This window comes from Phycisphaerales bacterium, assembly GCA_020852515.1.
GTDB lineage: Bacteria > Planctomycetota > Phycisphaerae > Phycisphaerales > UBA5793 > UBA5793.
The window spans coordinates 1-57,671 of sequence record JADZAS010000016.1 but is presented as its reverse complement, the minus strand read 5'-3'; the positions used below and the strand labels follow the sequence as shown (position 1 = coordinate 57,671).

The 57,671-nt window shown below is 64.4% G+C and carries 44 protein-coding genes and 1 tRNA gene (1 of these 45 running past the window's edge); 34 read left to right on the top strand and 11 right to left on the bottom strand.

Annotation, left to right across the window (positions count from 1 at the left end; all coding sequences use genetic code 11):
• On the bottom strand, nt 1-220 hold the beginning of the coding sequence (locus IT430_12055; protein MCC6908669.1) for an FHA domain-containing protein. 1,529 nt of this gene lie to the left of the window's left edge; only the first 220 of its 1,749 coding nucleotides appear in the window; its start codon is at nt 218-220; the stop codon falls past the left edge of the window.
• Between the two features lie 116 nt (nt 221-336).
• A complete protein-coding gene (locus IT430_12050; protein MCC6908668.1) occupies nt 337-1,686 on the bottom strand; it encodes a 3-deoxy-7-phosphoheptulonate synthase in 1,350 nt (449 codons plus the stop codon).
• A gap of 166 nt (nt 1,687-1,852) precedes the next feature.
• Here IT430_12050 and IT430_12045 point away from each other — a divergent pair, with 166 nt between their 5' ends.
• Nucleotides 1,853-3,310, top strand: a complete 1,458-nt coding sequence (locus tag IT430_12045) for a PhoH family protein (GenBank protein ID MCC6908667.1) — start codon at nt 1,853-1,855, stop codon at nt 3,308-3,310.
• Nucleotides 3,311-3,507: 197 nt separating this feature from the next.
• Nucleotides 3,508-3,867 (top strand): HU family DNA-binding protein, encoded by a 360-nt coding sequence (locus IT430_12040; protein ID MCC6908666.1) that lies wholly within the window; start codon nt 3,508-3,510, stop codon nt 3,865-3,867.
• An 88-nt stretch (nt 3,868-3,955) separates the two neighbouring features.
• Here the strand turns inward: IT430_12040 and fahA are convergent, their stop codons facing one another.
• On the bottom strand, nt 3,956-5,272 hold the full coding sequence (gene fahA / locus IT430_12035) for a fumarylacetoacetase (protein MCC6908665.1): 1,317 nt from the start codon (nt 5,270-5,272) through the stop codon (nt 3,956-3,958).
• Nucleotides 5,273-5,316: 44 nt separating this feature from the next.
• On the bottom strand, nt 5,317-6,198 hold the full coding sequence (locus IT430_12030) for a hypothetical protein (GenBank protein ID MCC6908664.1): 882 nt from the start codon (nt 6,196-6,198) through the stop codon (nt 5,317-5,319).
• Between the two features lie 185 nt (nt 6,199-6,383).
• Between IT430_12030 and IT430_12025 the strand changes: the two genes are divergently transcribed.
• From IT430_12025 to pdhA, 12 genes are all read left to right on the top strand, one after another.
• A complete protein-coding gene (locus tag IT430_12025; protein ID MCC6908663.1) occupies nt 6,384-7,862 on the top strand; it encodes an efflux RND transporter periplasmic adaptor subunit in 1,479 nt (492 codons plus the stop codon).
• A 15-nt stretch (nt 7,863-7,877) separates the two neighbouring features.
• Complete coding sequence (locus IT430_12020; GenBank protein ID MCC6908662.1) at nt 7,878-8,711, top strand: ABC transporter ATP-binding protein; 834 nt, start codon at nt 7,878-7,880, stop codon at nt 8,709-8,711.
• Nucleotides 8,708-9,964: an ABC transporter permease gene (locus tag IT430_12015; protein ID MCC6908661.1), complete on the top strand. Its 1,257-nt coding sequence runs from the start codon at nt 8,708-8,710 to the stop codon at nt 9,962-9,964. The genes IT430_12020 and IT430_12015 overlap by 4 nt, the downstream gene beginning before the upstream one ends.
• Nucleotides 9,957-11,642 carry a TolC family protein gene (locus tag IT430_12010; GenBank protein ID MCC6908660.1) on the top strand — a complete coding sequence of 562 codons (1,686 nt, stop codon included), beginning with the start codon at nt 9,957-9,959 and terminating at the stop codon, nt 11,640-11,642. The genes IT430_12015 and IT430_12010 overlap by 8 nt, the downstream gene beginning before the upstream one ends.
• 91 nt (nt 11,643-11,733) lie before the next feature.
• Nucleotides 11,734-12,597 carry a 3-hydroxybutyryl-CoA dehydrogenase gene (locus tag IT430_12005; GenBank protein MCC6908659.1) on the top strand — a complete coding sequence of 288 codons (864 nt, stop codon included), beginning with the start codon at nt 11,734-11,736 and terminating at the stop codon, nt 12,595-12,597.
• Nucleotides 12,598-12,688: 91 nt separating this feature from the next.
• The gene (locus IT430_12000; protein MCC6908658.1) at nt 12,689-13,519 is read left to right on the top strand and encodes a hypothetical protein; all 831 of its coding nucleotides are present in this window, start codon (nt 12,689-12,691) and stop codon (nt 13,517-13,519) included.
• Nucleotides 13,520-13,552: 33 nt separating this feature from the next.
• Entirely contained in the window at nt 13,553-14,317 is a 765-nt protein-coding gene (locus IT430_11995) for an enoyl-CoA hydratase/isomerase family protein (GenBank protein ID MCC6908657.1), read from the top strand.
• A 48-nt stretch (nt 14,318-14,365) separates the two neighbouring features.
• Nucleotides 14,366-15,124: an enoyl-CoA hydratase/isomerase family protein gene (locus IT430_11990; protein MCC6908656.1), complete on the top strand. Its 759-nt coding sequence runs from the start codon at nt 14,366-14,368 to the stop codon at nt 15,122-15,124.
• Nucleotides 15,125-15,146: 22 nt separating this feature from the next.
• Complete coding sequence (locus tag IT430_11985; protein MCC6908655.1) at nt 15,147-16,109, top strand: hypothetical protein; 963 nt, start codon at nt 15,147-15,149, stop codon at nt 16,107-16,109.
• 72 nt (nt 16,110-16,181) lie between these two features.
• The gene (locus IT430_11980) at nt 16,182-18,119 is read left to right on the top strand and encodes an acyl-CoA dehydrogenase family protein (GenBank protein MCC6908654.1); all 1,938 of its coding nucleotides are present in this window, start codon (nt 16,182-16,184) and stop codon (nt 18,117-18,119) included.
• 69 nt (nt 18,120-18,188) lie between these two features.
• The gene (locus tag IT430_11975; GenBank protein ID MCC6908653.1) at nt 18,189-19,265 is read left to right on the top strand and encodes a Glu/Leu/Phe/Val dehydrogenase; all 1,077 of its coding nucleotides are present in this window, start codon (nt 18,189-18,191) and stop codon (nt 19,263-19,265) included.
• Nucleotides 19,255-20,355: a pyruvate dehydrogenase (acetyl-transferring) E1 component subunit alpha gene (pdhA, locus tag IT430_11970; protein ID MCC6908652.1), complete on the top strand. Its 1,101-nt coding sequence runs from the start codon at nt 19,255-19,257 to the stop codon at nt 20,353-20,355. Before IT430_11975 ends, pdhA begins: the two co-directional genes overlap by 11 nt.
• Here pdhA and queC read toward each other — a convergent pair.
• Nucleotides 20,343-21,071, bottom strand: coding sequence for a 7-cyano-7-deazaguanine synthase QueC (gene queC / locus IT430_11965; GenBank protein ID MCC6908651.1), 729 nt, complete (start codon nt 21,069-21,071; stop codon nt 20,343-20,345). The two genes, pdhA and queC, sit on opposite strands and share 13 nt — an antisense overlap.
• Nucleotides 21,072-21,091: 20 nt before the next feature.
• On the opposite strand from queC, the gene IT430_11960 reads away from it, so the two are divergent.
• Nucleotides 21,092-22,330: a molybdopterin molybdotransferase MoeA gene (locus tag IT430_11960; GenBank protein MCC6908650.1), complete on the top strand. Its 1,239-nt coding sequence runs from the start codon at nt 21,092-21,094 to the stop codon at nt 22,328-22,330.
• Nucleotides 22,331-22,336: 6 nt separating this feature from the next.
• On the opposite strand, the gene IT430_11955 is transcribed toward IT430_11960, so the two are convergent.
• Nucleotides 22,337-23,623: an aspartate kinase gene (locus tag IT430_11955; protein MCC6908649.1), complete on the bottom strand. Its 1,287-nt coding sequence runs from the start codon at nt 23,621-23,623 to the stop codon at nt 22,337-22,339.
• A 148-nt stretch (nt 23,624-23,771) separates the two neighbouring features.
• Between IT430_11955 and IT430_11950 the strand changes: the two genes are divergently transcribed.
• A complete protein-coding gene (locus tag IT430_11950; GenBank protein ID MCC6908648.1) occupies nt 23,772-24,416 on the top strand; it encodes a prepilin-type N-terminal cleavage/methylation domain-containing protein in 645 nt (214 codons plus the stop codon).
• 245 nt (nt 24,417-24,661) lie between these two features.
• Nucleotides 24,662-25,915 (top strand): hypothetical protein, encoded by a 1,254-nt coding sequence (locus IT430_11945; protein ID MCC6908647.1) that lies wholly within the window; start codon nt 24,662-24,664, stop codon nt 25,913-25,915.
• 13 nt (nt 25,916-25,928) lie between these two features.
• Here the strand turns inward: IT430_11945 and IT430_11940 are convergent, their stop codons facing one another.
• Nucleotides 25,929-27,206, bottom strand: a complete 1,278-nt coding sequence (locus tag IT430_11940; GenBank protein MCC6908646.1) for a homogentisate 1,2-dioxygenase — start codon at nt 27,204-27,206, stop codon at nt 25,929-25,931.
• Nucleotides 27,207-27,670: 464 nt separating this feature from the next.
• Between IT430_11940 and IT430_11935 the strand changes: the two genes are divergently transcribed.
• The 9 genes from IT430_11935 (at nt 27,671) to IT430_11895 (ending at nt 39,064) form a co-directional block, all read left to right on the top strand.
• Nucleotides 27,671-30,421: a beta-galactosidase gene (locus IT430_11935; protein ID MCC6908645.1), complete on the top strand. Its 2,751-nt coding sequence runs from the start codon at nt 27,671-27,673 to the stop codon at nt 30,419-30,421.
• Nucleotide 30,422: 1 nt separating this feature from the next.
• Entirely contained in the window at nt 30,423-31,814 is a 1,392-nt protein-coding gene (locus tag IT430_11930) for an anthranilate synthase component I family protein (protein ID MCC6908644.1), read from the top strand.
• Entirely contained in the window at nt 31,807-32,319 is a 513-nt protein-coding gene (locus IT430_11925; protein ID MCC6908643.1) for an NUDIX domain-containing protein, read from the top strand. The genes IT430_11930 and IT430_11925 overlap by 8 nt, the downstream gene beginning before the upstream one ends.
• A gap of 56 nt (nt 32,320-32,375) precedes the next feature.
• The gene (gene zwf, locus IT430_11920; protein ID MCC6908642.1) at nt 32,376-33,911 is read left to right on the top strand and encodes a glucose-6-phosphate dehydrogenase; all 1,536 of its coding nucleotides are present in this window, start codon (nt 32,376-32,378) and stop codon (nt 33,909-33,911) included.
• Between the two features lie 6 nt (nt 33,912-33,917).
• Nucleotides 33,918-34,712: a 6-phosphogluconolactonase gene (gene pgl / locus IT430_11915; protein ID MCC6908641.1), complete on the top strand. Its 795-nt coding sequence runs from the start codon at nt 33,918-33,920 to the stop codon at nt 34,710-34,712.
• Nucleotides 34,713-34,776: 64 nt separating this feature from the next.
• Nucleotides 34,777-34,850: transfer RNA gene (locus tag IT430_11910), tRNA-Arg, on the top strand.
• A 268-nt stretch (nt 34,851-35,118) separates the two neighbouring features.
• Complete coding sequence (locus IT430_11905; protein ID MCC6908640.1) at nt 35,119-35,694, top strand: DinB family protein; 576 nt, start codon at nt 35,119-35,121, stop codon at nt 35,692-35,694.
• Nucleotides 35,682-36,440 carry an NRDE family protein gene (locus IT430_11900; protein MCC6908639.1) on the top strand — a complete coding sequence of 253 codons (759 nt, stop codon included), beginning with the start codon at nt 35,682-35,684 and terminating at the stop codon, nt 36,438-36,440. The genes IT430_11905 and IT430_11900 overlap by 13 nt, the downstream gene beginning before the upstream one ends.
• Nucleotides 36,440-39,064 carry an alpha/beta fold hydrolase gene (locus IT430_11895; GenBank protein ID MCC6908638.1) on the top strand — a complete coding sequence of 875 codons (2,625 nt, stop codon included), beginning with the start codon at nt 36,440-36,442 and terminating at the stop codon, nt 39,062-39,064. Before IT430_11900 ends, IT430_11895 begins: the two co-directional genes overlap by 1 nt.
• 9 nt (nt 39,065-39,073) lie before the next feature.
• Here the strand turns inward: IT430_11895 and IT430_11890 are convergent, their stop codons facing one another.
• Nucleotides 39,074-40,876 carry a lysophospholipid acyltransferase family protein gene (locus IT430_11890; protein MCC6908637.1) on the bottom strand — a complete coding sequence of 601 codons (1,803 nt, stop codon included), beginning with the start codon at nt 40,874-40,876 and terminating at the stop codon, nt 39,074-39,076.
• 171 nt (nt 40,877-41,047) lie between these two features.
• Here IT430_11890 and IT430_11885 point away from each other — a divergent pair, with 171 nt between their 5' ends.
• Complete coding sequence (locus IT430_11885) at nt 41,048-44,587, top strand: PD40 domain-containing protein (GenBank protein MCC6908636.1); 3,540 nt, start codon at nt 41,048-41,050, stop codon at nt 44,585-44,587.
• A 30-nt stretch (nt 44,588-44,617) separates the two neighbouring features.
• Here the strand turns inward: IT430_11885 and IT430_11880 are convergent, their stop codons facing one another.
• Nucleotides 44,618-45,241 (bottom strand): hypothetical protein, encoded by a 624-nt coding sequence (locus IT430_11880; GenBank protein ID MCC6908635.1) that lies wholly within the window; start codon nt 45,239-45,241, stop codon nt 44,618-44,620.
• A 156-nt stretch (nt 45,242-45,397) separates the two neighbouring features.
• Between IT430_11880 and IT430_11875 the strand changes: the two genes are divergently transcribed.
• Entirely contained in the window at nt 45,398-46,111 is a 714-nt protein-coding gene (locus tag IT430_11875; GenBank protein MCC6908634.1) for a hypothetical protein, read from the top strand.
• A gap of 119 nt (nt 46,112-46,230) precedes the next feature.
• Nucleotides 46,231-47,832, top strand: coding sequence for a VCBS repeat-containing protein (locus IT430_11870; protein ID MCC6908633.1), 1,602 nt, complete (start codon nt 46,231-46,233; stop codon nt 47,830-47,832).
• Nucleotides 47,833-47,839: 7 nt separating this feature from the next.
• Here the strand turns inward: IT430_11870 and IT430_11865 are convergent, their stop codons facing one another.
• On the bottom strand, nt 47,840-50,344 hold the full coding sequence (locus tag IT430_11865; GenBank protein ID MCC6908632.1) for a prolyl oligopeptidase family serine peptidase: 2,505 nt from the start codon (nt 50,342-50,344) through the stop codon (nt 47,840-47,842).
• 882 nt (nt 50,345-51,226) lie between these two features.
• On the opposite strand from IT430_11865, the gene IT430_11860 reads away from it, so the two are divergent.
• The 5 genes from IT430_11860 to IT430_11840 all read left to right on the top strand — a co-directional run bounded on the left by IT430_11860 (nt 51,227) and on the right by IT430_11840 (nt 56,497).
• On the top strand, nt 51,227-52,243 hold the full coding sequence (locus IT430_11860; GenBank protein ID MCC6908631.1) for a deoxyhypusine synthase family protein: 1,017 nt from the start codon (nt 51,227-51,229) through the stop codon (nt 52,241-52,243).
• Nucleotides 52,244-52,313: 70 nt separating this feature from the next.
• Nucleotides 52,314-52,910, top strand: coding sequence for a cysteine hydrolase (locus tag IT430_11855; GenBank protein ID MCC6908630.1), 597 nt, complete (start codon nt 52,314-52,316; stop codon nt 52,908-52,910).
• A gap of 22 nt (nt 52,911-52,932) precedes the next feature.
• Nucleotides 52,933-54,423: an acyl--CoA ligase gene (locus tag IT430_11850; protein MCC6908629.1), complete on the top strand. Its 1,491-nt coding sequence runs from the start codon at nt 52,933-52,935 to the stop codon at nt 54,421-54,423.
• A complete protein-coding gene (locus tag IT430_11845) occupies nt 54,393-55,634 on the top strand; it encodes a hypothetical protein (GenBank protein ID MCC6908628.1) in 1,242 nt (413 codons plus the stop codon). Before IT430_11850 ends, IT430_11845 begins: the two co-directional genes overlap by 31 nt.
• Entirely contained in the window at nt 55,631-56,497 is an 867-nt protein-coding gene (locus IT430_11840) for a hypothetical protein (GenBank protein ID MCC6908627.1), read from the top strand. The genes IT430_11845 and IT430_11840 overlap by 4 nt, the downstream gene beginning before the upstream one ends.
• A 242-nt stretch (nt 56,498-56,739) precedes the next feature.
• Here the strand turns inward: IT430_11840 and IT430_11835 are convergent.
• The coding region (locus tag IT430_11835; protein MCC6908626.1) for a hypothetical protein at nt 56,740-57,671 on the bottom strand (932 nt) is incomplete at its 5' end.

Here is a 57,671-nt window from a genome sequence, read left to right as displayed (position 1 = left end):
AGCCGATGCGGCGGCCGTTGACGTAGGTGCCGTTGGCCGAACCCAGGTCGCGCACGTACCACTCGCCATCGTCGGGGGTGAGTTCGGCGTGGCGGCGCGAACAGGTCTGGTCGCTGATTTTGAGCGCCTCGCTGGAGCGGCCGATGAGCTGCGGCTCCCAGTCGGGTACGTCAAAACGCTTGCCCTTGTCCGGTCCGTCGATGATCTTCAAAACGAGCATGCGGGGTAATTGTAGTGAACTGTTCGCTGAAGCGGCGCGCTTCATCCTGTTTAGCCGTTTAGGCGCGACCCGAAGGCTCTGCGCAGGGGAGCGTCGCCGCCCGTGCCGCGCAAGCGCTATGCACTCGCCAGCCGTCGCGCGATGAGGAATGACATCTCCAGCGACTGCTCGTAGTTGAGGCGGGGATCGCAGGTGCTGCGGTAGTTCGCGTTGAGGTCGGCTTCACTCAGGCCGCGGGCGCCGCCGGTGCACTCGGTGACGTGATCGCCGGTGAGTTCGAAATGCACGCCGCCGAGGTATGTTCCGGCGCTGGCGTGCAGGTCGAACGACGCGTCGAGTTCGCCGAGGATGTCGTTGAAATCGCGCGTCTTGCGGGCCGGGTCGGCGCCGCCGTTGACGCTCCTCGTGTTGCCGTGCATCGGATCGCAGACCCAGAGCACGCGGCGGTCAGTCGCGCCGACCGCCTGCAGCAGCGGCGGCAGGACGCGCTTCACGTTGGCCAGCCCCATTCGGTGAATGAGCACAATCCGGCCCGGCTCGTTGCCGGGATTGAGCCGGTCCAGAAGGGTCAGCAGTTCATCCGGCGTGGCGCTTGGGCCGAGTTTGACGCCCACCGGGTTGCGGATGCCGCGGAAGTACTCGACGTGCGCGCCATCCAGCGCCCGGCAGCGGTCGCCGATCCACGGCAGGTGGGCGGTGAGGTTGTAGTAGCCTTCGCGGCGCGGCACGGTGCGCGTGCCGGCCGATTCGTAGAGCAGGTGCAGCCCCTCGTGGCTCGTGAAGAACTCGACGCGCGTGAGATCATCAATCGACTGGCCGGCGATGGTCTCCATGAAGCGGATGGAATCGGACAGCCGCCGCACCATGGCGTGGTATTCATCCTGCAGCGCCGCGTTGTGGCAGAACGACAGCTCCCAGTATTCCGGGTGGTGCAGGTCGGCGAATCCTGCGTCGATGAGCGAGCGGATGAAGTTGAGCGTCATCGCCGCGTGCTGGTAGCAGCGCACCATGAGATGCGGGTTGGGCTGGCGGGCTTCGGCGGTGAACTCGTGGGCGTTGATCAGGTCGCCGCAGTAACTGGGCAGCGTCACGCCGCCGCGCGTCTCCGTCGGGCTGGAGCGCGGCTTGGCGTACTGCCCGGCGAAGCGGCCGATGCGCGTGATCGGCTTGCGGGCGCCCTGCACGAGCACGAGGCTCATCTGGAGCAGGATCTTGAGTTTGTTGGCGATGGTCTCGCTCGTGCAGTCGGCCAATGACTCGGAACAGTCGCCACCCTGGAGCAGGAAGCGCCTGCCCGCCTGCGCCTCGGCCAGTTCGTGCTTGAGCCGCTCGATCTCCCAGCTCGTGACCAGCGGGGGTAGCGAGCGCAGTTTACCCACGGCGCGTTCAACTGCGGCCGCATCGGCATACGCCGGCTGGTGCAGCGCGGAGCGCGACTTCCAGGATTCGACCGACCAGTCCGTCACGATAACTCCGTCCGGCGGGGCTGCAAGCGAGGCCAATCGTACGCGGCCGCGCCGCCGGCCGGCGCGCCGGTGCGGCGTTCATTTCTGTTCACGAGCGGCAGGGGCCCGCGCCGCGTTCCTATCGGCCCTTGGTACAATCGACTGGCCGAGGGTGGAACTTCGGCCGATGCTTTCCGGAGAAGGAGCCTCGCCGTTGAAAAAACATGCCGGTGCAGCCGCCGACAGCGCGACCGCCTCGCCCGCCGATGGGCGGAGCCGAATCAAGCACTTCGTCATCGACACCAACGTCGTGCTGCACAACCCCAAGGCCCTGTTCATGTTCGACGACAATGAAGTGGTCATCCCCTTCGCCGTCCTCGAAGAACTCGACCAACTCAAGCGCGGCAACGACGACATCGGCCGCAACGCGCGCGAAGTCATCCGCCAACTCGACATCCTGCGCAACCGCGGCCCGCTCATGGAAGGCGTGAAGTGGAACGACAAGGGCGGCGTCATCCGCGTGGCCCTCGACGCTCCCGAGATCTGCCAGCACCTGCGCAGCGACACGCCCGACAACCGCATCATCTCCATCGCCTGGGCAATGGCGCAGGAGGGCCGCCGCACGGTGTTCGTCTCCAAGGACATCAACGCGCGACTCAAGGCCGACGCCATCGGCCTCACGGCCGAGGACTTCGAGAGCGAAAAAGTCGATGCGGCCAGCCTCTATACCGGTTTTACGACGCTCGACGTGGCCAGCGAGATCATCGACGAGTTGTACACCGAGCGGCAGGTGGTGCTCGACCGGCTCGAGCCGTATCTGACGGTTTCGCAGGACGGCCAGAGCGGCGCGATCCACATCTGCGCCAACCAGTTCGTCCTGCTCCGCGATGCGCAGGATCAGTCGCACACCGGGCTGGCGCGGCGCCTGGCGGATACGAATCATCTCATCCCCGTCACCGGGCCGCGCCGGCCGACGTTCGGCGTCATGGCGCGCAATCTCCAGCAGACGATGGCCCTCGACCTGCTGCTCGATGACGACGTCCAGCTCGTCACCCTGCTCGGTACCGCGGGCACGGGAAAGACGCTGCTGGCGCTCGCCGCCGGCATGACCAAGGTCTTCAATGAAGAGCGCTACGACAAACTTCTCGTCGCGCGACCCATCATGCCCATGGGCCGCGACATCGGCTATCTGCCCGGCGACAAGGACGAGAAACTGACCGCGTGGATGCAGCCGATCTTCGACAACCTTGCCTTCCTGCTGAGCAACCGCGGCACGCGCTTCGACGCCGCCGAGAGCCATTCGACCGAGCAGCGGGTGCAGAAACTCATGGCCGAGGGCAAGCTGGTCATGGAGCCCCTCACGTACATCCGCGGCCGGTCGATTCCGCACCAGTTCATGATCGTCGACGAGGCGCAGAACCTCACGCCCCACGAAGTGAAGACGATTACCTCGCGCGTGGGCGAGGGGACCAAGATCGTTCTGACGGGGGATGTGGCGCAGATCGACAATCCGTATCTCGACGCCGAGTCCAACGGCCTGAGTTACCTCGTCGAGCGGCTCAAGTACGAGGGCATCGTCGGGCACGTGACCCTGGCAAAAAGCGAGCGCAGCGAGCTGGCACGGCTGGTGGCGGAGACGCTCTGAACGCGGTGCCGGGGTCGGAATCGCCCTGTGAAACGCCAGATTTTTCACAATTCCCTGTTTTTCTAGGGGCAAACGGGCCGATCCCACTTGTTTCCCGCCCTCGGACCCTATAAAAACCGGCATGAAAGCCCCGGGTGGATGGTTCGCTGTGAACCTCCAGACAGGCTCCGACACTCTCGTTTATGGAGAAACAAGAAGTGGCCAAGACCAGCAAGAAGACCGCCAAGGCGCCCTCGTACAAGTTCACGAAGGCTGACAAGCCCCGCAGCAAGGGCGACATCTACACCAACCTCGCGACCAACACCGGCCTGAGCCGCAAGCAGGTCGCCGGCGTGTTCGATGCGCTCAACGCGATGGTCGGCAACGACCTCAAGAAGAACGGCCCCCAGATCTTCACCCTGCCCGGCATGGCGAAGATCACCGTCCAGCGCAAGCCCGCCACCAAGGCGCGCAAGGGCATCAACCCCTTCACCGGCGAAGAGACCATGTTCAAGGCCAAGCCGGCGCGCAACGTCGTCAAGGTCCGCCCCCTCAAGGCGCTCAAGGACAAGGCCTGAGCGACCTGATCTGACGCGTCCAGAACGCTCAAACACAAAGGCCCACGTTCAACGAACGTGGGCTTTGTTGCTTTTCAGTGCGAGCAGGTCAACCGCCGATGACCGGCAGCACCGTGCCGCGCACTTCGCCCAGTCCGATGCGCGGCAGGCCCGGCCGCTGGCAGGCGCCGGTCATGACGATCGTGTCGCCGTCGGCGAGGAACTTGCGCTGCTCGCCGGTGGGAAGAGTCAGCGGCTGCGTTCCTTTCCAGCAGATCTCAAGCATCGAGCCGCGCGAGTCGGGCGTCGTGCCGCTGACCGTGCCAGAGGCGTAGAGGTCGCCGGGCCGCACGTTGCACCCGGTGATAGTCTGGTGCGCAAGCTGCTGGCACATGTTCCAGTACATGAGGCTGAAGTTGTTGCGCGAGATAGTCGCCGGCGCCTCGCCGCGCTCGCGCATCTGCTTTGACTGCAGTTGCACCTCGAGATTCAGATCAAAGTTCCAGTCCCACGCGCCATCGAGATACTTCTGAACGGCCGGGTCTCCTTCTGAGCGCGGCGTGCGCACGCGATAGGGGTCCAGCGCATCGATCGGCACGACCCACGGGCTGATCGAAGTGGCGAAGTTCTTCGCGGTGAATGGGCCCAGCGGAACGTACTCCCACTTCTGAATGTCGCGGGCGCTCCAGTCGTTGACGAGCACCATGCCGAAGATGTGCTCGTGCGCGTGGTTGACGTCGATCGGCCGGCCGAGTTCGTTGCCCGGCCCGGTGATGAAGCCGACCTCGAGTTCAAAATCGAGCAATCGGCAGGGGCCGAAGTTCGGCGCTGGCGCATCTTCCGGATTCGTCTGCCCGGAAGGCCGATGCACGTCTGTTCCCGAAACGACCACGGAGCTGGCCCGACCGTGGTAGCCCACAGGAAGGTGCTTCCAGTTGGGCAGCAGGGCGTTGGCGGGATCGCGGAACATCATCCCGACGTTCGTCGCGTGTTCTTTGGATGAGTAGAAGTCGGTGTAGTCGCCGATCTCAACGGGCAGGTGCATTACCGTCTCGCTCATCGGAATCAGACAGCGCGAGCGGAGGTCGGCGTCCTCTCGCAACTCGGCGCTGGTCGTGCGCAGCCACCGGCTCACCCGGTTGCGCACCAGCGTCCACGTGCGGCGGCCGCTGGCGAGGAACGGGTTGAGCACCGGCTGGGAAAACAGCGTCTGGCCGAGGCCGGCCAGGTCCGGACAGAGTTTCGGCCAGGCGACCGAGAGATCGAGCACGTGCTGGCCGATGGCCACGCCAACGCGCCGCCGGTCGAGGTCTTCGCCGCGGCGGGTGAAGACGCCCAGCGGCAGGTTTTGAATCGGGAAATCGCATGCCGCGTCGTTGGCCTCATCGAGCCAGCAGCGCAGGTTCGGGTCGTTGCTTTCGATCATCCGATACTCTACGGGCGCTGCTCCAACTTGGCCCGCGCACCCGGTCACGCGGTCGCCGGGAGCGGCAGCAATCCCATCGCGCTGAGATCGGCAACGGGCTCGGCGATCGAGCATGATCCGAACGACACGGCCTGGCGGCGGGCTCGCTCCAGTTGACCGGAGGTCAGCGTGAAGTCGAGCGCCCTCAATTCGCCATTCGAGAAGGAGAAGGCGTTTGACTTTTCCGCGCGCAGAATCGGGAGGAGCTCTTCGGCCGAACGGTTCTGCGAGATGGCCAGCGCCGCGGCAATGAAGACGTTGAAGAAGCCGTGCATGCGGCACGCAACCGACTCGCTCTGGTGGCGCAGGGGATGGTGGAGCCCCGCCGTGGCCTTGAATGGGATCTGCGCATCGCGGCAGTGGACGATGAAGCGCGCGACCTGCTCGGTCGAGGGAAAGAGATCGGCGGTGAGACCGCCGGTGCGAATCTTGGCGCCATGACCCGTGCCCGAGAGCGCCGCGATCAGCCCGCGCACATCCTCATCTGCCGGCAATTCGAAGTAGGCGGTCACGCCCTCCTGAACCGTCTCGAGCACTTCGAGGCAGGTCTCGAGATTGGGCACGGCGCCGACTTTGATCTCGAGCGAGGGCACGTCGAATCGCCCGGCCGATTCGTCGAGAAACCCGGTGATGGAATCGAGGTCGCGCTCGAGCGGATCGCCGGCGAGCACCGAAAGATCCCACACGCCGCCGACCAGTGGGGCGGACTCCCGGGCCAGTTCGTTGAGCCGTCCGACGGGGCAGACGAAGCGGCCGACCATCCAGGCGTGTTCGGATGCCTTCCAGCGCTGGTAGTCCTCGGCGGCCTGGCGCATTGAGAGCGCCGCGGGCGGGAAAAGCCCGGCGTAGTCGATCAGGCCGGTCATGATGGTTTGAAACGCCGTCATGGGTTCAACGGTACACTCCCTAGTGGGACCCGTCGAACGGATATGATCAAATTCGCGGTGCAGCCGATCCCTCACACTGGCCGCAACGAAGCGGACGCCAATCCCAACAAGGCAGCGGGGTTACACTGCCATCGCGAGCGGCCACGGATTCAACCCAGGCAGGGCCCCAGACGGAGAGTTCATTCGTGCGCGTTTTCATCATCGTCGGAGTGACATTGGCGATCCTGGTCGGGCTCGGCGCGCTGCTCGGGCCGGCGGCGGTGCGGCAAGTCCGCGAGCGCATGCCCGAGAAGGAAGGAACAGTCGTCCGCCTGGCCCACCCGTCGCGCGGCACGCTTGTCGAGACGATCAAAGCGCCCGGAGAGATCGAGCCGGAAACGAAAGTCGAGATCAGCGCCAAGCTTTCCGCCCGCATCACCGCCCTGCCTTTCGAAGAAGGGCAGGAGGTGACCAAGGGCGACCCGGATGCCGATCCGCCGATTCCCGCGTCGGTGCTGGTCAAACTCGATTCAACGGATCGCGAAGCGAACCTCAGAGCCGCCGAAGCCCGCCGCGCCGCCGACGCCGCGAGCATCGAAGTCCAACGGGCCCGGCTGGAGAGTTCGCGGGCGTCACTCGCCGCGTCGCGAGCCTCACTGGCGCAGGCCAAACTCGAATTGAAGCGTAACAGCGATCTGCTGGCCACCCACGACGTCGCGCAGTCTGTGGTCGATCTGGCCAGTTCCACTGTGGAGCAGCTCGAAGCGAACCTGCTCGCCCAGGAGCAGTCGCTCAGAGCCGATGAACTGAACCTCAAGGTCATGGAGTTCAACCTGCTGGCGTCAGATGCGATGATCGAGCAGGCGCGCGATGACCTGAGTTACACCACCATCTCTTCGCCCATCAGCGGCACCGTCACGCGGCTCAACGCCGAGGTCGGCGAACTGGTCGTTACCGGCACGATGAACAACGCCGGCACCGTCATCCTCGAGGTGGCGGACCTCTCGGTCATGCTGCTCAACGCCCAGGTGGACGAAGCGTCGATCGGCGGCGTGAAGGTCGGGCAGCAGGCCAAGGTGCGCATCAACGCCTATCCCGGCGAGGAATTCTCGGGCAAGGTCCGAGCCGTGGCGCTGACCAACGACATGGCCCAGGACGGCTCGAAGTACTACAAGACCGAGATCCTGCTCGACACGCACGGCGCGCAGATCTATTCCGGCCTGACGGCCGATGTCGAAATCGAAACAAAGCGCCACGAAGACGTCATCAAAGTGCCCAGCCAGTCGGTGCTCGCCCGCCCCGTGGATGACATTCCGCTGAGCATCCGCGAGAATAATCCCGACGTGGATATGACCAAGAGCGTGGCGACGGTGGTGTACCGGTTCAAGGACGGCAAGGCAGTGGTGACGCCGGTGACGATTGGCGCCAGCGACGCCTCCGACACGGTCATTCTCTCGGGGCTCAACGAAGACGACCAGGTCATCGTGGGCCCGTATCGCGTCTTTGAATCGCTCACGCACGACCAGGCGGTCAAGGACGAGCGCATCGTGGAGCAGGAAAAACTCGAGAAGGAACGCAAGCAGGAGAAGGACAAGGCGAAGCAGAACGGCGCAGAGAGCGGCAAGGCGAGCGAGGATGAAACTTCAGGCGCGTCCGCCACGAGTGCATCGGAGGGCGGCGGCTGAGCCCGCCAGAGCATGATCATTCGGCTGCGAAACGTGACGAAGATCTACAAGATGGGCACCGAGCGCATCAGTGCGATGGCCGGCGTGAGTCTTGACGTGGGCGCCAACGAGTGGGTTGCCATCATGGGCCCCTCGGGCTCGGGCAAGAGCACGATGATGAACATCATCGGCTGCCTCGACCGGCCCACGAGCGGCACTTACGAACTCGACGGCGAACTGGTCAGCCGTATGAGCGCTTCATCGCTGGCGCGAGTGCGCAACGAGCGCATCGGGTTTGTGTTTCAGTCGTTCGAGTTGATGCCGCGCCTCAACGCGCTTCGCAACGTCGAACTGCCACTCGTGTACGCCAAGTCCGGCTGGCTGCAGCGGCGCCGGCTGGCCCAGGCGGCGCTCAGGCGCGTCGGGCTGGGCGACCGCATGACCCACCGGCCCAACCAACTCTCCGGCGGCCAGAAGCAGCGCGTCGCCATCGCTCGCGCCCTGGTCGGCAACCCTTCCATCCTGCTCGCCGATGAACCAACCGGCAACCTCGACACCCGAACCACGGCCGAGATCATCGGCCTGTTTAGCCAGTTGCACGACGAGGGGCAGACGATCATCATGGTCACCCACGAGGAAGACGTCGCCCAGCACGCCAGGCGCATCGTGCGCATGCGCGACGGCAAGGTGTACTCCGACCTGCCTGCGCACCAGGACGAGACCAACCGGGCGGCGGTGCTGCTGCATCGCGGCGCGGAGCGTGAGGACGCAGCGGAATCTGACATCGCGCCGCAGGCCGAGCCCGGCTCGCCGCACGGGCCGGTGGTGAGCCGTGTTGGCCACGGGCGCTCCCTGGGGGTGCGGCCATGACCATGCTGCTTTGGCCTCTGTCACTGCTCCGTCTTCTCCTGCAAAGCATGGCCCTGGCGACCGGCCAGATCTGGGCCAACAAACTCCGCTCCATCCTCACGACGCTGGGCATCATCATCGGGGTCGGCGCGGTCACCGCAGTCATCTCGGCGCTCACCGGGCTCAAGACGTTCGTGCTCGACGAGTTTCAGACGCTTGGCACCAACAAGATTTTCGTCTGGCCCGATCGACCTGAGAGCGGCCGCTTCGCCAACGCTTCGTGGCGCGTCATCCGCTTTCAGCCCGACCAGTTCGACGGCTGGAAGCAGGAGTGCTCGAGCATTGAGGCGCTGACGCGCATGCAGGAGGTGCGCGGCGACATCCGCTACGGCGACAAGGTGCTCGACGGAGCGCGCATCACCGGCATCGAACCCGACTGGCACACCATCGAAAATCGCTACGTCACGATCGGCCGCCCATTTTCCGTCACCGATCAGGAGCGATTCGAGCAGGTGTGCATCATCTCGACTGATCTGCGCGATCAGTTGCGGCTGGACCGCGACTGCACGGGTCAGTCTATTCTGATCAGCGACCGGCGCTTCACCGTGGTCGGGCTCGTCGAACCGAATCCGCAGTCGGCGTTCGGGTTTGACGGCTCCAATTCCCGGGCCGAAGTGTTCATTCCGTTCAGCACGTCCTGGCGAATGGGCGACGGCTGGATGCAGGTCATGGCGGCCAGCAAGTCGCCGGATGTCTCGCAGGACGCCATGGCGGAACTGCGGGCACTGCTGCGCAAGACGCGGCGCCTGCAGCCCCAGGACCCTGACACCTTCGGCGTCGCGGCCATGCAGGATGTCATCGATTCGTTTCAGAAGATGTCATTCGTCATCTCCCTGATCGCCTTCGGCATCGTCGCGATTTCGCTGGTTGTCGGGGGCGTGGGGATCATGAACATCATGCTGGTGTCCGTCTCCGAACGCACGCGCGAGATCGGCCTGCGCAAGGCGGTCGGGGCGAGGCCGTCGGCGATCATGCTGCAGTTCCTCGTCGAGGCCGTCATGCTCTGCTTCCTGGGCGGCCTGTTCGGGCTGGCGGCTGGGTGGGGCATCACCTTGGTGCTCGTGACGGCGGCGAATCTTGAAAAGGCCCGCATTCCTCTTTGGGCCATGCTGCTTTCGTTCGGCTTCGCCGCGCTGGTGGGCGTGGTGTTCGGCATGTTTCCGGCCATCAAAGCGGCTCGACTTGATCCCATCGAGGCTCTCCGTCATGAATGAACCGGTTGTGCTGCGGCGGCTGCGCGCCGCCTGCCTCGTCCTGCTCGCCCTGGCCACTGTGTCCATCGCGGGCTGCGACAGCCTGCTGCGCGACGGCCGGCCGCGCGTGACGATCGATCCCGACCGCCTGCGCTCCATCGAGCCGCTCAGACTCCCCGACCTGGCCAGGTCGTCGCAGACGGTGGAAGAGGCGCGCGAGGCGTTCGCGCAGCGCCCGCCGGCGCTCGACGAGCCCAGCGAGGCGGCCGAAGTGCTGTCCCTCTCGATCGAGGAGTGCCGCGCCCTGGCGCTGCAGTACAACCTCGACCTGGGCGTCGCGCTGCTCAATCCCACGATCACGCGCGAGAACATCACGCAAGAGGAAGCCCGGTTCGAGTCGCTCTTTTTTGCCAACATCCGCCAGTCCGTCTTCGATCAGCCGACCGACACGAGTCTGAACGGATCGAGCGTCAAATCGCTCAACGGCGACGTCGGCGTGCGCATTCCGCTGCACACCGGCGGGATCATCACGCTCGATCTGCCGCTCAATCGCACCGAGACCGACAACCAGTTCGCGACGCTCAATCCGTCCTTTTCATCCGACTTCTCTGCTTCGATCAGCCAGCCGCTGCTTCGCAACGCCGGCGTGCGAACGAACACGCACGCGATCCGCGTGGCGATCTACCAGTCGCAGATCAGCGAAGCGCGGACCAAACTGGAAGTAATCCGCGTCGTGGCGGACGTCGATCGCGTGTACTGGCGACTGTACGCAGCGCAGCGCGAACTCGAGGTGCACGAGCAGGAGTACGACCTGGCCGTGGCTCAGTTGCAGCGGGCCCAGCGGCGGGTGAAGGCGGGCGATGCAGCCGAGGTCGAGATCGTGCGGGCCGAGGCGGGCGTCGCGCAGCGCGTGGAGGCGATCATCATCGCCCAGAATGCCGTGCGCGATTCCGAGCGGCTGCTCAAGCGCGTGCTTAACAAGCCGGGGCTGGGCATGGAGACGCCGACGGTGATCGAACTGGCGACGCAGCCGAACCCGATCCGATACGAACTCGAACCGATTGAACTGGCCAACAACGCGCTGGACTCGCGCATGGAGATGCTCGAACTCGAACTGCTCATCGCGCAGGATTCGAGCAGCATCGATTTCGCCCGCAATCAGAAGCTGCCGCTGGTCACGCTGGACTATCGCTACAACGTCAACGGTCTGGGCGCCTCGTTTGGCGACTCATTTGATGTGCTTGGCGATAAGAATTTCGAAGATCACATCGTCGGCCTGAGCGTCGAGGTGCCGCTGGGCAATGCCGCCGCGATCAGCCGCTACAACCAGGCCGTGTACGAGCGCGTGCAGCGGCTGGCGACGAAAGAGCAGCGGCGGGCGCAGATCATCAACGAAGTCTTCAACGCGCTGGATCAACTGGACGCGAACTGGCAGCGCGTGCTCGCGGCGGGACGCAGCGCATTGCTCGAAGCCCGCCTGCTTGAGGCCGAGCAGCGCCAGTTTGACCTCGGCCTGCGCACGTCCACGGACGTGCTCGACGCCCAGGCCAGGTACGCCAATGCCCGCAGCGCCGAGATCCGCGCCCTGGCCGAGTACCAGATCGCTCAGGTGGATATCGCCTTTGCGACGGGCACGCTGCTCGGATCGGCCCAGGTGCGCTGGGAACCGGTGGTTCCCGATGTGCCCGAACTCCGCTGACCGTCCTGCCCAAATCGAGGAAGTTGACCCGGTTGCGGCCCCTGTGAGCCGTTGATACAGTGTCGCCCAAATGTCAAAAGCGAGGACGACAATGAGCGAAGTGAAATCGATCGTGGTCATCGGCGCCGGCACCATGGGCTCGGGCATCGCGCTCACCGCTGCGATGAGCGGCCTTTTGGCGTTTCAGGTTGATGTGGCCCAGCCTGTGCTCGACCGGGCCCTGGCGAGCCATAAGAAGATCCTCGGCCGCAACGTCGAAAAGCAGCGCATGACGCAGGCCGAGGCCGACGCCACGATGGAGCGCCTCACCTACACCACGAGCCTGAGTGATGCGCGCGAGGCTGACTGGGCAGTCGAAGCCGTGCTCGAAAAGGCCGACCTCAAAAAGACCGTGTTTGGCCAGATGGTCGAGGTACTTCGGTCCGATGTCGTGCTGGCGACCAACACATCATCGATCTCGATCACGCAGATCGCCGCGTCCGTCGGCGCGCACGCGCCGCGCGTCATCGGTATGCACTTCTTCAACCCGGTGCCCGTCATGAAACTCGTCGAGGTCATCAAAGGCCTGGCGACGAGCGAAGAGACGACCGCCCGCACCATCGCCCTGGCGCAGAAGATGGGCAAGACACCGGTTCCAGCGAACGATCGCGCCGGCTTTGTAAGCAACCGCGTGCTCATGCCGCTGATCAACGAGGCCTTCTATGCCTGGATGGAGGGCGTGGCCGAGCCCGAGCACGTCGATGAGATCATGAAACTCGGCTGCAACTTCCCCATGGGTCCGCTGCGGCTGGCCGACTTCATCGGCCTGGACGTGTGCCACGACATCATGATGGTCCTGTACCACGAACTGGGCGATCAGAAGTACTTCCCGTGCCCGAGACTTCGCCAACTCGTGACCGCCGGGCGGCTTGGCGACAAGAGCGGCCGGGGCGTTTTTGACTACGGAAAGAAATAGGCTCATTCCATAGTTTTTGCTGGACAGCGAAGCCGGGCTCTGTTATCTTGTGCCGCAGCCTTGGATGACTCATCATCCTGAGAGGAGGCGCATGAGGTACGCACCGGTCGTGATATCGGGTCTCATTGCGGCGGCGCTGGGCGCCGCGCTCTGGGGCATCATCGGCTACTACCTGCACCTTGAGATCGGCTGGATCGCCATCATCATCGGCAGTGTGGTCGGCATCGCCTGCCAGGCGGCGGCCAAGGATGAGGCCGGAGCCGAGTCGGGCGCCATCGCCGCGGCATTTGCCGTGGCGGCGATCATCGGCGGCAAGATGGCCATGACCTATGCCGCCCTCGGCCGGCTGGGGCCGGATGAAGAAGTCGCGATCAGTTGCGTCGCCGACCAGATTCTCTACGAACACTCGCGCCAAGGCCGCAACTACATCTTTCCGACAGGTGTCGTCCCCGACGAGGCGGTCGGGAGCGAGGATTACCCGCCCGAACTGTGGCGGCAGGCGGAAGAGCGCTGGGCGACGTACGCGCCGCACGAGCGGGCGAACATCATGGCCTGTCCGGCGCTGGCCAATCCGGATTTCGTAGTCTCAAGCATCGCGAACGGCGTGATTGAGGAGTGGAACGAGTCGGGCAAGACCATCCGCTGGCCGGGAGGGCAGGAGCCGGAGTACGCCGAACGCGAAGAACACTACCCGACGGAAATCTGGAAGGAAGCAACCGCACGGTGGGAAGGGCTCGACGATGCGGGGCGAGAGCAGCACATCGCCGAACTCATCGAGTATTCGCAGTCCGTAACCGCGAGCGCGTGGAACGACGTTTTCTGGTATGTGTTCAAGTCGACCTTCGGCGTTCTGGACATCGTTTTCATCGGCATCGGCCTGCTCGCGGCCTTCAAACTGGGAGCCGGCCTCACCACGAGTTGATTCGCTGCGGGTGCGCGGCCAAGATGAACGGCCATGGCCGCCGATCTCGTTGATGTCGATCTGTCCGGCACAGTAAGCGTTCTCACGCTGAATCGACCCGAGCAGCGCAACGCGCTGACGTCCGGGATGATGAGCCGCATGATCGATGCGCTCGAGGAAATCGCCTCCGGCGATGGGGGCGTCGTGCTTCTCCGCGGCAACGGCCCCTCGTTCTGCGCTGGCTTCGATCTCGCCGACGCGGTTGCTCAGCCGGGTCTCATGGGGCGGTACATCGAGCAACTTGGCGCCATCGCGCGCGCTTTGCGCCGCGTGCCTCAGGTCGTGGTGGCCGCGGTTCAGGGCGCCGCGCTGGCTGGCGGGTGCGCCATCGTGTCTGCGTGCGACTTCGTCGTCGCTTCGCCGCAGTCGCAGTTCGGCTATCCCGTGCATCGCATCGGAGTGTCGCCCGCCGTGAGCATTCCCACGTTGCGGCAGTTGATCGGCGACGGTCGCTGTCGCTCGATGCTCATGGGCGGCCAGATCATCGACGGGGCTGAGGCAGCGCGGCTCGGGCTGGTTTCGCACCTCTTGCATGCCGGGACGGGAATCGATGATGCGGCCCGGCGCTTGTGCGAGTCACTGGCCGGCAAGGGCCAGGTCGCGCTGCGAGCCACCAAGCGGTGGATCAGTGAACTCGACGGCTCGCTCGAAGATGCGCCGTTTGAGCGGTCTACCGCGGCCTCTGCTGCGGCGGCCGTCGAGCCGGAGGCTCAGCGCCTCGTGCAGGCGTTCTGGAGCCTTCGGCGCGATCTTCGCTGAGTGTCGTTGCGGTTTCGTGTCGCGCCCATGACCCCTAGAATGGCCCGCATGTCCGATCTGGTTCAAGTCATTCAGCACGAAAACGGCGCCGTTGCCGAGCTGCGCCTCTATCGCCCCGAGGCGCGAAACGCGCTGAGCAGAGACTTACTCAGCGAAGCGCGGCAGGCGCTGGCGCCGCTCGCCGCCTCCGAAGACGTGCGCGTCATCATCATCAGCGGGGAAGGCAAGGCGTTTTGCGCCGGGATGGATCTGAAGGCCCTGCTCAAGGACCCGCCGGCAATGGGCGAACTGCTCATGCTCATCAGTCTGCTGCTGCGCGAGATCCGCCGGGCGCCCAAGCCCACGATCGCCTGCGTGCAGGGTGCGGCGGTGGGGGGCGGCTGCGGTCTCATGTCGGTCTGCGACTTCGCGTTCAGCCACGCCGAAGCGCGCATCGGCTATCCCGAAGTCGATCTCGGCGTGTGCCCTGCGGTTGTTGCGCCATGGTTGGTGCGCAAACTTGGCTCTGGTCGCGCGAGGCAGGTCCTGCTCGCGGGCGGGACCATGGCCGGTCAGCGCGCGCTCGAACTCGGTCTCATCACGCACCTAGTCGACCGTGAGTCGCTTGAGAGCGAAGCGCTTCAGTTCGCTGCAGCGCTGGCAAAGGGCGGCCCGCGCGCCATGGCGGTCACCAAGAACTGGCTCAACGAACTCGACGGCTCGATGGAGGATGACGTCCTCGACAAGGCCGCGCGCATCTCCGCGGAGATCGTCCAGGGCGAGGAAGCGCTCACCCGCCTCGGCAAACTGTTCGGTGCGGGCGATTGAGGCCAGAAGCAGCGGAGGAATCGTGAACACCCACGGCGAGCGGCTCGAGACACGGTGCGACCGATCGGGGGTGAACCCGAATTGCATCGTTCTCGCCGGCTGCGGCGCCCGGGCGGAATTGCTCAGGCGCGCGCTCGCCGGGCACTGGCGATTCGCATCGCCGGACGACGCGAGTCCGGCCCCGGCCGGCGCGATCTACATGGAGGCCGCCGGCGAGGCGCGCTACGAGCAGCTCGCAGCCCTGCGGGCCATCAGCGCCATCGCGCCCGACGACGCCGTGATCATCTCCACCTCCCCGGTTCTCGCCCATGGCGAGATCGCCGGCAGCGTCACCCATCCGGCCCGGCTCATCAGCCTTGTGCCGCCATGGACCGCACACGCCAGTACATGCGAAATCATTCCCGGCCCGAAAACGTGCGAAGCGACGCGGCAGACGGCCTGGGGCCTCGCTCGCGAAGCCGGCTGGAGCGTGCTGGTCGAGCAAGGCGGCGGCCCCAGCGCGCTGACGCGCCTGCAGGGCAGCGTCCTGATCGAGTCCTGGAACCTGGCCAGACGGACCGGCCGACCGGCCGAGGTGGATCGCTCCGCGCGTGCGGCTCAACTGCCCTGGTCGCCGCTTCGCGAGATCGATCGCATCGGGCTGCGCCGGCTGGCTCAGGCGTTTGGTCGCGCTGAGCAAGCGGTTGGCATCGAGAGCATCTACGCGTCAGACGCGTCTGACGAACTCTCAGCGGCGTTCGCGGCGAATTGCGGAAATGACCTTATTGCGGCGGGGGTGCGGGAGGGATATTTCTTACACAGCGCCATGCAGGCCGCAGCAACGCTTCTGAACGACGGATTGCTGGAGGATCGATCCCTCCTTCGCCGGGCGCTCGTTGCCGCGTTCGGCCGCTCGCTTGCCCGCCGACTTTCAAGCGCGCCGTTGGCGCGATATGCTGACGAGACCCTCGGCGCGTCATTGACTTCGCCGAATCGATCGGATTGACAAGGCGATTTTCTGCGGGGTCGCGCCCACTTCGTGCCTGCACGTGCGCAGGCGGACCGAAAAGGAGCAATCATGGCCACCAGTTCGTTGAGCAGCATGAAGGGAATCTCCGAAAAGGATCGCAAGCAGATCCGCCAGGCGGAGGAGATGCTCGGCCCCGATCCCGAAACCATGGGGCTGGTCAAGAACTTCTTCTGGGGCAACATCCGCGAAGAACTCGCGTTTCCCTATCCCGCCGTCAGCGCCGAGGAAACCGCGCGCTGCGACCAGTTGCTCGCCGAACTTGACGACTACCTCAAGAACGAACACCCGGCAGTGCAAATCGATCGTGACCAGGAGATCCCGCAGTGGTGCATCGACCGTCTCTTTAAGATCGGCGTGCTTGGGATGATCATCCCCAAGGAGTATGGCGGCGGTGGATACGGCGTGACCAGCTACAACCGCGCCCTTGAGCGCATCGGGCAGAGCTGCGGCTCGACCGCCGTGCTCGTTTCCGCCCACCAGTCCATCGGCTGCAAGGCGGTCGTGCTCTACGGCAGTGAAGAGCAGAAGCGCCACTGGCTGCCGCATCTGGCCAACGACATGCTTTCGGCCTTCTGCCTCTCTGAGCCGAACGTCGGCTGCGACGCCGGCGGCCAGGAGACGACCTGCCGACTGAGCGAAGACGGCAGCCACTACATCCTCAACGGCGAGAAGAAATGGGCCACGTCGGGCGCGCTCTCGGGCATGTTTACCGTGATGGCCAAGCAGCCGATCACCGATCCCAAGAGCGGCAAGGTCAAGGAGAAGGTCACCGCGCTCATCGTCACACCCGACATGCCCGGCGTGGACATCTTCAGCCGCAATCGCAGCAAGTGCTCGATCAGAGGCACTTGGCAGGCGCGCATCCGCTTTACCAATGTCAAGGTTCCCCGCGCCAACCTGCTCCACCAGGAGGGCCGCGGTCTCAACGTCGCGCTGACCTGCCTGAACTACGGCCGGTGCACGCTGTCGGCCGGGATGCTCGGGGGCGCCCGCGCGGCCTACCTCCAGGCCGGCAAGTGGGCCCAGACGCGCTTCCAGTTCGACCGGCCCATCGGCGATTTCGAACTCGTGCAGGAGTACCTGCTCGACATGGCTTCGTTCGTCTACGCCATGGATGCCGTGCTCTATCTCACCACGGGCATTCTCGACCGCGACGATCCGGATGTGATGCTCGAAACGGCGATCTGCAAGATCTTCTGCTCTGAGTGGGGCTTCCGCACCGTCGATCGGGCCGTGCAGGTCATGGGCGGCGAGTCGCAGATGACCGAGAACTACATCGAGCGCATCTGGCGCGACAGCCGCATCAACAGCATCGTCGAAGGCGCCAACGAAGTCATGCACTCGTTCGTGTTCGCCTACGGCAGCAAGCAACTCGGCGAGTATCTCATCAATGTCAAGGACAACGCGCTCAAGCCCGGCTTCTGGGGCGCAGCGACGAAGATCGGCGCCGAGATGTTCCTGGGCCTGCGGTCGGCGGCTCCCTCGGTCACGCGCCTGAGCCCGCAACTCGTCGAACACCAGACCACGTTCGAGAACAACGTCCGCGAATTCTCGCACCAGGTCAAGCTCATGATGAAAGAGCACGAGGAGAAGATCATCTCGCGCGAGTGCACCCAGAAGCGCCTGAGCATGTGCGCCCTCTATCTCTACGCCTCGGCGGCCGTGCTCAGCCGGCTTGATCGCACGCTGCGGTCGAACCACGACGCCGGCGAAGTGGAATACGAGATGGCCGCGGGCGGCTACTTCCTCAAGCACGCCGACCTGCAGATTCGCGACGAGATCCGTCACTTGCGCGACAACATCGACGAGACGCTGCGATCGTCGATTCCCGTGATCCGCAAGTTCATCGACGGCCTGTCCAACGACCAGTTCGCGATCCCGGAGAAGTCGCCCAACGCCCGCGGAACCGGCCGCGAAATGAAGCAGGACGGCATACCGCAGTTCGGCAGCGGATCGCTCACTGGTGAACAGGTCCGGAACGCCTAGACTGATGACGCTCGCTCCACCGTTTCGAGCGGGTGCGGCTGATCAACGACGATTGCAGAGGAGTTTGGGATGGTCTTCGAACGCATGGCCAATCGCGGACACGAGCGGGTGCTCTTTGTGCAGAATCGCCCCGCCGGGCTCCGCGCCATTATCGCCATTCACAGCACCACGCTTGGCCCGGCGCTGGGCGGGGTGCGGCGATGGCATTACGCGTCCGAAGATGATGCGCTCGAGGATGTGCTGCGCCTGAGCGAAGCGATGACCTACAAGGCGGCGGTGTCGCACCTGCCCATGGGCGGGGCCAAGAGCGTGATCATGCTCGATGCCGCCCGGGCCGAGCCGCGCGAGGTCGCCGCCCGCGCCATGGGCCGCGCCGTCGATACTTTGCGCGGCGACTACATCGCCGCCGAAGACGTCGGAGTCGATGAGCAGTACATTGACTGGATGGCCGAAGAGACCCGCTTTGTCATGGGAGGCGAGAAGAAATCGCGCGGCGGCGATCCGTCGCCGCACACGGCGCGCGGCGTCGTCAACGGCATGCTCGCCGCCATGCGATTCCTCGGCCAGGATCCCACCTTCAAGGACAAGACCATTGCCATTCAGGGGATGGGGCACGTCGGCTGGAATGTGGCCCGGATCGTGATCGGCGAGGGCGCCAGCGTCAAAGCCGCCGATATCTCGCCAGACCGCCTCGATCTCGCCAAGCAGCAGCTGGGCGTTGAGGTCGTCAATGTCGATCACATCCTCGCCACGCCTTGCGACATTCTCTGCCCCTGCGCTCTGGGCGGCGTAATCAACGGTACCAACATCGCCGACATCCAGGCGCCCATCATCTGCGGGGCCGCCAACAACGTGCTCGACGATCCGTTTGAGGATTCATCCGCACTGATGGCGCGCAACGTGCTCTACTGCCCCGACTTCGTCGTCAACGCCGGTGGATTGATCCAACTCGCCGGACTCTGGCTCGAGTACACCGCCGAGCAACTGGCGCGAAAGATCGCCGACATCGAGTCGACCACGCTCAAGATTCTCGATCGCGGGCGCACGCTGCAGTCCAACCATGCCGCAGCGGTGGACTACGCTCGCAGCGTGATCGACAATGGCATTCCGAACCAGCCGGCCCGGGGAACGATTCATGCCGGTTGAGAAGGTCTACAGCGCGACCATCGAGCGCATTTCCATCCTCGACGAGAACGGCAAATTCGACGCCAAACTCGGCAAGGACATCATTCCGCTCGACGACACCGTGGCGCTCTACGAGCACATGACGATCTGTCGCGAGTACGACATGGTCGCGTTCAAACTCCAGCGCTCAGGCCGCATGGGCACCTACCCGCAGAACTGGGGACAGGAGGCCACCAGCACTGGCGCGGCATATGCCATGGACGACCGCGACTGGTTCGTTCCGGCCTACCGCGAGAACGCCGGAATGTTCTGGCGCGGTCTGCCCATGGAGTACGTCTTCTGGCACTGGATGGGGGATGAGCGCGGCAACAAGATCCCCGACGGCATGCGGACGCTGCCGCTCTCCGTGCCCATCGGCACGCAGATGCTCCACGCCTGCGGTCTGGCGTGGGCCGGAAAGTATCGCGACGACGGCTCAGCGGCTGTCACGTTCTTTGGCGACGGAGGCAGCAGTGAGGGCGACTTTCACGAGGCGATGAACTTCGCCACCACGCTTGAACTGCCCGTCGTCTTCTTCTGCCAGAACAACGGCTGGGCCATCTCCACGCCCCGCAAACGCAACGTCGGCGGCGAAACGGTCGCCCAGCGCGGCCTCGCCTATGGGGCACATTGCGTGCAGGTGGATGGCAACGACATCTTCGCCGTCGTCAAAGTCGTGCGCGAGGCGCTCGATCGGGCCCGCAACGATTTCAAAGTGACGTTCATCGAGGGCGTGACGTATCGCATGGGCGATCACACCACCGCTGACGACGCCAGGCGCTACCGCGACCCCAAGGAACTCGAAGCGTGGACGAAGCGCGACCCGCTGACGCGCCTTCGAATGTACCTGCAATCGCAAAGCGCGTGGGACGATTCGAAGCAGCAGGCGCTCGAGGCCCGTGCGAAGGAACACGTCAGCGGAGTGGTCGCCCGCGCGGAAGGCATCGCCAAGCCGGACGCCTCAGACATCTTCAACTACACCTTCGCCAAACCGCCCGCGACACTCGCCGAGCAGCGCGAGACAATGCGCACGAATTCGCTTTCGCTGCGCGACCAGGTTCAGCCGGCATAGCGCGTCGGGTCAGGCACGCGCGCCTGCTCAAATCCCTGCCGCCGCAGCAGGCAGGAATCGCAGTGCCCGCATGCGAGCATCGGCGCCGGCGGGTTGTAGCAACTGGTCGTCAGCGCGTAATCAACGCCCAGGCGCGTGCCCGTGCGGATGATCTCCGCCTTGCTCATCTCGATAATCGGCGTATTGACGTGCAGGCGCCGACCTTCAACGCCGGCCTTTGTCGCGAGGTTGGCCACGTTCTCGAAAGCGCTGACGAACGCCGGCCGGCAGTCGGGATAACCCGAGTAATCCACTGCATTGACGCCGATGAAGACGTCAGAGGCGCCCAGTGTCTCCGCGTATGCGATGGCGAGCGAGAGCAAGACGAGGTTCCGCGCGGGCACATAGGTGACAGGAATGGCGCTGCCAATCTCATCCACGCGCTCATGCGTGGGCACATCGATTTCAGCGGTGAGCGCCGAGCCGCCAAAGGCGCGCAGATCGACGGCGACTGTTTTGTGGTCGATGGCGCCCAGCGCACGGGCAACCCGGTCGGCACATTCCAGTTCGAAGCGGTGCCGCTGTCCATAGTCGATGCTCAGCGCATGGCACATAAAGCCGTCGCGGCGCGCGATCGCGAGCACCGTGGCGCTGTCGAGTCCGCCTGAGAGCAGAACGACAGCTCTGTCCTGAGTTCCGTCAGACGGTTCGCGGTTCGGCTTCGGCGTCGCTGGCATCTGGCGATACGATATGGCCGATGACCACGCCGCACCCGTCAGGCAATCTCCCCGACTACACAACCGCGCTGTCCCAGGCGCTCCAATGCGTCGCGCCCCTCGATCAGATCGAGCCCGTACCGCTCTCGGAAGCCGCCGGGCGAGTGCTGGCGGAGGGTGTTCACGCCGATCGAGATTACCCGCCGTTCAACCGCGCGACGATGGACGGCTACGCGGTGCGATCGAGTGACATCGGGCATATTGAGGCGTTCCGCGTGGTGGGCATGGTGGCGGCCGGCTCGGCGCAGCAGCCGCCCATCGCGCCGGGGCAGGCGGCGCGCATTGCAACCGGTGCGCCGCTTCCTCCCGATGCTGACGCGGTGATACCGCATGAGCTGTCCGATCGCGGCGACCCGGTGCGCTTTTCCATCAGCTCGCTCGAGCTTTGGGACAACGTGCACCGGCAGGCGGCGGATGCGAAGGCCGGCCAGGAAGTGCTCAAGCCGGCAACGCTGCTCGGCGCGCCGCATCTGGGAATTCTCGCGACCGTCGGCTGCACGTCGGTGCCGGTTCGCCGGCGGCCCGTGGTTGCGCTGCTGACCAGCGGCGATGAAGTGCTTTCACCCGATGCGCCCCGCGTGCTGGATCACCAGATACGCAACTCGGGCCAGTCGATGCTCCGGGCGCTCATCGAATCCATGGGTGGGCAACTCGGCTCCGCCGCGCACGTACGCGATGAGCAGAACGAGACGGATCGAGCCGTGGCTGAAGCGTTGGTCGATCACGATCTGCTTGTCACCATCGGCGGCATCAGCGCCGGCGAGCGCGACTGCTTCCATGCCGCGTTCGAGGCCGCGGAAGTCAAGACAGTGATCCGCGGCGCGGCAATTCAGCCGGGCAAACCGATTTTCATCGGCTGCGCGGAGCGCGGCGATCGTCGGAGACTCGTCGTCGCGCTGCCGGGCAATCCTGTATCGGTGCTCGCCACGGCGCACCTGTTTCTCTGGCCGATCCTTCGCGTCCTCGCTGGCCTGCCACCAGCGCTGCCCTGGACGAAGGTCCGACTCCGTGCGCCCGTGCGGCCAAACGCTCGGCGTCAGGCGTTCCGACCCGGAGCCTGGAGTCGGCTCGCGGGCGAGGCGGAAGTTCTCGACTGGGCCGGCAGCGGCGATCTCATTCACACTGCCGCTACCGATGGCCTGATCGAGTTGCCGATCCAGGCCGACACCGTCGAATCGGGCGCAGCACTTCGATTCCTGCCGTGGTGCTGGGTCGCTTGAGCACGGTCACTTGGCGGCGTTGGCGGTGGAGCGGCGCGCTGCGGCCACCGGCGTGAGCGTGTCCACGGCCGGCGATTGATCTCCCGAGAGACCGAACGCGGCATGCACGGCTTTGATCGCCTTCTCGCCTTCGCTGCGATTGATGATGCACGAAATCTTGATCTCGCTGGTCGTGATATTGAAGATGTTGATGCCCGCATCGGCCAGAGCCGAGAACATCTTCGCCGCCACGCCCGTGTGGCTGCGCATCCCCAGGCCGACGGCTGAGACGCGCGACAAGCCAACGTCGATGGAGAGTTCGCCGCGGCCGAGTTCCGCCAGCACGCGCTCCATGGCGGGCTTTATGTCCGCCAGGTCGCGATGCTCGACGGTGAAGGACATGTTCATGCCGTGGTTCGACGCTTCATTCTGAATGATGTCGTCCACGTTGATGTCCGCCTGCGCCAGCGCGACGAAGATCGCCGCATCCACGCCGGGCTTGTTGGGCAGGTCGCGCAGACTGACGCGGCCGAGATTCTCCTTGAGCGCGCATCCGACGACCGACGCGTTTTCCATTTCCGGATTCTCCTCGGTGATCAGCGTGCCCGGGTCGCTCTTGCGGCTGTGGCGCACGTGGATGGGCACGCGGTAGCGCTGGCCGAACTGCACAGCCCGGCTGTGCATGACGCCGGCGCCGAGCACCGCCAGTTCAAGCATCTCGTCGTACGAGATGCGATCAAGTTTCCGCGCTTCAGGCACGAGTCGCGGATCGGCCGTGTACACGCCGTCCACGTCGGTGAAGATCTCACAGGAATCAGCAGCCAGAGCCGCCGCCACCGCGACGGCGGTGGTGTCCGAACCGCCGCGTCCGAGCGTGGTGATCTGGCCGTCTTCGGTCACGCCCTGGAATCCCGCGACGATGACGACCCGGCCGGCGTCGAGTTCGCGCATGATGCGGGCCGTATCGATGCTCTGGATTCTGGCCCGCGTGTGCGATTCGGTCGTCCGGATTCCCGCTTGGGCGCCGGTGTGGCTGATCGCCGGCACGCCGAGTTGATTCAACGCCATGGCCAGCAGGGCAATCGAGACCTGTTCGCCCGACGAGAGGAGCATGTCCACCTCGCGGCGAGGGGGGTTGGCGCTCACCGCGTCGCCAAGGCGGACGAGTTCATCGGTAGTGTGGCCCATGGCCGAGACGACCACGACCACCCGGGTTCCTTGGGACCGAACGTCGGCGATGCGCTGGGCGACGGCGAGGATCAGATCGGGGTTGGCAACGGACGTCCCGCCGAATTTGAGTACGCTCAGTCCCATAAACCGCCCCTTCGGGCCTGCCCGCAGGTCCGGAAAGCGTGAAGAATATGCGGCAAATCGACACAAATATTGCCTCCAAAGCACTTTTCCACTTCCGTTGGGGCGGAACTGCGGTTATATTTCAGCGTCCAGATCAGGGGGAACTACTGTGCGAGCGGGATTCACGCTGCTGGAGATGCTGATTCTCATGGCGCTGACGGCGCTGCTGGTGAGCATTCTCACCCCCAGCCTGTCAAGCAGCCGTTCGAGCGCGCGCAACATCGAGTGCATGAACAACTTGCGCCAGATCGGCACGATGCACTTCGACCCGCTTTCCAAGCTCGATTCATGGGGCCTTTCGGCTTACGACCTGCCAAGTTCCGGTGGATCGTCGCCAGAGCAGACCGGAGGCCACGGCAGCAGCGGCCCGCCGCCGATACGCCGCGTCGAGGGCGATTCCCGCCTCGGGGGCGCCGTCAACATCCAGCGGCTTGAACAGCAGGCTCCCGAACCGCCCGCCTACTGGAAACTGACCTGCCCCGAAGCCGTTCGCACCGAGGTGAACAGCTACGGCATGTACTATCGAGTCGTCGGCGAGCGGTTTTCCGTCTATTCGACCTCGCGCGACATCATCTTCGGCTGCAGCGACTTCAAAATCGTCGATGTTGCCCAGAATTTCGCCTTCCGGCACCTCAGCAAGGCAAACTTCTACTTCGGCGACCACCACCTCGATTCGCGCACGCCTGAAATGTTCACGCGCACCCAGTGGATGGAAAATTCCTTCCGAGGCGGCGGCAACGGCGGCGGAAACTGACCTCCGCCCTGCGCGACGGACCTCCATCAGAACGTTCGGCACTCCCTCAGCTGGCGCCGGGTCAACCCGCGCCCCGCATCGGTCGATAACCATACCGGCGGCCGCGATTCGGCCGCCCAGGCTGGAATGGACTCGACACCGGCGGCGGTATGCTCATTCAGATCACACTTTGCGCACTGGCTCAAGTGGCGGCCGCGTCCTCGCCACCGTCCACGCTGCCCCTGCGCTGGTCCACGCTTGACTCAATGCCGCTGCCGGTGTTTGAAGCCGGCGCCGGAGTGAGCGACGACTGGCTCGTCATCAGCGGAGGCTTCGACGGGCAGCTCGACGCTACACCGGCCATTCAGATCCGACACGAATCGCGCGGCTGGCGGCCGATCGGGACGCAACTGGCCGAGCCCCGCGCCCGACATACGCAGACGACGCTCCCCGATGGCCGGATTCTCGTCGTCGGCGGCGTCCAAGGCTCGCTCCGGCCCGACGCATCGACGCCTCCCGCCGCCCTGGCCAGCGCCGAGGTGTTCCACCCCCTGATGGCCGGCTCGGAGTTTATCTCGCTCGGCGAACCGCTCACTGGACATACGGCGCATCTGTTGCCCGACGGCCGCGTGGCGGTCGTTGGTGGATCGTGGGTGCGCCTTTTCGAGCCGCAGGTCGGCGCTTTCACTGAGGCCATCCGCCTGCAGCGTCCGCGCCGCGATCACTGCAGCGTGCTCTGGAACCGCACGGTGTATCCCGATCCGTCGCCCCTGCTGGCGGATGGCTTGGAAGAACGCGAATTCGAAATCGTCGAGCAGGAGTTGTCGATCGACCAGACTCCGACGGCTCGCGGCGCGAGCATCGGCGCCACCATGGAGCCGCGGAAAGTGGTTGTGCCCAAGGAGCATCACGAACCGACCTACCCGTCCCGGCTCGTCGTGCTGATCATCGGCGGCGAAGGCGAGGGCACGGTTGAAGAAGTCGATCTTACGGAGAGGGTCAGTCGCGTCTGGTCGACGCAACTGCCCAGCGCCACCGCGCGCGGATGCGCCGCGGCGGACGCCGACGGGCGCATCCTGCTCATCGGCGGGGAGAGCAGCGAGACTGGCGAGTCGTTGGCTGCATCGTGGTGGCTCGATTCGCACGAGACCATCACTCCGGGGCCGGAGTTTCAACTGACTGGCGGTGTCGCAGCGGCTTCGTGCTTTGTCGATGCGATCGACGGAAGCATCGTCATGTTTGGCGGCGAATCGCGCCGCGCCGACGCCATCGCCTCCGTGACCACCGGCCGGATGATCCGGCGCGGCGGCGCACGCCTCTTCGCGCTGCCGCTGCCTCGCGAGGCAGCGCCATTCAGCCGGCGGCAGTGGATCCGGCTCGACGAGCGCCGGGTGGCGGCGGTGGGGGGATATCGCTTTCTCGATGCCGCTGCGGCGCGACACGAGCAGGTCGCGCCGGGTGTGCATCTGCGCGGCGTCATCGACGTCGTGCGATTGCCTTCGCCTATCGGCGGCGATTGAACCGCCAGCCGACTCACGTCCAGGTCGTGACGGGTTCGCTCCCATCCGCCGCGTCGGGCGAGTTGGCGTTCGCTCCCGGATGGCCGTTGCGGCTGCCCGTGGAGAAGTGCTCGCCCTGCCAGCTGGCGGGGTACTTCGAGTCGTCGAGATCGAGCGCCGCTCTGGTCGGAAACAGCGGGCGGAATGTATCGCACATGACCGCCAGTTCGTTGGTGAACTTGGCGCCGAGACTCTTCTCCACCGTGCCGGGGTGCGGGCCGTGGGGGATGCCCTGCGGATGCGCCGTGATGGAGCCGACTTCGATCCCCTTGCGCGCCTTGTAATTGCCCTCGACGTAGTAGAGAACTTCGTCCGAGTCGAGGTTGCTGTGGTTGTAGGGCACGGGGATCGCTTCGGGGTGCCAGTCGAGCAGGCGCGGGCAGAACGAGCAGATGACGAAGTTGTGGGCTTCGAACGTCTGGTGGATCGGCGGGGGCATGTGCAGTTTGCCCGTGATGGGCGCGAAGTCGTCGATGTTGAAAATGTACGGGTAGTAGCAGCCGTCCCAGCCCACGATGTCCAGCGGGTGGTACGAGTAGGTGTACGAATGCACGCAGTCGCGCGCTTTGATGCGCACTTCGAACTCGCCGCGCTCGTCATAGGTCAGCGGCAGTTGAGGCAGGCGCAGGTCGCGCTCGCAGTAGGGCGCGTGCTCAAGAAACTGCGCCGTCTTGTTGCTCAGATAGCGCGGCGGCGGGAGGATGTGCGATCCGTTGGCGGTCTCGATGCAGAGGAATCGCGGGTGCGGCTCGTCCTTGCTCTTCGGTTCATCGAACACCATGCGATACACGATGCCCTTGGGAATGATGATGTAGTCCTTGGGCCCGAACTTGAGCGTGCCGAAACTCGTGTAGAGTGTGCCGCTGCCGTAATGGATGAACAGGCACTCGTCGCCCTGACCGTTCTTGAAGTGGTAGTCCATCGGGTCCCTGGGCACGCAGATGGACATCTCGCAGTCGGCATTGCCGAACAGCACCACGCGCCCGGTGACTGGATCGCCCTTGGGCTCCATCGGCATCGTCTTGAGGTGGCGCATGCGCATGGTGTCCACCTCGACGTACTCGGGCTTCGTCGAGTAGAGCGTTTTCCACCCGGACACTTGGGTGGGAGGATGGATGTGGTACATGGTGGACGTCGGCCCGACGAAGCCCTCTGTGCCGAAGAGCTCTTCGGAGTAAAGCGCGCCATCAGGGCGGCGGAACTGCGTGTGGCGGGCCTTGGGCAGCTCGCCCAGTCGCGTGTAAAAAGGCATGGCGGTCTCCACGGGTTGAAGCGTGCTTCTGAAGTTCGAAATTATACCGAACGGCGTTGCTCGCGCGCCCGGTCGAGCAGCCCGGCCCACAAGTGGGCGCTACGCCGCAGGTCATTGCGCCAAGGCGATTCCGAACCCGTTGCCTGTACCTTCGGGACCGGAGCGAGGCGCATCGGCTTGCGGCCGCGATCGCGGATGGGTTGACGCTACCGCCTGATCTCAGGCTGATACCCCATGGGCGGAGCCTGCCGGAACATCGCGGTCGTCCACCTCGCCCGACCGCTTGTGAAAAAAACCGCAATCAGACTGGACTTTTTGATCTGCTGCCTATGCTTTCATGTCGAGAGCGGCCCGATCGGGTTCACAAGTCATTGAAAACAATTGGCTTAGGAATCCTCTTCCAGAGCGGGCGATCGAAGGTATCCAAGACAAAAACCAAACACGCTCCGAATCCGGGAAAAACTATGGCAACTGTCACGCACGATGGGCAATCTCTCCTCATCGATGGACGCCGCTTTTGGATCGTCAGCGGGACGATCGATTACTTTCGCATCCCGCGAGCGTTGTGGGTTGACCGCATCCGCATGGCGGCGGCGGCGGGTCTGAACACGATCCTCGTCCGCTGCCCCTGGGCGCTGCACGAGCCGCGCAAGGGCGAGTACTACTTCGAAGATCAGGCCGACGTCGCTGCGTTCGTGAAGATGATCAGCGACCATGGGCTCAAGTGCATTCTGCGTCCCGGCCCGTACATCGGCGGCGAGTATGATCTCGGCGGGATGCCTTCCTGGCTTCTGGCCGAGCCGGATCTCAAGGTGCGCCAGGGCACTGCTCCGTTTCTCGAAGCCTCAAGCCGGTACTTTGGCAAACTGCTCAAAGTGCTCTCGCCGTTTTCCGGCCGCTCCGGCGGGCCGATCGTGCTCGTGCAGGTTGAGCACGAGTGGCACTGCGGCAATCAGGAAGCGGCGGACGCGTACCTGCACGAAATCGCGCGCTTTATTCGCGAGCACGATTTCGATCTCCCGCTCGTCAACACGAACAACCTGTGGCAGCGCCGCGAAGAAACGATCGACACCTGGAGCGGTCGCGAGAACTTGCTGATGAATCTGCGCCAACTGCGCGCGATTCAGCCGAACCGGCCGCTCATCGTCGGCGACTACTGGACGGGTCACGTCGACTGCTGGGACGTGCCGCAGACGCCTCCGATGGCGCCCCCGACGCTGATTCACGAACTGGCGCAGGTGCTCGCGGCCGGAGCGCAGTTCAACCTCGCCCCATTCCACGGCGGAACGAACTTCGGCTTTGATGGCGCACGCCTGCCGGGCGCGACCGATCGATTCGTTGCGACTTCGAACGACGGCGGCGCGCCGCTCGGTGAATCGGGCGCCGTCAGGCCGTCGTATCTGGCCGTGCGAAAAATCTGCTTCTTTGCGTCGCAGTTCGCCCGCGTCTTCGCCAATCTCCAGCCTTCGCCCGGCGGCGCCGTGCTCGGCGTCATGCCTGAAAAGAGCGGTCGAAAAGTCAGTCGCCCCGGGTACTCGGTCGTGCATCTCGGCGGGGCGCAGGGCGAGCTCGTCTTCGTGTTCGCCGACGACCACACGCGATCGGACTCGACGACCATACTGCTGCCCAACGGGCGCGCGGTGCCCATTCATTTCGGCGTGCAGCCCGTGGCGTGGTGCCTGCTCAATACCCACGTCGGCGGGCGCGCGAAACTCGATTGGACCAACCTCAACGCATTCGCGGGCAACGGCAAGAACCTGCTCGTCCTCTACGGTCCGGCCGGTTCGCGCGGCCTGCTCAGCATTAATTACAGCGTGATCGAGATCGAAGTGCCGTCGAGCCAGACCCCCGCAATCGAGTTCCACGAGGACATGACCATCGTCGTGTGCAACGAGGAGGCGATCGACTTCACCTACGTGAAGGGCGACACCGCCTACGTGGGCATCGAAGGCTTCGATTCGCAGGGCAAACACATTCCCGCGGGCGCGTGGAGCCAGCACTTCATCATTCAGGGCAGCGGCGAGCACGAGGCGATCCCCACCGAGCCGCCTCCGCGCCGCTCGCCGCGCGCGACCATGACCGAGTGGACGTCGGCGGGCATGGACGACCACATCACGGGCAAAGCGCCCCGCTTCGCCACGATCGACGGCCCGAGCACGCAGGAGCAGTGCGCGGCGGGCTCGGGCTACGGGTTGATTCGCATCGTGAACCACAAGTGGCCCCGCCGCAAGATGAAGATCCTCGCGCCCGGCGCCGGCGACCGGGTGCACCTCTACGTCAAGGGGCAACTCAAGTCAATTCTCGGCTACGGCCCAGGCGCTACCGGCGCCATCGCCGACATCGCGCTGCCGGCCGGCCGCAACGGCACGCTCGTGGCGCTGATCGACAACCTTGGCCGCTTCGCCGGCGGCAACGACATGCACGAAGGAAAGGGCCTGACGCAACACCTGCACGAGATCAAGCCCAAGCGCGTGGGCAAGCCCAAGGTCGTGCCGACGCCGCCGCGCCGGCCGTTTGACGTTCGACCCTACCTCGAGGGTCTTCACAACGGCGACGTGACCACCGGACACGACGTGCAGTGGTCATTCGAACATCGAACCAAGTCGGCGCTCATCGTCGAGATCGGCGGGGCACACACGCCCGCGCTGATCCTGCTCAACGACCAGTGCATCGGCTTCTACTCCGGCCAGACGGGCCGGCCGCTGATCCACCTCGTGCTCGATGAAGCCGGCGGGCTGCGCAAGGGCCGCAACACGTTTCAACTCGCGCCGCTCCACGCAGGCGGCGAGCAGGAACTCGAAAACGCCGTGCGCTTCTACGACTCCAAGTCCGTGCTCACTGACAAGGCGACGTGGTCGTTTGCGAAGTGGGAGCAACCGCGGCCGAACCTGTTCAAGTTGCACGACAAGATTCGAGCGAAGGCGCTCGCCGGGCGGCCGGCGTGGTATCGCACGACCTTCTCGTGCTCGGAGGCGCCGCGGGCTTTGTGGGTCGAACCCAATGGCCTGAGCAAGGGGCAGATCTACCTCAACGGCCGCAACATCGGTCGCTACTTCGTGGCGACGCACACGGGCCAGAAGGTCGGGCCGCAGGAACGCTATTATTTGCCGGAGTCCTGGGTGAAGTACGACGAGCCGAACGAACTCGTCCTCTTCGAGGAGCACGGCCGCGATCCATCCAACGTCAAACTCGTCTACGCCGACTCCGCGTTCTGACGTGAATGTCATTGACGTGCTGCTGGCGGCGCCGGCGAGTCAGCCCCTGGTCGTTCTGAACTCCGGGCGCCTGCATGAGCGCTGGTCGCGCTGGTCGATGGTGGCCCAGCCCGCTGGAGTGTTCAGCCATCGCGCCGGCCGAACCTGCTGGCAGGCCTTCGATGGCGCGTGCGACGCTGCTCCTCGGTTTTCCAATAACCCCCTCATCGATCTGCAGCGGCTCGGCGAGCGCCTCGGTGCGCCGCGCGCCGCCCCGGACGGGGCCGAGCCGGCTTGGCGCGGCGGGTGGATCGGCTACATGTCCTACGAGTTTGGGCAGTCGATCGAGCCGCGGGCCTCGGCCCGGCGCGCCGACAAGCGCTCAAACTGGCCGCTCTACGAGTGGATGTGGTGCCCCGTGGTCTACATGCACGATGCGGCAAGCCATCGGTGGTACCGCGCCGATCTGATGCGCTGCGCCCCCGTCGACGATGAAAACCTTCGCGCATCGCTGGCGCTGGGAGAGCCGACTTTGCCGAGTACCACGGCCCCGCTCGAGCCATGGCGACCAGTGCAGTCGCAGGTGGAGATCGAACAGGCTATCGCCCGGACGATCGAGTACATTCACGCCGGCGACATCTTCCAGGCCAACATCGCGCGCCAGTTCGTATCGCGGCTCAACGTCGGGTCCCGCGAACTGGCCGCGGCAGCCTGGCGGGCAGCGCCGAACTGGTACTCGGCCTACATCGAGTGCGCTGAAGACCGGCAGGTGCTGTCGCTGTCGCCCGAGTTGTTCATCGAAGTGGATCGACGCAGCCGCGACATCATCACGCGTCCACTCAAGGGCACGGCGGGGGCTTCGGCGCAGCGCTCGGCGCTGGAACAGAGCGACAAAGACGAGGCTGAACTCAACATGATCGTCGATCTCATGCGAAACGACCTCGGCCGGGTGTGCGAATTCGGCTCCGTGCACGTGTCGCAGCAGCGGGCGATCGAATCGCACCCGACGGTGCACCACGGCGTGGCGACCATCGAGGGCCGTCTGCGCGAGTCGACTCGACTGCCCGAACTCATCGGCGCTGTCTTTCCCGCCGGCTCGATCACCGGAGCGCCCAAGATCCGCGCCATGCAGATCATCGATGAACTCGAGCCTTTTGCGCGAGGGCCCTATTGTGGCTCGATCGGCTACATCGGCGCCGACCGGATCGCACTCAACGTCGCCATCCGCACGATGACCATCGAAGGCCGGGCGGCGACATACGCCGCGGGCGCGGGGATCGTCGCGGATTCGGATCCGAGCCGTGAGTGCGAAGAGATGGCGGCCAAGACCGCGGTGGTGCAGGGGCTCGCCGCGGCGCCGCGAGGGCCGTTCGCGGAGACGGCGGACGCTGGAAAGGCGCTCACCCATGGCTGAGCGAAGCGGTCCCGGTGACTCACTTGGCGTGGCGATTCGCACCGACATTGTCGAAGCGTTCATCTTCCGCAGAACCGGCGCAGATGGAGTAGAACTGCTGCAACTGCTGCGCCATCGGCGGGCGGCGGTGTCGCCGGCGACCTGGCAGCCCGTGCTCGGCCACATCGAAGCGGATGAAACAGCGATCGACGCCATCCGGCGCGAGGTGTTCGAGGAAACGGGGCTGACACGCGATGCGCGCCTGGGATTGTGGCAGTTGGAACAGGTGCATCCGTTCTACATGGCGGCGATCAACGCCGTGCTTCTGTGCCCGCGGTTCGCCGCGGAAGTGATCTCAGACTGGGAGCCGAAGTTGAACGGCGAACACGAGGCGCACCGCTGGGTGACGGATGCTGAGGTGCGCCGCTGTTTCGTCTGGCCGGGTCAGCGGGCGGCCATCGACGAACTGCGCCGCGACATTCTCGATCCCGACTCGCCGTGTGCGGCACTGCTTCGCATCGAGTGACCAGCCTGCGCACCGGAGGCTATCGTCCAAGGTCATCATCCATAAGTGAGTGCTGAATGAAGCCGATTGCCGCTGCTCCATGTGTCCTGGTCGTTTTCGGCGCCTCGGGCGATCTGACGCGCCGCAAGATCATTCCGGCGCTGTTCGATCTCTTTCAGCGCGGCCAGACGCCAAAGGGCCTGACGGTGCTGGGCGTGAGCCGGACGGAAATGAGCGATGACGACTTTCGCGGACACCTGCGCGAGTGGGCCCAGCGCTTCGCCACGCGGTTCACGGAAGACGAGTGGACGCGCTTCGCCCGGACGATTCACTACTGCGCCGCCGATGGGACAGAGCCCGAGGCGTATCAGCAGATCTCGAGTGACATCGATCGCGCCTCGACCGAGCACGACAGCGGCAACAACATCCTGTTCTATCTCTCGGTCGCGCCGCAGTTGTATGAGCGGATCATCGAGTGCATCAATCAATCCGGCCTGGTCACCGAGGGCAAGCGATGGTGCAGCATCAACCGCGACGCAGCGCCCTGGCAGCGGATCATCGTCGAAAAGCCGTTCGGCGTCGATCTGCGATCGGCGCAGTCGCTGAATCGCGCGCTGGGCCGCGCGTTTGAGGAAGAGTCGATCTACCGCATCGACCATTACCTCGGCAAGGAACTCGTGCAGAACCTGCTGGTCCTCCGGTTCGCGAACACGATCTTCGAACCGCTGTGGAATCGGCGCTACATCCACCACGTGCAGATCACCGCGGCGGAAAAGGTGGGGGTCGAATCGCGCGGCTCGTTCTACGACCGTGCCGGCGCGCTGCGCGACATGATCCAGAGCCATCTCATGCAGGTCCTGGCGCTGGTGGCGATGGAGCCGCCGGGCCGCTACGCGGATACGCACATCCGGCGCGAGAAGATCAAGGTCTCCGATTGCATTCGAGTCGTGACGCCGCAGGAGGCGCCGCTGCGATGCGCGCTGGGGCAATATGGCCCGGGGCTGGGCGGCCAGGTCGCCTATCGCGACATCAAAGGGGTAGCTCCTGAATCGACCACTGAGACCTTCGCCGCGATCCGCCTGGACATCGACAACTGGCGCTGGTCCGGCGTGCCGTTTTTCCTGCGCACCGGCAAGGCGATGGCCCGCAAACTCACGGAGGTGGTGCTGACTTTCCGCGAGCCGCCCATCGACCTGTTCAGCCCCATCTGCGAAGGTGAGCCCGACTGTGTCCGAAGGCCGCCCAATCGCCTGATTATCAACATTCAGCCCGACGAAGGAATCAGTCTGCGATTCGAAGGCAAAATCCCCGGCGCCATGCGCATCGACTCGATCAAACTCGACTTCGACTACCTGGCCCGATTCGGAGGCGAGCCGATCGAAGCCTACGGCCCGCTGCTGCTCGACGCGATGCGCGGCGATCAGACGCTCTTCAAGCACCGGGATGAAGTGGAGGGGGCGTGGAGCGCCGTCATGCCGTTTCTCGATCCGGACCTGCGTCGGGACATCGCCGGAAACTACGCGCCCGGTTCCTGGGGCCCCCGGGAATCGGAAGATTTGCTGGCAAAATCGGGTTGTGCATGGCATAATCCAAGCGACGAGGAGACGCGCTAGACGAGCATGACCGACCGACGACCACCCGCGTATGAAGTGTCCATTCCTCCCCAGCCGCCGACCCTGCCGGGCGAAGTTGTCGTGGCGGACACGGTCGAGGAACTCGTCGAGCGCATGTCCAGCGACCTGCTCGGGCACAGCCTGAACTGCTGGCGGGCCTTCGGCGACTTTCACATGGCCGTGTCGGGCGGCTCCACGCCGGCGCCGTTCTACCGCCACCTCATGACCGACCCGATCTGCCGCGGCATTCCGTGGAAAAAGACGCATCTCTGGTGCGTCGATGAACGGCGCGTTTCCGTCACCGACGAAAACAGCAACTGGCGGATGATCGAAGACCACTTCGGCGCCCACTCGGGCATTCCCCGAGCACAGCAGCACCCGATGGACGCCCTGTCAGATCGCGTCGAGCACGAGTACGCCAAGGCCCTGCGGGCGGCGCTGGAGTGGCGCGAACGGGGGCAGGACCGGCTCGACTACGTACTTCTGGGGCTTGGCGCCGATGGCCACACCGCCAGCCTCTTCCCGCACAGCCCGGCGCTGAGCGAAGACGGCCGGCTCATCCGCATCAATTTCGGCCCGACCGTCGTGCCGCCCGATCGCGTCACCATGACGCTGGCGCTGATCAACAGCGCGCGGTTCGTCGCGGTGATGGTCACAGGTGAGGGCAAGGCAGAGATCATCCAAAGGCTCGCCGCCAATGCGCACGCGCGGATCGAGGACCTGCCGATCCGCGGGGTGCGGCCGCTCGGCGGCACGATGTGCTGGTATCTCGACCGCACGGCGTGCGGCGCCCGCGCCTGACTTGAACCTCTCGCAAGGCCGGTGTATTCTTGGGTAAGCAGCCGACCGAACAGCGGCTGATGCTGCAGATGTAGCTCAATTGGATAGAGCTCCTGACTACGGATCAGGGGGTTGGGGGTTCGAATCCTCCCATCTGCATTCACCTCACGCTCAGACCTGAGCGGCCACCGGTTCACACGACGCCAGTTCCCACGGCATCGCGGAGAATCGGTGCATCTCCGGCGCGGCGCCGGGGCCGACCTCAAGCCCGCGGGTCGGGACCCCGCGCTTCATCCTCTGCAAGCGCTGGTATCCGATCCCCAATAGAAAAGCCCGGGGCCGGGGCACAGTGGGTTGTTTGCCTCCCGGTGCTTATACTGCTTCCCGATTTCGAGTCCTAGGCGTCCCGGAACCGATTGGTGTCTACATGACCGAAAACCAGACCTGTGCTCCGCACACTGCAAGTCCCGCCGCGGCGGGCGCCTCGGTCTGCGGGATTGCGCCCATTCGCGAGATCCTCGAGCAGGTTCGGGTGTTGCTCACATCGATGACTGACGAGCAGTACGTCCGGTCGCCCGTGGGAGCTTTCCAGAGCAGCGTCGGAGGGCACATCCGCCACAGCCTCGATCACATCGGGGCCCTGCTCAGGGGATTCGAGAGCGGCGAGATCGATTACGAGGCCCGGGAGCGCGGCACGGCGGTCGAAAGCAGCCGCACCGCCGCACTCGATCGGATTGCATCGCTCGACGCGCATCTGGCGGGGCGTCTGAGCGAGGCGCCGGAGCGTCCGGTGCGGACGTGGCTCATGCTCCGCAGCGATTCGCCGCCGGTCGAACTGGTCTCGACGCTGGGCCGCGAAAGCGCCTTCGTGCTCAGCCACACGATCCACCACAACGCCATGGTCGCCGCGATGCTGCGCATCATGCAAGTCGAGATGCCTGAGCGCTTCGGCTACGCGCCTGGCACCATCGCCCATCTCAAACGCCAGTCATGTGCACGGTGACGATCATCCCGCTTGTCGGCCCGGACGGCGAGCGGATCGGGCTGCGACTGGCGACCAGCCGAGACGAATCCCGCCAACGACCGCCGGCCCTGCCACCGCGCGTGCACCGGGCCGGCAAGCACGATTCGATCTGGCCCAGCGATCCTGTCGGCGGCGGCACCTGGGTGGGGGTGAATCAGTCGGGGCTGGTCGCCACGCTGCTGAACCGCAACGACGGCTCCCCGCCGTCCACCCACCCCTCGCCGCGCAGCCGCGGAGAGATCATCCCGGAGATTCTTGCGCAGACGTCCGTCTCCGGCGCCGCGGAGGTCGTCGCAGCGCTCGATGCGCGGCAGTACCTGCCCTTCACGCTTGTGGTAACAGATGGCCAGAACCTGCTGCGCGCGGCTGCGGGCGCTTCGGAGGTTGATGTCGCATCGCAGCAGCTTGAGTTACAGCCGGCAATGTTCACCTCCTCCGGGCTTGGAGATGCGCTCGTGGAGGCGCCTCGGCGCCGGTTGTTTGATGGGTGGTTTGGCAATCAGCCATCGGAGTGGCCGCAGCGGCAGGCTTCGTTTCACCGCCACCGCTGGCCCGATCGGCCGCATCTGAGCGTGTGCATGAGCCGCGCCGACGCCAGGACCGTCAGCCTCACGGTTGTGGATGCGATCGCTGCGCAAATGCGAATGTCTTACTGGGGAGATTCGCCGGATGCGTGCGGCGACCCGGTCGTGGTTGAACTGCCCCGCAGTGGAGCGCCTCGCTGATGACTGCGTCCGAGGGGCAGACCGCACCGCGCACTCGGCGCTGGTTGCCCGCCTGGAGATGGTGGCAGTGGTGGCTGCTGCTGCTCGCGCTCTCGCTGGTTGTTCAGCTTTTCTGGCCCCGCGGCGAATCGCTCGCGCCTGATCAATCCAAGGTGGTGGTTCCTGCGGTGCGCGATGGTCGCCCGCTGGAAGAAAAGGCGATTTCGCTGGCCTACCGCCAGCAGGGGCAGGGCGAAGTCGTCGTGCTCATTCACGGCAGTCCGGGCTCCGGCGACAACTTTCACCTGCTGGCGCCGATGCTCGCTGAGCACTTCCGCGTGATTACGGTCGATCTGCCCGGCTTTGGCGCCTCCACGCGTCTGGTTCCGGACTACAGCCACCAAGCGCATGCGCGCTACGTGCTGGAGCTGCTCGATTCGCTCGATGTAGATAGGGCACACGTTCTCGGCTACTCGATGGGCAGCGGAGTGGCGCTCCGCATGGCCGAACTCGAGCCACAGCGCGTGAGCAGTCTCATCTTCTACGGCGGCGTTGGCATCGCGGAGGGCGAAGGGTCGGGTGATCCGGGCTTTGAGCGGCTCAAGAACTACCTCGGCTATGGCCTGCTCGTCATCGCGCCCGAATTCGTGCCGCACTTCGGGCTGCTTGGACCGCGGGCTGCCCGCCACGCATTCATGCGCAACTTCCTCGACACCGACTTTCGCCCCTTGCGCGGCGTGCTCGAGCGCTGGCGCAAGCCGCTGCTCATCCTGCACGGGCGTCGCGACCCCCTTGTCCCGGCGTGGGTCGCCGAGCAACATCACGAGATCGTGCCGCAGAGCGAACTGGTGATGTTCGATGATTCGCACTTCATGGTGTTCAGCGAGGCCAAGTCGCAGCAACTCGCCGATGAAATCATCCCGTTCGTCCAGCGCGCCTCCGATCCGGCCATAGTGCCGGCTCGCCGCACCGTCGATTACTCAGGCGGCGAGAGAGAGAAGGCGATTCTTCCCGTCGAACTGAATCTCAGCCGCGACATGGGGCCGTGGGCCACAATGGGCGCCATCATCGTCGGCACGTTTATCCTCGAAGATCCGACGTCGGTGGGGGTCGGCTTGCTCATCCGCGATGGGCAGCTCGATCCACTCGTCGGTGTGCTGGCCGTGTTCCTGGGAATCTTCATCGGCGATCTCGGGCTCTACCTCATCGGTGCGATCGTCGGCCGGCCCGCGCTGCGCTGGCGGCCCATCGCGCGGCGGCTGCCGGCGCACCACATCGATGTGCTCAGCCGCTGGTTCGACAAGCACGGCTGGTCGGCCGTGCTCGCCAGCCGCTTTGTGCCGGGCACGCGCGTACCGCTCTATGTCGCCGCGGGCGTGCTGGGCACGAAGCGCCGCCGCTTTGCACTCTGGACGTTCGGCGCCGTGGCGATCTGGACGCCCGTCATCATTTCGATCGTCGTCTTCTTCGGGAAGAGCACGACCTCCACCGTCCAGCGCATTCTTGGCGACGGCTGGATCGCCATCGTCGTCGTCGTGCTGCTTCTGCTGGTCGTTCTGCGGACCTTTGCGATGTTGACCAGCCGGCGCGGCAGGCAGCGGCTCATTGTGCTGGTGTCGCGACTGTGGCGCTGGGAGTTCTGGCCGGTGAGCGTCTTTTACCTGCCGCTCGTGCCGGTCGTCGCCTGGCAGGCGCTGCGCCGCCGCAGCCTCATGGCGTTTACCGCGGCTAATCCGGCGATCCCCCACGGCGGCGTGGTCGGCGAATCAAAGCACGCCATCCTCTCCGCACTGCCCGCCGAGCGCATCGTGCCCAGCGCGCTCGTTGCGGCCAGCGAGCCCGACCGCACCCTGGCACTGAAACGGATCCTCGAAGAGCGCGGCTGGTCGTTCCCGCTTGTGCTGAAGCCCGATGTGGGCGAGCGCGGTCAGGGCCTGAAATTGGTCCGCAACTGGGAGCAGGCGCAGGGCTACTTCGCGAAGTTCGCCGGCGACGTGCTCGCGCAGACCTACGACCCTGGACCCCTCGAAGCAGGCATTTTCTACTACCGATTGCCCGGCGAAGCGCGCGGCCGCATCTTCTCGATCACAGACAAGCAGTTTCCCGTACTTACCGGCGACGGAAAATCCACCTTCGAGGACCTCATCTGGGCGCACCGCCGCTACCGCATGCAGGCGTGGACGTTTCTGCACCGCTACGACGAGCAGATTGATCGCGTGCTGGCCCCGGGGGAACAGATGACGCTGGCCGTCTCGGGCAATCACTGCCAAGGCACCATGTTCCGCGAAGGCAGACATCTCTGGTCGCCTGAACTCGAATCCGCGATCGATGAAGTCGCGAGATCCTTCGATGGGTACTACTTCGGCCGATTCGACGTGCGCTACAGCGACGTCGACTCCTTCCGCGCCGGCCACGGTTTCCGGATCGTGGAGCTCAACGGCGTGCTCTCCGAGTCGTCGAACATCTACGACCCGCAGCACTCGCTGCTGTTCGCCTGGCGCACGTTGGCGAAGCAATGGGCGCTCGCCTACGAGATCGGCAGCCGCAACGCGCAGGCCGGCGCGCCCGTCACGCCTCTGCGAACGCTCGTGCGCGCCATCCGGTCGCACCGCGTGGACCGGCGCGTCGATGCGCTGGCGGATTGAATGCGGTCGTCACGCCAGGGCGGCCTGTGCCCCCAAGTAGCGCTCCAGGCCTTCGACGCCCAGGAATCGCCGCATGATGCGCCGGTCGATCTTGAGCACATCGACGAACATGAGCCCGTCGATGACGTTCCCGAACTGTGAATCGACGTTGAACCCCAGCAGCGCCGCGTTGAGTCCGAGGTACTGCCGCAGCAGCACGGGCATGGGCTTGCCGTCCGCCTCCAGTTCGCGCACGAGCGAGTCCACTTCGTCGAGATCGCTTACGACGGTGCTCATTCGCTGCGTTTCCCACTCGCGCGGCGGCATCTGGCGGGGCGGGTTGCGCGGCTTGATAAGGTCGCCCAGCTGCGGCAGGTATTTGTGCATACGAAGAAACGCCATGAGCAGCAGCCGCGACATTGTCGAGTATTCGGCGCTGATGCTTACCGGCCCGATCAGTCCCGTGTAGCGCGGATTGCGAATCAAAAACTGGCCGATGCCTTTCCAGAGCAGCATGAGCGGCGCCGTCGCCCGCTGCGCCTCGGGATGGATGAAGGAGCGGCCGAGTTCGACGCACGGATCGATCTGTTCGAGCAATCGCCGGCCGAAGCGGAACAGCGTGTGGGTGTACAGCCCTTCGATGCCGTGCACCGGGACGATCTGGTCCGTCAGGCCGACGCGGTACGCCCCGAGAATTCGGCTGCGCGCCTGATCCCAGACAAAGAGGTGCAGGTAGTGCCGGTCAAATCGATCAAGGTCAGTCGGGCGTCCTGTTCCTTCGCCGACGGCGCGGAAGGCGATCTCGCGCAGCCGCCCGATTTCCTGAAGGCAGTGGGGGATCATCTCCGCCGGCGCGCAGTACACTCGCAATTGGTCCTGCAAGACGAGTTCATGCTCGCCGCTCAGCGCTGCCACGTCCTCTGCGAGTCGTTCAGGCGGCGCCGGCTCAACGATCGGCGCGTGACTCACCGCACCCGGCCGGGCCGCGTCCGTCCGTGCGGCCGCCTTGCCCTCCTGCTGGCCGAGCAGGCTGACGCGCAGGCGCAGATATTCGGTGATGGACTCGGGACTGCCGTGCCGCTTGATCTGCTCGAAGGGGATGAGTTTGCCGATGCGCACCTGCAGGGCCCGTCCCCGGCGGCGGAGCATCTCGGTGGGCAGCATGAGGGTGCGCAGCCGCGGATGCACGACGCCTGCGGCGTGAAACAGCGTACTGTTGCGGCCCTCGAAGTGGATCGGCACGACCGGCGCTCCGGTCTTGAGGATCATGCGGGCGATCGAATCGTTCCACTGCGGCTCGACGATGCGGCGCTGTCGGAGCTGGAACGACGCGACTTCGCCGGATGGAAATGACGCGAGCATGTGCCCGTCGCGCAGCCACTGCATCGCCTGGCGCATGGTGGCGAGGTTGCGCCGCACGGCTGCCTCGCCGCCGAACGGATCGACGAACAGGTAGATCTCGCGCAGATCGGGGATGATCGACATCATGTAATTGCCGATCATGCGCGAGTCGGCTCGAACGCGGCGCATGATGGCCAGCATGGCCAGCCCGTCGATGCCGCCGATGGGGTGATTGGCGATGAGCACCACCGGGCCGGTCGCGGGGATGCGGCTCAGGTCGCCCAGCGTGAATTGCAGTTCGACTCCGAGCGCATCGAGCGTGCGGTCACTGAAGTGCCGGTCGTCGGTTGTGGAGTGAATCTCACGATAAATGCGATTCATCGCGGGGAAGCGCAGCACGGCTTCGAGTACGGGGCGAACGCCGCGCACCAGCGGACCGCGCTGCTCCAGCGAGAGGCGGAACGGATTGAGATCGGCAGGCGCGTGAGACACGGCGATCCTTGCACCGGTGAACGGCGAGACTCATTTCTCACTCTGACGGCAGCCTCGCCCAGCGGCGGTAGTATAAGCGGCAGTCCGGCTGGCCACGAGTCCGGCCGGCTGCTCGAACCATTGGGAGTTCAGCCCCGCATCTTGCCACGCCGCCGATCCAAGGAGAAACGGATGTCGCGTATGATCTTCGTCGCCCTCGCACTCACCTCCGGCCTGAGCCTCACCGGCTGCGCGGCGGCCGCGCCGACCGGTGCCGGCGGCGATGCGTCGGCCTCGACGGTCCAGCCCGCCGGGCAGCCGGCCCAAGGAAATGTCGATCTGCCTCGGTTTCCCTCCATCAGCCCCGACGGGTCCACCATCGTCTTCTCCTGGCGGGGTGACCTCTGGAGCGTGGCGAGCGAGGGCGGCCATGCCACCCGCCTTACGGCGCATCCCGCCGACGAGTGGCTTTCGGCGTGGAGCCGCGATGGCCGGCGCATTGCGTTCAACTCCACGCGGGCCGGCGGCAACAACATTTTCACCATGAACCGCGACGGCACGGACGTCCGGCAGGTCACCCAGATCGACCAGACCGTCGCGCTGTCGGGCTACGGCCTCGGCCCCGATGGCCGCGAAGTGCTCACCGGCTGGGCGCGCCTCGAAGGGGATGTCTACCGGGCCGCCCGGCCGTACATGATCTCTCCAGACGGCGGCGATCTCGTTCGACTCCACGGCGCGTTCGGCGAGTACCCCGCCGTGAGCCCGGACGGCTCGAAAGTCCTTTTCACGCGCGGTGGCTCTTCATGGTCGCGGCGCCACTACATGGGGCCCGATGACCGGGATGTGTGGCTCTACGACCGAGGCGATGAGTCGTTCAAGCAACTGACGCAGTGGGAAGGCAACGACGGCCGCGCGCAATGGGTCGATGACTCGACCATCATCTACATGTCCGATCGCAAAGACGGCGTCGTCAACCTCTACCGAATGGATCTTCAGCGCGGCGAGCAGGCGGTGGCGCAACTCACGCACTTCGATGAAAATGACGTGCAGGAGTTCGACGTGTCGGTGGATGCGAGTACAGCCGTACTGTCGGTTTGGGACACGCTGTACATACTCGATCTCGCGCGGCAAAGCGCGCGCCCCGCGCCGCTGACGATCACCGCCAACGAGGATGAGCGCGACAACTTCGAGATTCACCCGATCAACCGCGAGGTGTCCGAAGCAGCGCTGAGCCCGGACGGGCAGGTCATGGCGTTCGTCGCGTACGGCGAGGTCTATCTACGCAACGTCGAGGACAAGAGCCCCACGCAGCGCATTACCGACTCACACGCGCGCGAGAAGAACATCGCCTGGTCGCCAGACGGCGTGCGCCTGTACTTCACGAGCGACGAAGATGGAACCGACTCGATCTACATGGCCACCGTCGATCTGACGCGCGGCGAAATCATCGAGGCGTTCAAGAAGGCGACCCAGCCGCCCGAGGCCGAGCCGGCCGAGGAGCCTGCCGCCGAAGAGCCTGAGGCCGAAGAGCCCGCTCAGGAAGATGAACCTGCGGCCGAGACGACGCCCGAGACTGAGCCGCCGGATGCACCCCCGGCCGAGCCGGCGCCGGCCGGAGCCGATGAGCCCGCGGACGATGAACCGGAGCAGGACGAGAAGGTCAAGGACGAGAAGGAAGAGGAGAAGGTCCCGCCGCAATTCGATCCGAAGCGCTGGCACGATGCCGTCAAGTTCACGATCACGCCCGTCGTGGCGACGATTGAGCACAACGATCGCCAGCCGATTCCATCGCCCGACGGCCGAAGCCTGCTCTTTCGGCGTGGTCGCGGGGATCTCATGCTGCGCGACCTTTTCACGGGCGAAGATCGCCTGATTGCCGCCGGGTGGGATACGGGCATCGAGGCGCGGTGGAGTTACGACAGCCGCTACGTCGCCTACCAGCAGGAGGACATGGACTTCAACGCCGACATCTGGATCGCTCCCGCCGATGGCTCGGCGCCGGCCGCGAACGTCACGCGCCATCCCGACAATGACTCCAGCCCGCGCTGGTCCGCCGACGGCCGCATTCTGTCATTCGTCTCCGAGCGCCTCAACGAGGAGACAGATGTCTGGATGGTCTACCTCGACAAGGACATCGAGTCGTACACGCCCAAGGAACTGCAGAAGTACTACGACGACGCAGCCAAGGAGGCCAAAAAGCGCAAGCCGATCAAACCAGTGCGATTCGACGAGCCCGCCCCGGAGGTCAAACCGTCGGAAGCGGACCCGCTCGATCTGGAGGACGCCTACCTCCGCCTGCGCCGCGTCACGAGCATGTCAGGCTCGGAAGGCAACCTCGAAATGACGCCGGCCGGCGATTACTACATCTTCTCGGGCCGCACGGATGAGTCGGGCCTGTTCTCCGTCAAATGGGATGGCAGCGATCTCAAGCGAATCACCGGGTTCGCTTCGGTTCAACATCTCAATACCGCCGGCGACAAGATCGTCATCATTTCCGGCGGTCGCGGGGCGACCATTCCTGTCACCGGCGGAAAGACGGAAACCATCGACATTGACCACACCATGCGGATCGACCTCCAGGCACAGGCCAGCCAGAAGTTCCTGGAGGCGGCCCGGATCCTCGGGGAGATGTTCTACCACCCCACGATGAAAGGTCTCGACTGGCCGGCACTGACGGACAAGTACCACGCGCTGGCGCGGCGGACGCGAACCGCTGATGAGTTCAACGACGTCGCCGCTCGGTTCATCGGCGAACTCAACGGCTCGCACCTGGGCATCTACGCGCGCGGCGAATCACCTTCGAACAATCAGCCCATGGGACGGCTGGGAATTGACGCCGTGCGCGAGGGCGATGCCTACCGCGTGACTGACATCGTCGCCCTGGGCCCGGCAGCGACCGGCCAGATGAGACTGCAGGTCGGCGATCTCATCACCGCCATCGATCTCCAACCGTTCGAGCCAACGGACACGATTGAATCGCGCCTCACCGGCCGCGTAGGACAGGAGACCATCGTCTCGATCGTCCGCACGAACGAGGACGGCACGACCATGCCGCTGGATGTACTCATGACCCCGATCAGCGGCGGAGCCGAGCGAGGCCTGCGCTACGACGACTGGCGCATCCGCAACGCCAGAAAGGTGGAAGAGTGGTCCGACGGGCAGATCGGCTACATCCACATCGAGGGCATGAACCAGCCGTCGCTGGACATCTTCGAGCGCGATCTCTACGCCGCGGCGCATGACCGCAAGGCGCTCATCATTGATGTCCGCAACAACGGTGGGGGATGGACGACCGACCGGCTCCTCGCCTCAATCGCCTATCCGCAGCACGCCTACACCATTCCGCGCGGCGCTGACCCCGACGCCACCGGGCACTATCCGCAGGATCGCCTCTTCATCCAGCGCTACAACCTGCCCATCAACATGCTCTGTAATGAGAAGAGCTTTTCCAACGCGGAGATCATCTCGCACGCATTCAAGACCATCGGACGCGGGAAACTCGTGGGCCAGGAAACCTACGGCGGCGTGATCAGCACCGGCGGGACCAATCTCATCGACGGGACGCTGGTCCGGCTCCCGTTCCGCGGCTGGTACCTCCTGGATGGCACCGACATGGAAAACCACGGCGCCGTGCCCGACATCCTCGTGCCGCAAACGCCCGAGGCGGAATCGGCCAACGAAGATGAACAGTTGCGCGCCGCGGTGGATGACCTGCTGTCGAGAATTCAGTGAAGCGGCGAGGCGGGATATCCCGGGCGTGAATCAGCTGCAGCGCGATCGACGTCGCGCTGCAGCAGCGCCGATCCCAGCCAGCACCAGCAGCGATCCCGGCGTGGGAACGTAGTCGATCTGCATGTCTTCGTACCAGAGGAAGCCATTGAGCACGCCGCGGCCGGTAACGACGATGCGGTGGATCGGTACATCCGATTCCCAGCCGTTCCAGGTCCAGCCAGACTGCTGGAACGGGATCGTGGCGTTTCGTTCGCCCAGCAGCAGATCCTGCGCATCGTAGAACGCGATGGTGGCATCACTGACGCCGCTGTTGTTCTCCCACCAGCCGCCGAACCGCGTGACGGGCACGTCGAATTCCCACTGGCCGATTCCCAGTTGGCCCATCATCATACCCGAGCGCGGATAGACCCACTTGCCCGAGAACTGCGAGCCCCATTCGACCTTGATCGCGCCGCCCTGAGTCATGTTGCGGATGACCCCCAGGCCGCCGAAAACCGGCAACACCTGTTCGGCCATGGTGTTGTTGTACTGGTTGAATGTGTCGGCGGCCATCCCCGTAAAGGGCCCGATGGCGATGACGTCCCCGCGGCTCGACCCACTCAGGGCCAGTCCGGTGCAGAGCGCGATCCATATCGTGCAACTCTGTCGTTTCATGTGCCTCTCCTCTTGTGGCCCCCTGGTTTCGGTTCTTCTCACCGGATGGGATTGACGTTGTGGCCTTGCAGATATCGCACGGAATGAGCGGTCATTTCTTCTGCCTCTCCCTGGGGCCCGTATCATTCCGGAGAACCTGTCCGAAGGAGGCTTCTCATGACCAAACATCGAAAGTGGTGTGTTGCGCTCTCCGCGATCTTGGCTTCGGCGCTGCTCGGCGCTTCGGGCGCGAGACCCGGCGATGACGACGGCTGGACCAGGGACTTTCCCGCCGAGCCCGGCGAACTTGTGGCAACCGGCCGCAATCCCTATTTCATCCTCGAGCCCGGCTACCAGCTCGTCTTCGAAGGCGGTGACGAGCGGCTCGTCATTACCGTGCTCGATGAGACGCGCATCATCGACGGCGTGGAGACGCGCATCGTCGAAGAACGCGAGACCAAAAGCGGCCAACTCATCGAGGTCTCGCGCAACTTCTTCGCCATCTCGAAGCGCACCAATAGCGTGTTCTACTTCGGCGAAGAAGTCGATCTCTATCGCGACGGGCAGATCAGCGGCCACGAAGGCGCCTGGATCTCCGGCCGCGACGGCGCGAAGTACGGTCTCATGATGCCCGGCCAGATCCTGCTCGGCGGCCGATACTACCAGGAGATCGCGCCCGAAGTCGCCATGGATCGCGCGGAGATCATCAACACGTCCTCGACGATCAAGTGCCAGGCGGGTCAGTTTGCCCAGTGCCTCAAGGTGGAGGAGACCACTCCGCTCGAGCCTGACGAGAAGGAGTACAAGTACTACGCCGCAGGCATCGGCCTCGTGCAGGACGGCTCGGTCAAGCTGGTCAGGTACGGCAAAGCAGACCTGCCTGAGCCGTGAATCGGGATTTCAGGACTGGCTGCAAGAACCGATTCCCGGCCGCACATTCGGCTGTGAGCGCCGCGTCCGGCGCTGATCGAGTGAAGTCCCATTCTGATTCCCGGCCGAAGGAGAGAACCGTGCGCCCCAGCATTCGCCCGAGTCGAGTTTGCCGCGTCCATACTCTCGCGCCGCTCACGGCGTGCATCCTGGTGGCGCCCGCATGGGCCGGCGGCTTTGCCGGGTTCACGAGTCCGGCTCGTATCCCGGCCGGTCTCCAGCCCTCCGACGTGCAGGTCGCCGATGTAAACGGGGATCAGTTCGCCGACATACTCGTGCTCAACCAGTCGCAGTCCACGCTTACGGTGCTGCTCGGCCGCGGCGATGGGACCTTCTATCGCCAGCCGGCTGTTGCGACGGCCGCCTTGCCCACCGCCATGGCCATCGGTGACTTCACAGATGACCAGCGCCCCGATGTCGCCGTGCTCAGCGGCGCTGGCGCCACGCTCGCCGTTCACGTCAACGACGGCTCGGGCGGTTTGGGCGTCGCGCAGACGCTCAACATCGGCGTCGTCGGCGAGGGCATCGTTTCCGCCTACTTCGACGGCGATCCATGCGCGGATCTCGTCATAGCGCATCGTTCCGCCAACCGCCTCACTCACCTGCGCAGTCTCGGGAACGGCTCGTTCGAAGTCGCAGCCACGTTCAACACGCCGCATGCGCCATGGTCGATCGAAACGGCTGATGTGAACGGCGATTCGCGGCCCGACCTCGGCGTCGGCCTTCTCCCCGGCGGCCAGGGCAACGCCATTCGCATCCTGCTCAATGACGGCAACGGCGGCTTCCTCGCCCCCATCGACACACCCATCGCGCGGCAGCCCGTCGATCTCACCTTCGGCGACTTCAATCGCGATCACCTGCCCGACTGCGCGACGATCGACACGAGCGCCGGCGTGGCCACTATCCTGCGAGGCGACGGGACCGGTGCGTTCGCTTCGCCGCAGTCCTATCCATTCAATGGCCAGCCGGAGGAGGTCGAAGCGTTCGACGTGAATGACGACGGCGTGGATGACGTCGTCGCCGCGCACAGTTACTTCCATCGCGTGACGACTCTCGTGGCCACCGGCGACGGGCAGTTCTTCTTCCCCGTCTGGCAGGATGTCTTCGCCCAGGCCCACGACCTCGCGCACGGCGACTTCGATGGCGACGGGTTCAACGACATCGTCGTCGGCCACACGCTTACGGGCATCGACATTGTCTCCATCCTGCTCAACCGGTCCATCCCAGGCGATCCTGCAACACTGGAGGAGGTGCTCGCAGCCGCCGGCCGCATCGAGATCGGCGGCGTGGCTGATATCGAACACTCTGAAAACGCCTATCTGCAGGCGGCTCACACCTTCGGCACCGTTCGCGCTCCCGGCGTGATCGATCTTCATGTTGCCGCCCGCACCGACGTTGCCTCGCCGGCGCTGCTCAACATCACCCTCGAAGCACAGATCACGCAGGACCTCGGCGTCGAGGAGCTGCGACTCTTCAACTGGCAGACCCGGTCGTTTGACGCCATCATGGAGAACAAGACCGGCCTGGCAGACCGATTCAACCGCGCTCTGGGCGTCGATGCGCAGCCGTACGTCGGACCCAAGGGTCAGACCATCGCCTCGCTCCGGTACAGCACCGACATGAGGACTCAGTTCGGCCGCTTTGCCGCGCTCGTGGATTGGGTGGAAATCGCCGTCGAGTGAGCAGCACTCACTCGCGCCACGCTGACTGCGCCGGATCGACTTGCCACTGCTGATCGAAGAAGCCGGCGCCGATCACGCCTCCAATCCCATCGGTGAGCACCTCAGGGCTCGCGATGTACCAGTCCGGATAGTGCACGCCCGAGACGAAGTAGGTGAAGCGATCGGTGAGCCGGCCGCCCGGCAGGCCCGTGCCGCTGACCGCCGCCACGAGCGAATCCTGATCCTCGCTGTTCGGATACGTGAACACGCACGCCAGGTCGTCGCCCTTGAGCGTGCGATCGCCGCAGGTGAGTTCGTCGCGCCGCACCTGTATGGGCGAGTCGGCAAGCACCTTTGACCAGGCGAGATTCGTGTCGGCATTGCCGTAGAGAATCACGTTTCGCCCCCCGAACGCGCCGAGGTTGTATTCGACGTCGGAGATCACATCGACCGAGCCGTTGCCGCGGTAGAACCACGTCTCGGCATCGCAGCGCGCCTTACTCAGGTTCCACAGCGCTTCGGCGCCGCTGCCGCGCGTGCCGTAGACGAACACCATGCGGTTGCGGAACGCGTCTTTGAACGGCCCGCTTCGCCCGATGCGCTTCTCCTCGGCCTGCGGACCGCGACAGCGCGCCCAGCCGCCGTCTTCGCGCACCAAGTGAATCAGGCCATCCTCGCTGGCGGCAAGGTCGCACTCGATATCGCTGCCGTCGAGCGAGATCACGACCGACGTCGTTTCCTCGGACTCGCCGAAGGCCTCTCTCAGCAGCGGCACATCAAACGCGATTCGTCGCACGTTGACGGTGCTGCCGGTGATGTGCCGCGAGCCGAGCACGAGATTCACATCGACGCTGCTGGCGATCAGCGAGCGCTCCTGCTGTTCGATGATCACCCACTGACTGCGCGATGAGATCGATGGGTTGGCGGTGATGAACTGCACGTGCCGGACGTGCTGCGGCGAGGTCCGCACGTGATTGCGAAAGAAGTCGAACATCGGCGGCCAGTCCACGCATGGGCTGCCCCACCAGTGGCCGGCGCCCGCCCGCTCGTAGTAGGCGAAGTCGGCGTGGTAGCTCGCCAGGTGCGAGCGCATCTGCCGCGCCTGCTCGACGGGCACGTTGTCATCCGCGTCGCCGTGCAGGACGTACACGCCCAGCTGCCGGTAGTTGGGCGAGAGAGCGAGCGTGTCGCTGGGCAGCGCCGCCCGAGCCATGATGGCGCCGATCGGATCCGCTGCATCAAACTCGCTGGCGCCGGTGTAGGACCAGAAGCTGACCCAACCGGCGCTGGGCCCGATGGCGGCGAATCGATTCGGAAACTGCGCGCCGACCTGCCACGTGCCGTGCCCGCCCATCGAATGGCCCGTGAGATAGACCCGGTCGGGATCGGGGCGGAAGATGCGCACCGCCTCATCGAGCACTTCCATGGCGTCGAGCCGGCCCCAGTCTTCCCAGTCAAAGCCGAACTGCCGCCGGTTCGTCGGGGCCACGACGGTTCCCCAGTCCTTGGCCGCATACGAACCAGACTGGCTCGGCGCGTGCACGCCGGCTCCGTGCAGCGTCAGAAACAGCGCCTGACCTTCGCCGGGCGTGCTGCTCGGCTGCACCGAATACATCTGCACGCTACCGTCAATGTCACTGGTGAAGGTGCGGAGGTGGTGCTCGCCCGCGTTGCGCACGTTGAGCGAGACCATCGCCGGTTCGACGGCGCTGTACCCCGCGCCTCGATCGCGCTGATGAATCGCACGCATCGTGTACTCGATCTTTTCAGCGCTTGCGGGCAAGTCGGGCGCATCAAACGCAACAGCGACCTTGCGCATGCTCAGTGGCGCGATCGTGCCGATCGCCTGGTGCGAAACGACACTGCCTTGTGCGAGTGCGATGTCACCCGCCCACGACTGATTCGTCGCGTTTACGAGCACGACGCCGCCCTCTAGCGACCGCCTCGCATCGCCGCGCAACACATCCGGCAGCGTCGCATCGCGCAGATCAAAGAACACCTCGCCCTTGGGCGTGCTCAGGCTCGCCCGCATTCGCCCGCGTGAGCAGTAGAACAGCAGTTCGTTCTCGCCCGCGTGCAGCGACACCGGCAGCGAGAGGTTGCCGTATTGATACGGATCGCCCGTGCGCATCAGGCCGTTGACGTAGACGAGGCTGTGCCCGCTGGCGTCGAGCATCATGATGGCGTCGGCGTCGAGTTGCACGGTCCACGAGATGTAGCCCTGGTGGATGATCCAGCCCGCGGCGTCCGCCTGCTGCTTAGCCCACGTCGCCTCGCCGCCGTCGGGCTTGCGGACCTTGCCGCCTGCGCGAGGCGGCGTCCACGAGCCTTCCACGATCATCTTCTCGATCGCATCCGTATGGATCGGGCTGCGCTGGGCCACGCCGACCGGTTCGATGACGAGTGCTTCATTGAGTGCGATCGGCTCATCGCCGGCCGGCTGGGCCGTTGCCGCCGGGCCGCAGAGCCACGCCGCCGCCAGCGCCAGAGTCAGGCTGATCCACCGCTGCGTTCGCAAATGAGAGTCATTCATGCCGATGGTGCTCCGGCGCCTGGCCTTCGGCCGGAGGGCAATCGGGGTAACTGGCACTCGTTTGAACCGGTCGCCTCGATCGTTGAGCGGTACGTGGACGCGTTCGGGGCGTCAATGCCGCCGCATCTACTCCAATTGGCCGCAATCGCCCGCAAATCGGCCTGATTCTGCGGGAATTTTGAGGCGATAGTGTCCCGGTGCTGGCCTCGTCTTTGGTGTCGAAAGGTCGCGTTCGCCGCTACGTCTTGGTCGCGCTCGGCCGCCCCTTCGGTGCATTCAGCCGGTGTCTCCCGCCGCGGTGCCACCGTCTGGCACCCGCAAGGAGCTGAATGAGTGGTCATCGCGGTGCTGGATGACCCCGGTGTCATCCGCTTCTGTCCCCAGGGACATGAAAGCTGGCCGTGGCCCGTTGGCCATCGCCCCCCCCGACTCAATCAGCCGTTGACCCGCCCGCCAGGGTTTCATACCTGGCTCGCTAGCAACACCGGTCAGGCAGCGGCGGGCTGGCCGACAGTCCCGTGACCCACTCCGCCGGTTTCGGACTCAAGACTGCGTACAAGCGGTACCGCTTTGATTCTCGTGTGAACTGGGCTCCCGCGTCGAGCGCAACCTGCGGATGCGGCGGCCAGAACAACGAGCTACAGAAGGGCCAATGGCTAGTGCAGGGCGATCCGTACAGCGGTCATCGCCTATCCCGAATTGCCGGGCCCGAACCACCTGGCGAATGCCACTGCGAGTTATCTGCGAAGGATCGCGTCGCCCGCCGGTGCGGGATCGACGTACCAGAACTGCTGCGAACTCACTTCCCGAGCGACTGCGAGGAATCACTACTTATGGCTGGTGGACCCTTGCGAGGCCCTTGGGGTTGGGATAGGCTTCAACATGAACGTTGGGGACTTCATTCGACAACACTATCTACACTTCAACGCAGCATCGCTCGTTGCGGCGGCGGAGGCGTACAACACACATATTGAAGCGGGCGGTTCCATGGTGGTATGCCTCGCCGGCGCCATGAGCACTGCCGAGCTTGGACTGTCGCTCGCCGAGATGATTCGGGAGGGTAAGGTGCATGCGATCTCATGCACGGGCGCCAATCTTGAGGAGGACGTATTTGGTCTCGTAGCCAGGCGCTCGTACGCGGCCATACCGGATTGGCGAAACCTGTCGCGGGATCAAGAACAGAACCTGCACGATGAGCGCATGAATCGCGTGACGGACACATGTATTCCGGCAACGGCGATTACGCTGATTGAAGAGGCCATGTTTGAACAATGGGAATCAGCCGAACGAAGCAGCCAAGAGATTCGATGGTTCCCTCACGAGCCGTTGTATCGACTGCTGCGTTCGGGCACGCTCGCACGACACTACCAGATCGATCCCAAGAATTCCTGGCTCGTAGCCGCGGCGGAGGCCAATCTCCCTCTGATTGTGCCGGGCTGGGAGGACTCGACTCTCGGGAACAGCTACGCGGCGAAGTTGTTGGCGGGAGAACTCCGCTCGCCCCACCTAGTCAAGACAGGTATCGAGTACATGATCGAGTTTGCACGGTGGTATGCAGCGAGTGCAAGGCCCATCCATGTGCCGTCTCGCACCGAGTGTGATCGTGCCCGCACCCTCGGTTCCGTCGGCTTCTTCCAGATCGGCGGTGGGATCGCAGGCGACTTTCCGGTCTGCGTCGTACCGTTACTGCGGCAGTGCCTTCAGAGAACGGATACTCCACAATGGGGGTACTACTGTCAAGTCTCTGATGCGCCAACGAGTTACGGTGGATACTCGGGGGCGGTTCCGAATGAGAAGATAACATGGGGCAAGCTCTCTGCAGACACGCCGGCGTTTGTGGTGGAGAGCGATGCAACCATTGTGGTTCCGCTCATCTTTGCTAGCGTCCTTGGTTGGTAGATGCCTGTTGTCCTACACACAGTTGGGCCGTACGATCGCCCCACAGTCACATCCCCCTGGAGGGTTTTCAATGTCCACAGCACTTCTCGTGATCGACGCGCAGAAGATCTACGCGAATTCGGATTCGGACATGTACTGTCCGGATTCGAAAGCCACGCTGAAGAGGATCAATGAGTTGATCGAGACCTTTGAGCAACGTGGAGATCCAATTGTGCTGATCCGGCACGTCCACAAGGCCGACGGGTCGGACTTGGGCCGGCTCTTCGATTTCTCGGGAGAGGCCGAAGAGGAGTTCAATTTCGTAGAGGGGACCGAGGAAGTCGAGTATTCCGACGGGCTGGTGAGGCCACGCGGGGCCGTCGAGATTGTCAAGAATCGCTATTCCGCATTTGCCGGTACGCGGCTGGACCAGCAGCTTCGCAAGCGCGGCGTGGATCGAGTCGCGATCTGTGGGTTCATGACGAACTTCTGCTGCGAGTCCACCGCGCGCAGTGCTCACGACCTGGACTATTTCGTGGACTTTGTGCTGGATGCGACAGGGACGCCCGGCACCGACAACATGGACGAGAAGGAAATCCGGCAGGTGGTCGGCGAGCTTCTGGGTGCCGGGTTCGCGGTTGTCTACAAGACAAACAAGTACTGTGAGAAGATGTCCAAGCGACGCTAAGACACTCTCTCTAAGGCTGAGCATGCAGTTTGGACTGTCAGAATCCGTTCGTCACTGGGGTAGATACAGACCCGACACGATCGCCGTGTACAGTAACGGCGCCGGCATCTCCTACGCCGAGTTGAACACTCTCGTTGACGCGCTGTGCGCCCGCCTGCTCCATGACGGATTCCGCTCGGCCCGGGTTGCTGTGGCTATCAAGTCGAAAGTCCATACTCTGATCGCCTATCTTGCCGTCCTGCGTCTGGGGAGATCGATCGTCTTGCTGAACCCAGCCCTGAAGGATGAGGCGATCAGGACGAATCTTTTGGATACCGGCGCCGACGAACTGATCCACGACGGCGCGATGTCGCGGTGGAAGGACTTGTTTCCCAGTCCTCCGCGAGCGCTGGCAGTAGAAAGTGTTGACTGGTCCAAGTCGGTCGAGTATTCAGGCGCCGCGGAGGCGGACCCCCACGACGAGTGGGGAGTTCTGTTCTCCTCGGGTTCGACAGGCACGCCCAAGGGTGTCGAGCGCGACCAGTACTCAATGGTTACGGAGTTCATCGGTTGGTGTTTGGAGCTAGCGCTCTCGCGATGGACAACGTTTTACATCGGTCGGCCCGTATTCTACACTGGTGGTGTGGTGCTTGTAGGTTCTGTGCTGCTCGTGGGTGGCGCTGTGGTACTGAATGACTACTCCGACAACAATGACCCGTTCGCGGCGTGGAAGGACTACCAGGCATTCGCGCGATCTCGGCCCGTGGACTGGGCGTTCTTTGTTCCTGATCAGCTCCGGGCGTTCATGGAATACGCTGCCAACGGGATCGACGCAAGCGCTCGCGCGATCGTGGTGATGGGAGCCCCGATCACGGGCCACGAAAAACAGAAGGTCCGCCAAGTGCTGCGCTCGGAGGTGGTCGAATCGTGGGGCAATTCGGAGTCCCTCGGAACAATCACGGATCCAGAGGATTTGGATCGTCGCCCCGATGCGGTAGGGCGACCTTTCCTCACCGACGAAGTCGTAGTTGTGGACGACGACGGAAATTCGGTTCCGGCGAATACAATGGGTAGAATCGCCGGCGGCGAGGAGGCGGGGTTCCAGGGGTACTCCGGCCGCCCGGACGCAACCAAGCTGGTCAAGCAAAAGGCGCTCATAATTTCTGATGACGTCGGGTTCCTCGATGAGCAGGGATACCTATATGTGAGAGGGCGAGAGCAGGAGTCGTTCATCTGCGGGGGGAAGACCTTCTTTGTCGGGGAGTTGGAGCGGGGCCTTGCGAACACCGTCGGGGTGGCGGCCCTGGCGCTGGTGCCATTAGAAAGCGATACGGGCAACGCGAGACTTCTCGCTCTAATTGTTCCGAGGATCGGAGACGATCGCTCGCCCTCAACACTGCAGGCAGACCTTGACCGGCGACTCCCGCCCCCTGTGGCGCTAGACCGCGTGGCTGTGGTCGACCGGATCCCTCACACGCCGTCTGGGAAGGTGAACAGAGCAGAATGCCGCAAACGAGCTTTACTGTCGACCTAGCGGACTCGTGGCGGTCGCTAGCGAAGCGGGCGGCGGAGCGGTTCGGCACGCCCTGTTTTGTCTGTCGGCACCATCTGGTGGAGAAACAAGCCTCGCGACTGCAGGAATTGGCTCATGGGATCACGCTGCGGCAATGGCTGGCCGTGAAGTGCCATCCGGTGAGCGACGTTCTTCATGCGTGGAAGGCCGCAGGATACGGTGCCGAGGTAGTGAGCCCGTTCGAGCTCGAAGCGGCTCTGGAGACCGGGTATGCGCCCGAGCGGATACTCGTCAACGGTGTAGGAAAGCATGCCTGGCTACCAAGATACAACCTTCGTTCGCTACGAGTTCACTTCGATTCGATTGCCGAGATCAAGGCGCTGGGGGCCCATGCCGTGGCCAATGACTGGCAGCTGGGATTCCGGTATCACCCGATGGTTGAGTCTGACCCCGACGAACCGGAGTACGAGGACCAGTTCGGTTTCACCAATTCGGAGCTTGAGGCGGCGGCACCACTCATCCGACGATTGGGGCTTCGGCTGAGAGGCGTTCACTTTCACCTTCGGTCGAATGTAACGGAGGTGGCAGACTTTCGCCTTGCGATTGAAGAGTCCATCCGCGCTTGCTCCCATTTGGAAATGGACCCGGAATACGTCGACTGCGGAGGAGGCCTGCCGGCGGCGGGCGAGAGCCGATCTTCGTGGGCCCAAGGGCTCGCGCCCTTCGACCTCGACGGCTACGGCCAGTTGCTCCGAACCATTCCCGGATTGCGGCCTTCGATTCGGGAAGTTTGGGTGGAAAACGGTCGCTTCATCAGCTCCTCGTCGGCTGTGCTGGTTGTGCGGGTGCTGGACGTCAAAGAACGGGAGCGATCCAGGTATCTGATTTGCGATGGCGGACGGACTAACCATGCTTTGGTCTCAGACTGGCAGCAGCACCAAGTGCTCACGGTGGAGAACCGTCTGGGGCCGACCCATCTTACCACGATCTGTGGGCCGACATGCATGGCGTACGATCGTCTCGCCAGAATCGAATTGCCGAGGACGGTGCGTGCCGGCGACCTGCTGATCTGGATGAACGCTGGCGCGTACCACATCCCCTGGGAAAGCCGATTCTCCTTCGGGTTGGCCGCTGTTGTGACGGCCGATCAAGCGGGCGTCTTGCGCCTGGCGAGATCGCCAGAGTCGTTCACGCAGTGGTGGAGGATGTGGTCAAAGGAGCCAGGAGCGTGAAACGAGTAGCGCCCAAGTGGTGGATGCGGCTTGCGAGCGGATGGAAGGCCGGACTTGCGGTGCTGCTTCCCACGCTGGGCGTGTTCTTCGGCGCGCGAGCCAGCATCGCGGCCTACTACACAATCCCAGGCTCGGTCACGATAGCATCTGCTGTAGCAATCATTGTTCTTGCCTTCGTTGTAGCGTATTTGCGTGGGATCGTAAAGATGCTCCCCGATACGCTGATTGATGAGGTGGGCTCGGATGGTCCTTACCGGAGCGAATTAGCTACAACGGAGAGCCTCCGCGAGGCCTGCGAAATGACACGCCCATACTACGGGCGGGAGTACGTTGGCCATGAGCTTGCCGAGCAATGGCGTCTGGCGAATCCGCGTGTCTTTGAGTGCATCTTCAACGGCAAGGGCGAGTTATGCGCTTCGTTCGGAGTGCTGCCGCTCGAGGACGGCTTTACAAGGCTGTTTCTCGAAGGTCGGGTAGACGACCTCAAGCTCAAAGCATCGGACATACTGTCGGGAGAATCTGCCAAGAAATGCCCGCGTCTGTATATCAGTGGCGTCGTAGTGCGGGAGCCCGGAAAGTTCGCTGGCAGCAAGCGTGCTCGGGTCATGCTGTGGGTGATGCTCCAGCATGTGAAACGGGAGTACGGTCTGGGGCAGTCACGGGAGCTCTTTGCAATCGCCGTGACCAAGGAGTCAGCGAAGTTGATGTGCAACCTGAAGTTCCAGTTGATCGCTGACGGAAAGGCCCGAATCGATAAGTGTGCGTTGTACCAGTACAAGCTAACGTCAGAGACCTGGCAGAATCTCCTTTGCGAGGTTTGGGATTGCTCGGGCCTGTGCACGATCGACGTCGGTGGGAGTTGATCGCTTGAATCCGCCTACGTGCCTCTTCGGCGCGAGAGTTTGGGCGGCAGATTGTGATCTGCAACTACAAGAGAGGATCTACTAGGAACATACTTGGGAGCCAGGTAGTGCGGCCAACATCTTCGGCCCAACGAAGTCATCCGTGAGTGCGATCCGCCGGAATGCAAACGACTCCCGCGATGGGTCTTCGACCGCCTCGCGAAAGGGTTGCTCGTTAGTCTCGGTGATTGCGACGGTCGCGTTCAACGCGCTAGTCGAGGCGGCTCGCAAACACCGGCATCGGGAGGTCCAATCAATCGATAGTGACCGGGGAAAGGAACTCGAACAAACTCCACAATCCCTCGAAACCGTAGGTTCGCGAGGTCTCGCTTGGCAGTCTTGGCCGAGCATTGAAACTCTCGCTGTAGATCCGCTCGCTGCACTCGCTCCGTGTCGCGCAAGGCCGCCAGCACCCATTGCTGCCGTGCATTGAGGTCGTCCGCTTCGTCGTTAGCTTCAGCACGCAAACCGAGCAGTGACTCGACCCGCGCCGTCTCGTCGCTGCCTACGCCATTTGGGACCACCCCGCCATCGTTCCGCCGCACCTCAATCCACTCGCCTAAGCGATAGCCGCGCCCGCCACTCTGGATGACATCCTGATCGCGGCACTCGATGTTCAAGTGTTCGAGCAGTGCCGTCTCAATCCGCTTTCGCAGAGCACGAATGCACTGCGACACGGCATTTTGCCCAACACGGCGACCGAGCTTCGTCGCCAGTTGCTGCCCGCTCAGGGACCGGTACTTTCCCGCCTCGTTTTTCTCGGCGAGGATCTCGAGGATGCGCCAGGCATGACCGCGCGAGCCATTCTCGACAATCTGGATCCCGCACAGTTCCGCGCGGTGCTCGTGCAGGATAAGCAGCCCGCCAGAGAATGGGCGCGGCGGTCCTGCCGGCTTCGGCTCGACGAGCGACGGTATCGAGCGCCCATTGGGAATCTGCCGTTTCGCCACGGCTCCCCGAATAGCGGTATCCAGCTTGCCGCCATCGAAGGGCTTGTTGACGAAGTCTGTCGCACCGAGCTTCATCTGCTTCACCCCCAGATCGGGGCCGTCAGTCCCATGGGCGGTCATGACAATCACGGGCGTGTCCGCGGTCGCAGGCTGCCTGCGGATGTCCGCGAGCAGGTTTTCGCCGT

Excerpts from the sequence above, each read along its gene's own strand:
- IT430_12045 (MCC6908667.1), top strand. The coding sequence starts at position 1,853 with ATGCTTTCCGGAGAAGGAGCCTCGCCGTTGAAAAAACATGCCGGTGCA.
- fahA (MCC6908665.1), bottom strand. The coding sequence starts at position 5,272 with ATGATCGAAAGCAACGACCCGAACCTGCGCTGCTGGCTCGATGAGGCC.
- IT430_12030 (MCC6908664.1), bottom strand. The coding sequence starts at position 6,198 with ATGACGGCGTTTCAAACCATCATGACCGGCCTGATCGACTACGCCGGG.
- IT430_12015 (MCC6908661.1), top strand. The coding sequence starts at position 8,708 with ATGACCATGCTGCTTTGGCCTCTGTCACTGCTCCGTCTTCTCCTGCAA.
- IT430_12010 (MCC6908660.1), top strand. The coding sequence starts at position 9,957 with ATGAATGAACCGGTTGTGCTGCGGCGGCTGCGCGCCGCCTGCCTCGTC.
- IT430_12005 (MCC6908659.1), top strand. The coding sequence starts at position 11,734 with ATGAGCGAAGTGAAATCGATCGTGGTCATCGGCGCCGGCACCATGGGC.
- IT430_12000 (MCC6908658.1), top strand. The coding sequence starts at position 12,689 with ATGAGGTACGCACCGGTCGTGATATCGGGTCTCATTGCGGCGGCGCTG.
- IT430_11995 (MCC6908657.1), top strand. The coding sequence starts at position 13,553 with ATGGCCGCCGATCTCGTTGATGTCGATCTGTCCGGCACAGTAAGCGTT.
- IT430_11990 (MCC6908656.1), top strand. The coding sequence starts at position 14,366 with ATGTCCGATCTGGTTCAAGTCATTCAGCACGAAAACGGCGCCGTTGCC.
- IT430_11980 (MCC6908654.1), top strand. The coding sequence starts at position 16,182 with ATGGCCACCAGTTCGTTGAGCAGCATGAAGGGAATCTCCGAAAAGGAT.
- IT430_11975 (MCC6908653.1), top strand. The coding sequence starts at position 18,189 with ATGGTCTTCGAACGCATGGCCAATCGCGGACACGAGCGGGTGCTCTTT.
- pdhA (MCC6908652.1), top strand. The coding sequence starts at position 19,255 with ATGCCGGTTGAGAAGGTCTACAGCGCGACCATCGAGCGCATTTCCATC.
- queC (MCC6908651.1), bottom strand. The coding sequence starts at position 21,071 with ATGCCAGCGACGCCGAAGCCGAACCGCGAACCGTCTGACGGAACTCAG.
- IT430_11960 (MCC6908650.1), top strand. The coding sequence starts at position 21,092 with ATGACCACGCCGCACCCGTCAGGCAATCTCCCCGACTACACAACCGCG.
- IT430_11955 (MCC6908649.1), bottom strand. The coding sequence starts at position 23,623 with ATGGGACTGAGCGTACTCAAATTCGGCGGGACGTCCGTTGCCAACCCC.
- IT430_11945 (MCC6908647.1), top strand. The coding sequence starts at position 24,662 with ATGCCGCTGCCGGTGTTTGAAGCCGGCGCCGGAGTGAGCGACGACTGG.
- IT430_11940 (MCC6908646.1), bottom strand. The coding sequence starts at position 27,206 with ATGCCTTTTTACACGCGACTGGGCGAGCTGCCCAAGGCCCGCCACACG.
- IT430_11935 (MCC6908645.1), top strand. The coding sequence starts at position 27,671 with ATGGCAACTGTCACGCACGATGGGCAATCTCTCCTCATCGATGGACGC.
- IT430_11925 (MCC6908643.1), top strand. The coding sequence starts at position 31,807 with ATGGCTGAGCGAAGCGGTCCCGGTGACTCACTTGGCGTGGCGATTCGC.
- zwf (MCC6908642.1), top strand. The coding sequence starts at position 32,376 with ATGAAGCCGATTGCCGCTGCTCCATGTGTCCTGGTCGTTTTCGGCGCC.
- pgl (MCC6908641.1), top strand. The coding sequence starts at position 33,918 with ATGACCGACCGACGACCACCCGCGTATGAAGTGTCCATTCCTCCCCAG.
- IT430_11905 (MCC6908640.1), top strand. The coding sequence starts at position 35,119 with ATGACCGAAAACCAGACCTGTGCTCCGCACACTGCAAGTCCCGCCGCG.
- IT430_11900 (MCC6908639.1), top strand. The coding sequence starts at position 35,682 with ATGTGCACGGTGACGATCATCCCGCTTGTCGGCCCGGACGGCGAGCGG.
- IT430_11895 (MCC6908638.1), top strand. The coding sequence starts at position 36,440 with ATGACTGCGTCCGAGGGGCAGACCGCACCGCGCACTCGGCGCTGGTTG.
- IT430_11885 (MCC6908636.1), top strand. The coding sequence starts at position 41,048 with ATGTCGCGTATGATCTTCGTCGCCCTCGCACTCACCTCCGGCCTGAGC.
- IT430_11880 (MCC6908635.1), bottom strand. The coding sequence starts at position 45,241 with ATGAAACGACAGAGTTGCACGATATGGATCGCGCTCTGCACCGGACTG.
- IT430_11875 (MCC6908634.1), top strand. The coding sequence starts at position 45,398 with ATGACCAAACATCGAAAGTGGTGTGTTGCGCTCTCCGCGATCTTGGCT.
- IT430_11865 (MCC6908632.1), bottom strand. The coding sequence starts at position 50,344 with ATGAATGACTCTCATTTGCGAACGCAGCGGTGGATCAGCCTGACTCTG.
- IT430_11860 (MCC6908631.1), top strand. The coding sequence starts at position 51,227 with ATGAACGTTGGGGACTTCATTCGACAACACTATCTACACTTCAACGCA.
- IT430_11855 (MCC6908630.1), top strand. The coding sequence starts at position 52,314 with ATGTCCACAGCACTTCTCGTGATCGACGCGCAGAAGATCTACGCGAAT.
- IT430_11850 (MCC6908629.1), top strand. The coding sequence starts at position 52,933 with ATGCAGTTTGGACTGTCAGAATCCGTTCGTCACTGGGGTAGATACAGA.
- IT430_11845 (MCC6908628.1), top strand. The coding sequence starts at position 54,393 with ATGCCGCAAACGAGCTTTACTGTCGACCTAGCGGACTCGTGGCGGTCG.